Raw genomic sequence first — 57,671 nt, forward strand, 5'->3', positions numbered from 1 at the left:
AAGTTCGTAGTCACAATCCACAGGAAGGATCAGGTGTTAAGCCGTGAGGTGAATAAAGATTCATTCACCATGGGCCGATCTTTGGATTGTGACTTGTCCTTGAATGACACGAATATCAGTCGTGTGCATCTGGTGGTCAGCCGGCGTTGGAACCAGATCTGGATCGAAGATAAAAACTCCTCAAATGGAACTTATATTAATGGCACCCGTATTGTGCAGGGGACTCCGGTCAATGTGGTGCCTTCAGACCGAATTCAACTGGGCCGTTCGGAATACATTCTGAATGTTGATCTGCAGCTGGATGAACCGGTGCCAGAGCCCGAACCGGAATCAGAACCGTCTTATCAGCCAGCACCGGTGGAAGAAGAGGATGCTCCTCTGGAAGCCACGGTCGCGATGCCCGCGCCGAATATGGCGCCCTTCCAGGCAGAAAAGATTCTTCATGAGGCCAAACGCAAAGCTGCCCAGATTATTCTGGAAGGCGAGACCCAGGCTGAAAAACGAGTGCAGGTGATTTATCAAAAAGCCCGGGAAGCTCAGGCTCAGGCCGAGATCTTTTATCAGGCGCGTATGGCGGAAGCTCATAAGGAAGCCGATGCCATTCTGACAGACTTTCAAAAGCAAGGGCAAAGCCTGTTGCATGAAGCCCGTAATATGGCTCAGGAACTGCGTGAGGAAGTGGATTCCTATGTGCAGGGCTTGCGACAGAAAGCCAAAAAAGACGCGGAAGAAACTGTTTCCGAAGGCACTTTAGCGGCCGAGAAAATGAAGGATGAAGCTCTGGCCAGCGGCCGTGAACTGGCTCGTCAGGAAAGTCAGGAGCTTCTGAAAACCGCGCGCGAGGAAGCCGATCGCATTTTGGATTTTTCTAAATTGCAAATCGAGGAAACACAGGCGCGCATTCGTAGTGATCTTGAAAAGTCTCAGCATGAAGTCGCTGTGGCCTTGCAAAGCGCCAAAGATGATGCCGAACGCATGCTGGAAGAATCTCGCACTCAGATCCGTGAATCCGAAGCTGTCCTGCGCGAGGATTCTGAGCGCATCCGCAATGAAAATAAAGACCTGATTCAGACCGCCAAATCCGAGGCGGAGCAAATGATTCAAGCGGCAGAACAGAAAGTGGCCGATATCAAATCGGTCAGCGATGAAAAACAGGCAAGCCTGAATGAGCTTTTGGAAAATGTGGCCGCGCGCACTTCCGAGCTGCAGAAAGCCACTGAAGATTTGAACAAAACCCGCACCGACAATGGTGATCTGCTGGCGCAGGTCGATAAGGGACAGGTTTTGTTGAAAGAGCTTCAGACAGCCCACGCGGATCTGGAGAAGCAAAAAGATTCACTGGAAGCCTCCTTAAAATCTTTGCAGGAAAAACAAGCGCATCTGACCATGGATGTGCACGACATCGAAAGCAAGAAAGCGCATTTATTCAAGGAATACGATGCTCAAAAGATTTTCCTGAATGAAAAGCTGGAAAAAGAGAAAAGCCAGATGGTCCGTTCGGAAGAAGAGCGTCTGGAAGAACTGCGTCTGGATATGTCTAAAAAGATGCAGAAGATGGAACGGGATCTGCTTGATGATGTCATCCGTAAAAAGACCTCTATGGTCAAAGAAATCCATTCGGCCATCGAAAAAGAGGTCGTGATGTTGATGGAGCCGGAAAAGTGGCGCAACATCTCTCAATCTGTGGAAGGGCATATTGCGGAAGCCATCGACGGCAAAGTCGCAACGCTCTCGCAGTCGTCCATGAGTGAAAAGCCTGTGGACCTGATGCAAAGACGCAAGAATGAAAAAATGCGTTGGGTGGCCATGGGACTTGCCATGGGTGCAATTGGCTATTTTGTCAGCCAGGTCGTTATCGACAAAGTGATTCGTGACCAAACTCCAATGCAGACCATGGTCAGCAATGAGGCGAAGAAGCGTCAGGATGAACTGGAAAAGCGCCGCTTCAACCCAGCTCAAGCAGATGAAATCAAAGACACTTATACGGATGCAGTGATCTACACCCGCAACTATCTGGATATCTACACCGATGCCCAGTTCCAGCAAAAGCTTTATAAGGCGGCCTCTGCCTATCTGCTAAAAACATGGCGTGTGGACGAGGATAAGTCCATTCAGGTGATTTCGGCGTCCAATGCCCTGGTCAAAGAATTGGCAGAAAAACGCACGAAAATCCACCCTGACTTCATTAAGGAAGGTATTGAAAAGATGCGCGAGCTGGAAACCCAAACTCTGGCCCGCATGAAAGTGACTCTAGGATCTGAGGTCCGCCTCGAATCGTATCGTCGCTTTGAAAAGAATTTCTATATGGAAGAAGTCCAGCGCCGTCGCATGGCGAATTACTGATACAGCGGGATTTTCATTTCGCGGATAATCTTCCAATAGTCCGCTGACTTTGCGTTCTGTGCCTGTTCACTGAATAGATAGGCATTCAAGCTGCGGGCTTTGATCGAGTCGTCCTCACCCAGCTTATAGAAATGTTCATAGATGATTTCATGCAGAATTAAACCTGCCTTGCTGCGCTCTGAAAGTCTGCCCCACAGATCCTGATCCACTAAAAAGCGTTTGGATACCGAAGAGGCCTCTTTTTTACGGATAGCTATCTGCTGGACTTTGCAGGCTTCATCTTTGGGTTTGAACAAGTGTTTTGAGTCACGAATATTCGTCAAACTGACATTGGACTTAAAGTCACTTTCGTCAATAAACTGACTTAAGCGTCGTTGATAATTGCGGGCTTGGGTCGGGCTGAGGCGTGCCAGGTTTTTCAGAACCTCGTCTGCGATGTCGCGATAAGAGTTCTTGCCTGGGAAATCCTGAAGCTTAAGATTGGATTCGTAGAAGTCCAAAAGTTCGGTCTGCGCGGGGCAGTCGACAACGTCGCCGCCATTGCCAACTCGGTTGCCGCTGGCAGAAGCTATCAATGATGTCATAAGAGCGGTCAGAAAAATAATCTTGTTCATAATCTATTTTGCCAGTGTAAGTTTGTATTCCAGATTCTGTCCTTCGATCGTTTTCAGTCGGAGATTGGCCACTTTGCTGATACGACCACTGGGGACATTGATCAGAACCCAGCGCTTGGCCAGGCTCATGGAAGGAATAGCAAACGGTGAGTAAAGATGTGTCTCCGGAACTTGGGCGACGCCCTGAGCATGAGCTTTGGCTCCTTTAATGCCATCGATGGCAGAATAAGCCACGGCTCCGGTATAGGCGGCGGTTCCTGCTGCGGTTAGGGCGTCAGAGTTTGACAGAACACCGGCGACAATCAACGCGCCCCCGGTGGCAGCGGTCAGCCCGACAGCCACTCCGGTGTTGTGGCGATCCATGCGGCGTTCTTCGGCTTTGGCCTCGGCCCAGGTCACCAGATCTTTGCCGACAATAATATTGAAAGGCTCATTGTCCGAATTGCTCAGATCAAATTCAGCATTGTCCACCCGCACCCATTTTCCATCGCGACTGCGGAAATTGATCTGTAAAAGCAGATTGTAGTCATCAGAATACTCGTTGATGATTTCAGCTGACACGTCCATTTTGTAAGGGTTGGCGCGGTCTGCAGGGTCCAGGGCTGGGATCTGCTCGCCTTTGATTGTCAGATCTTTGCTGGCACAGGCGGAAAGAAGCAGGAAAGGGATAAGTACGAAAATCTTTTTCATGATTGAGTCCTTTCTAATGAAAACAACTGGCAGGCGATAACGAAGACTTCTTTTGAGTTCGGAGTTTGCAAAAACTCGGCAAGGCGGTCCTGAAATTCCTCCACCATCTTTCGTGCCTGCGGAATCTTTGCGGGATCGGCAGCAAAGGTCATTGCTGAATAGTCTCTTTTCTCCAACGGTATCTGCGGCATTTTCTGCAACGCCATTTGCAGGATGCTTTGGTGGTAAGCTTGAATGGCCCGGGAGGGGACTTCGCCAACCACGTTGAGCGGTGCTATTTTTTGTTTTAACAGTTTGCCGTCCTCGATGATCTCAAGGCGGCGCAGTCTTTCCAGTGCGGTCCGTGCCTCGCTGACTGAGATTCCCAGGCGATCGGAAATCCAGTAAGGGTCGGCTTTGGCGCCGCGGATTTTACCCAGACTTAGAATGGCGAAGTGATACCATTCTGAAATCACACGGAACTCGTCTTCCTGAAGTTGTCTTTTGGCGCGTTCCACACTTGGAGTTCGAGCTTTGTCCAGAAGAGTCTGGGTCAGCAAAGACCGTTCTTCTTCGGGTGACATATGCAGGCTGCGTGCGATTTGCCCCAGAACTTCCGAGGTGAAATTGCGTTTGCCGGAAAGAAGCTGGGACAGTTGCGCCGGGCTGATGCTCAAACTCTGAGCAAAGGCCCGCAGCGAATAGCTGCCGTTGCGTTCTTTTCTGCGCGCCAGCTCATCTCGGAGCAGGGTGATCGCATCGTTGGTGGGTTTGTTAAGCTGCGTTTCCATAGGCTCAACCTATTTCAGGGCTCTAAAGCGGGTCAATGGCATGTTGTAAACAGTGTTTCAGGTCTTGAAACAGTCGGAGAATGCTCTGGTCTCTGCCTATAAAATACGGTAAATAGGGGGTGTTTTTCTGATTCTTATGACGCGCGCCGTTGGAGGTTCCTATGATGTCCCCGGGACATGAACAGCAAATTACGATTCTGGTTGGTCTGGTGGTTTTGATTTTTGCGGTGATTTTCGGCGCTTTGATCCTAAGCATGGTTCGTAACTCCAAAAAGAAAGCGCAACAGCTGCCTCACGAAGCCAAGCGTGAAATGCCAACAACCACGGAAGAGGAAGAACCAGAAGGCGTACGTCTAGCGCACATTGATTCCACCGGAAATGTTGTGTCTGATCTTTCGGTTCCGGACCTGCATGATGCGGCCGTGGCTTTGGAAGAAAAGGCTGTTGATCTGCGGGATGCTCTTCGCAAAACGGAAGAAAATCTTTTCGGCCGTATTCGCAGTCTGTTCAAAGGTGAAACCAGTAACAAACATCTGGAAGAGATCGAAGAGATCCTTTACACCAGTGACCTGGGACCGACGACCGTTCAGCGTCTGATGGGAGCCATTGAAGACAAGCTTTCCAAAAAAGAGCGGGCGGATTACGACACTGTTCGTGAAGCTTTAAAGGAAGAAATCAAAAATATCTTTTCTGATTCCGCATCGGCAACAGTGCACGGTGGAATTTTATCAAAAATTAAATTTGCTTCCGAAGGCCCGACGGTTTTGATGGTTGTTGGAGTCAATGGAGCGGGTAAAACCACGTCCATTGGAAAGATCTCAGCCCAGTTGGCGGGTGAAGGCAAAAAAGTTCTGGTTGCAGCCGGGGACACATTCCGTGCAGCAGCCGGTGGACAGTTGAAAGTCTGGACGGATCGCGCGCAGGTGGAAATTTTCTCTCCGGAAGGTGTTACCGATCCAAGTGCCGTGGCGTTTGATGCCGTGGCCAAGGGAAAAGCACAAGGCTATGATGTGGTTATCGTGGACACCGCAGGACGTTTGCATACGCAAGCGAACCTGATGGAAGAAATCAAAAAGATGAAACGTGTGATGACGAAGGTGATCCCTGATGCGCCTCACGAGACACTTATTGTATTGGATGCCAACTCGGGCCAAAACGCTTTGATGCAGGCCAAAGAATTCCACAATGCTTTGAACTTAACTGGGGCGGTTCTGACCAAAATGGACGGAACGGCCAAAGGTGGTGTGGCCGTGGGGCTTGCGCAAGAGCTGCACATTCCAATTAAATTGATTGGCGTCGGAGAGCGCATCCAGGATTTGCGCACGTTCTCTTCTCAGGAGTTTGTCGAGTCCTTGTTCCAATAAGAAGATAAAACACACAATGCCCTGACAGAATCCTGACGATTCTGCCGGAACATATCGGCTATAAGGGAGCCTCGTAACTTTTTAAAGCGAGGTTCCTGATGAAACTATTTGTTGTTGCTCTTTCCCTTTTGGCTGCTCCAGCCTTTTCTCAAGCTCAAACTTGCTATCAAGCGACGGAGTCTGTTCCGTATGAAGTTCCAAGTATCATCTGCTTCTCTGAACTGAGTGTTACTGCTGATGACAAGAATATCGAAGTGATCAGTCAGAACGGATCAGCTCCAGGGGTTTTGTCTATTGTTAAAACCAGCCGTCATAATGAAGACAAACTGAACTTTGTAGCTCAGGCGACGATGATTGATGTTTGGGAAAGCGGCTGTGGATCTGGTTTGTCTGCAGTCTTGAACGTGGTGGGTCGCATTGAGTACGGAATGATCTATCCAGCAGGTCTGAAAGTTTCCGTGGATGTGGCAAGCATTCATGATACTTGCCATTCATCTGAACAGAAATACACAGTTCAATACGCTGAGATCAAATAGGTCTTTCAGGCCTTATTTTTGGTCAGCGATCCTTTGAATATGATCGGACTGATAGACATGGAATCCCGGGTGAAAATTCAAAGTGGCAATAGCCATCGCCCGGGCAATGTCTGTTGCTGAAATAGCACGATACTTTTTTAGTGGTCCAACCAGCAGGGCATTCAGAACCGGACTGATTTTTTGCGCAAACTCTTCACCACGTCGAACTTCCTTGCGGTCTCCCAGAATCAGGGATGGCTGAAAAATCTCAATCTGCGGAATCTTCAATCCACGCAAAGTGTCTTCCATTTCACCTTTAACCCGGTTGTAGAAGATGCCGGATTGAGAATCCGCACCTAATGCGGAAATCACCAACAGCTTTTGCGCGCCGACTTGTTCCGCCACTTTGGCAAACTTCACCACATAGTCGTAGTCCACTGTGCGGAATGCCTCTTGTGAACCCGCTTTTTTGATGGTGGTCCCCAGACAGCAGATGAAGACGCTGGCCTGCAAGACGTCCTGATGTCTTTCCAAGGACTCAAAATCCAGAATGATATTGTCAGTTTTAGGAGGAATGCGGCCCAAAGGACGTCGGGAGACGGCTTTGATGCTTTTGATTTCATCAATATGGGCTAAAAGCAGAAGGAGCTCGTGTCCCACGAGCCCCGTCACACCTGTCATACAGACATCAGTTGGGTAGATCATTGATCTCCAGTGGCACTACCTGTCGTTCGGATTGCCATTGTTGTTTTCAGTTCTGTAAGTCACTTTCGGTGGATTGTGTTTGCCGGAAGTTGCCAAGAATTCAGGAACTGAATCTCTGAAGTCTGCCAAACCACTTACACGAACCGCACCTTTTGTCGCAGCTTTATCCGGGTGTTTATAATCGATGAAGCGACCTTCGTCCACCAGGTAGTAACCTCTGAAGTTTGTTTTCGCTGCATCTTTTTCCCAGCCAGAGTCGATTTTGTAACGATCTCCAGATTCACCGGAAGCGGCAGATTTTCCAAAGTTCAGAGCTGCTGCGTTTGGATATTGATCCACATCATATGTACCTTGCTCGATCAGGTTTTGACCAGCAATAACTGGGATTGCCTTGTTGATGATTTCTTGTGCGTCAGCAGTCAAACCATTGCTTCTTTGTGCGCCATCAGTCAAAAGGATGTACTTCCATACCGCAGGTCTTTCAAAGTTGTGTGCATAGCGTGGCAGGGGAGTTACTTTCTTTTTGAAGACACCAGTGATTGTTTCCAACTCACGAGTGGACTCACGTGCGTAGACACGGTAGATGTCCGTGCCCGGCGCAAGGATGGAGCGCATGTAGGCGACGGCACGGTTTTCCAGGCGAGTACAGCCTGCAGAGCCCGGGTTGGCGAACAGATTCGCGAAGAAACCGCGAGTCAGTTCAATCGCAGCTGCTCCATCTTTACCCCAGCCGATGGTTCCGTGCATCCACTGGTAGTTCATTCCATTAACTTCATCAGCCGGGGTCACCTTTGCGGCGTACCAGCCAAAGGCACCGTGAATAGTGCTGTTACCTTTGGAATCTTTGGTCATCCATTTTCTGGATCCCAAAGTTTTAGTCACGCTATCAGTAATAGGATCTGGAATAGAGTTCAAAGAGTCACCGGCCTTGTACCAGTTGGGATAGTGCTTGAGGCCATCTTGATAGAACTTCACCCACTCAGAAATTTTTGCGTGCCCCAGCCAGGTTTTGAAGGCGTGAGGATCCGTTTTTGTACCCTCTTCAGGGCGACCCACTACCATGTCTGATTCCATCACAAGTTTGTGAGCGCAATTTGGCGTTTCTGTGCAGCGTTCGTAAATGCGGGTTTTTTCAGTTGCCACGTTTTGGATTACAAAGTACTTCGTTGCCGCTGTTACCAATGATTTTGTGCTGAGGTAGTCTTTGGAAACGAACAGTTCTGGAGCAACATCTGCATTCACAGAGGCGGAGCGGATGATTTTGATTTGTACAAGCGGAGTTGCTTCATTCAAGACATCCAGGATCTCGATTTCGTCATTAATAGACAATTTACCTACGATATTTCCTGTGGTCGCATTGCTACTTCTGACATTGAGCGCGTCAGCAGAGATGAAATAACGTCCACCGACTTGCAGCTGCGACTTTTGCACACCTTGAGACACGCTGGCAGAAGCAGCATTGGCTTCAACCGCTGAGATTTCCTGTGCCGTACTCAATAGAGGTGAACTGGCAATTAACATGCTCAAAACAGCTGAGCACAATCGACGGGAATTAAACTTTGTCATGTACGTCCTCCGATATTTCAATATCTATTAAACTTATGTCATTGACTCAAAACCTCTCAGCAAGAAGCGTGACAGGTGTTCTTGCTGGGGTATTTTCTATATGGCTGCTTTCAACCCGTCGAACAAATGGTCAAAGCGCCCATAAAGGGCACATGGAGGTTACATGACTAAGAAAAGGATTTTGTTGTTGGGCCTGTTGTTATTGCCGGCTTTTGCAGAAGCCCAAAGCAATTCAAGATGGCGTATCCTGAAGCCATCCTGGACGGTTACGGATGAACAGCGGTTTGGTGAATTTATCTCAGGAATTGGAGGCGCTGTCGAGCGCCGAGAGTGTGACAAAGTGGACACGTGCCTGCGCAGTGCTGCCAATCCTTACGCGGGGACAGATCCTGCCAGCCTTCGTCTTTTTGCAGACTGTGCGGATCTTCCATATTATCTACGCAGCTATTTTGCCTGGAAAAATGGACTTCCCATGTCGGTTGCCAGTGGGCTTGGGACTCGCCCTGGAAATACCAATAAGGACATTCGCTATTCGACCTTTGGTAACTATGTGACAAGTCGCTATGACATTATTCCCACTCGGACAAGCGCGCCGAATGCCGTCAGTCTGCTGAACAGTACACTTGTGGACATGACCTATTCGGCAACATTTCGTATGATTGGTTTAGAGGACACCGGGCGCTTTACTGACTTCTATCCCGTGAAGCTCAGTCGTGAAACAATTCGTCCGGGAACTGTGATTTATGATCCGAATGGACACGTGGCGGTTATCTATAAGATTACGGATGATGGTCGCATTTTCTATATCGACTCCCACCCGGACAATACGCTGACATCGGGGATGTACACGCCGAAATTTTCACGAAGTTATCCAGAGCACGGCGCGGGCTTTAAGAACTTCCGTCCTTTGGCCTTGCAAGGTGCCAGCAGGAATTCTGCTGGTGAATATTATGGTGGAAGGATTGTCGGTGCCTTGAACAGTCAACTGCCGGCCTTCAGTGTGGAGCAGTTCTATGGCAATAGTCCCGATCCGGCAGGAGTTTGGAATAAAGGCCAGTTCTTGTATCGTGGGGTGGCTTTCCCTTACTTTGACTATCTTCGTATCATGATGGCCAGTGGGGAACTGCGTATTGATCCGATCAAGGACATGCAGCAGGTCCTGGCGGATATCTGTATCAACTTGAAGGACCGTGTGGTCGCCGTAGAGCAGGCCCGCAAAGCGGGTGTTGATATGAAGCCTCATCCTGAGCGTTTGCCGACGAATATATACGGCACTACGGGAGAATGGGAGGACTATGCTTCGCCATCCCGGGATGCGCGTTTGAAAGTGTCATTCATGGATATCTTGAATCAGTCGCGCAATCTGATTCAGCGCCATCGCGCCGGAGATCCTGCGATCGTGTATTCGGGGGCGAATCTGGCGGCAGATCTTCTGGCCACTTACCAGCGTGAAGCGGCGGCTTGTCAGTTTACGTATATGAACTCCAGCGGTACACCCGTGACATTGAATCTTGAAGAGGGTCGTCAGCGCGTCTTTGCGATGAGCTTTGATCCGTACCATTGTGTCGAGCTGCGCTGGGGAGCTGCAACGCCTCAAGAGCTTTCATCTTGTCTGGATGATGAAAACAAGCGTCTTTGGTATGATCGTGAAAAATGGCTGCGCTATCAGTGGGAACGTCGTTATGATTCGCGCATGGACTATTCCCTGGATGAACTGACCGGGCCGAAGCCAGGGGCCGGGATTGCCCAGCCACCGGATGTGGATATTATTCGTTTGTTGAATTCGATGATGTGATCTAACAGGGGCTGAAAAGCCCCTGTCTCATTTTGAGACGAGCTGACAATTCGCGGCCCCTGTCTAGAAAACTTTTCCTGAAATCTGCCAGGACGAGATCTGGGGTGGCATTTAAATTGGATATAAGAAGTCTGGAGAGGTTTCTTATGTCTATGAAGAGTTGGGTTAAAAAATCGATCTATCTGAGCTGTGGCCTGAGTATTTTACTGTCATCCGGAGCCGGGGCGACGACGCCTGCGCAGATTGAGACTCAGTTGACCAGGCAGAGCCCTTCGCCACTGTTTAAAATTGGTGACTACTTCCTGCACCAGACCCCACTTCTGACTTTATATAAGCTTCGTGGCTTTCGTCCGATTTGGGTGACGGCTGATGGCAAGCTAACCCCAATGGCAATTAAGTTGAAAACTGTTTTGAAAACAGCTCATTTGCACGGGCTTAATGTTGCGGACTATTGGGATGCAACGCTAGAGAACTATTCTACAAGCCCCAAGCTTGCCAGCTTTTCTATTACTTTAGAGCTTATGATGACAGAGTCCCTGTTGCGTTACGTGGACCATTTGCAAAATGGTCGTTTGGACCCGCGTCAGGTGGATTCTGATATCAAGGTGGATCGCAAAGCCTTTAAGGACTTTGAAGTGCTTAAGAATACGTTGGAGGCTGCTGAATCCAAATCCGCAGAAGAACTGCGTGCGATGTTGGATAAGTTTTCCCCGCGTGGTGGAAACTATGCGGATTTGAAACAGCTCTTGGCTTATTTCCGTGGCATTGAAGATGCCAGAGAGTGGGCGGATATTAAAGCGCCAGCTGGAAAGTTTATGATGGGCTTTAAAGGTCCTCAGGTTGTCCAGTTGCGTTTGCGTTTGCTGTCACTGGGCTACCGGTTGAATGATTTTGAAAGCAATGTGTTCGACAGTGAAGTGGATGCAGCAGTACGCAAATTCCAAGAGTCCAGCAATTTGACCAGTGATGGGATCGTGGGGCCACAGGTGCTGCGGTTTATGAATGTTCCAGTGAGCGAACGTATTATGCAGATCGAAGCTAATATGGAGCGTCTGCGCTGGTTCCCAAGTGAAATGCCTACGCGCTATGTATATGTGAACATTGCGGCAGCAGAGTTCCGTCTTTATGACAATCATAAACGAGTGATGAAGTTTAGAGCGATTTCCGGACGTGAACACTGGCGCACGCCGATGCTTTACAATGACCGCGTGACTTTTGTTGAGCTAAATCCGGAGTGGGTTGTGCCTGACAGTATTGCGGCGACAAAGATTCCTATGATCAAGAGGAATTCTAATTACTTATCCCAAAAGGGTTTCAGTGTTCGTAAATGGGTGAAGGGATCATTGGTGGATGTTTCTGACAGTGAGCGTGCTAGTATTAACTGGGATCGTTTTGTCGGAAGGTATGTTCTGGTGCAAGAAGCGCGTACAGACAATGCCCTGGGTGTGGTGAAGTTTCCTTTAAGAAATGAATACTCCATCTATTTGCACTATACGGATAATAAGAACCTTTTCGATGATACCAGTCGTCAGTTGAGTTCGGGATGCGTTCGTTTGGAAGATCCATTCCAGTTTGCTGAGTATATCCTTGCTGGCAATACGACATCCATCAGCCCGACGGGCAGTAGCTGGACAAGCCCGGAAATGAAAAAGTTGGTTCCTGCTGACGAGAACGAGCGTCCGGACCCACGTTATCAGAAGATGCGTATTCCTCTGATCACTCCGGTTCCTGTGTTTTTGACTTATTATACTGTGGATAGAACTGATGATGCAGAACTGCGCTTCCTGCCGGATGTGTACGGTCAGGACAAGCGAATTGTGAACATGATCAAAGTGAAGTCTTCCGGGGAGTTGTTCTAATGAAACTATTTAAACGATTCGGAGCTTTTGCAGTTTATGCTTCCATACTGGTGAGTGCTTCCTGGGCGCAGGCGCAAAGCATGGGCTTTATGACAGTGAGCGGACAGGCGGCGCCTTCGCAGGTTTTCAAAAAGGTAAAAGTCGCGCAGTGTGTGCGCGGGCAAAGTGGTTCTTGCGGTAAGGCCGTCTTTTTCGACCTGAATGTTCGCCAGGAATTGCCTGCTGGGACATATCTGGTCGGGTTTGAGAATACTCTTTATCCGGGCTTAGTGACGGTTCAGGCGGGACAGAGCACGGTTCTGAATTTGGAGCGTCTGGATGTTCCTGCGATTGCAGGAGACAGGGTGGTTGTTTATCGCAACTTGTACTCCAAGACAGAGCAGGACAAATTTTTAGAGTCTTTCTTTTATAATAAGAAGTCCTTCTTCCGTTTGGAAAAAGGGAACTTTGGTGATCTTTACCTAACCGGCGCTTGGGAGAAGGATGCGATTCAGCGCCTTTCTTATGAGGGATGTCCGGCAAGACTATCTGAGAAAGCCAAAGAGGAGCTGCCTATTGCAGACGCAGAAAGAATCATTGGCGTTGATAATCTATGCAATGTCCTTAGAGACGCCACAAATCCTCAGGACTTGGCCGGACTTTTTGATTTTAGCAACGATAAGAACGGTAGGATTGTTCAGAAATGGGTCTCAGCGCCAGGGATTAAGATGGCAATCACCCACGACCGTTATCTTGTGGCGACCCCGACCAGACCTGGCTCTTATGTGATGGTTTTCCCGGGTTCGTACACAGTGCAGGCCCTGGGGAAAGATGCCAAAGCGGGCGTCTCAGTCCAAGTCGGAATGTAGACTTGAACCCGGCCTTTCTTGGTTTTTCATTGAACCCCGGTGGGCTTTTCACTACCCTAAGTACATGTTCAAGAACGTACTGGGTTTGTTTTTAGTATTGGGGCCGCTATCTGTGGCGGCTCAAGGCGTGAAGCCTATTTCTGTTTCGTATGAAAATCTCATGCGCTGTTTCCCTGAGTTTCAAGATGAAAAGTTGTCATTTAAGGTGGATCTCAATCGCCTTAAGGACATCGCCGACGAGAAATTTGTGACCTCCCAATCGCAGCTGCGTCAAAGGAAGATCCATTATCTGGATGCAGAAAAGCAGGCAATGAATCTGATTCTGCGCACCAAGTTTTCAGGGGCGAAGAAGGTCCAGACAGAGCTGATCCTGCAGCAGGTCGATGATAAGGGAGTCGTGACTGACATTAAGCTGACCGAGAATCAGCGCATTGACCCTAAGCAGGATACGATCAACAACTTCCTGCTGAATTCTGTGATCAAAGCAGACGAATACTCCTATAATGACACGAAGCTTAATGGAGCCTCTGCGTCCTATATGCGCAACTTCAAGGATGTTGTGGAGTACGAGCTCAACGACAGTCTGGGTAAGCGAAGCATCGTTTGTGAAAATCAGAAGAATCTCGGCATTATATGCACCTGTTCTAAAAAATAAATCTGTTGAATATCGACCTTTTAGGGATATAATTTTGGGAGTGTTGATCTAGGATTTTTCTAGAGTTTTAAAAGGTTTAGGCATTTTTACTGGCCGGTTTAGGCCCCATAGATTCTGCAGCTGTTGAGGTGCTAGTGACATCTGAGAAAAAAACCTACAATTTTCTAATTGCGGGTGTCCCTTACAAATTAAAAACCTCTCACGACGATGCGACTGTTGAGGAGCTCGTTGAATTTGTAAACAACAGGATGAATCAGGCCATGTCGATCACAAAGAATGGCTCTTTCCAGAATGCGGCCGTACTCACGGCGATGAATCTTGCCGAAGAACTTATTCTGTTGAAACGTAAAGCGCACCGCGAGTTGGAAAAACTTGAGGAAAGAGCTTTGCAGCTTTCAATGGATCTAGAAAATTCCAAGAGCAACAAGGTTTTGAACAACTGACTTTGTTTTGATTTCTTGGAGTATCCATGTCTGTTTCTTGGAGCTCTAAAAAGGACTGTCGTTCCTTCTTTAAATCTCTTTGCGCTCAAGAGTTTGCGCAAGGTCTTGTTCAACATCAAAAGCAGCTCAACGTTCACTTGCAGGATTTTTTGAAATCCCAAGTGGGGGTTTGGGGAGCCTATCGGGCATTGCCGGAAGAGGCGCAAGTCGAGGAAGTGTTTCACATTCCGCACTTGCGATGGGTCTTTCCGAAAATGCACGAGGGGCATTTGGAATTCTTTGAGACCCGGGATTTTGCCCTGGGACCCTATGGAGTCTGGGAACCTCAGCCTGGCTCTTCACAAAGATTCCTTCCCGAGATTTCGGGACTGCTTATTCCCGGTTTGGTTTTTAATAAGAATGGCAATCGTCTGGGTAAAGGTAAGGGGTTTTATGATAAGACCCTTCAGACCTACCAGGGGATCAAGGTTGGAATTTGTTTTGATTTTCAGATCGCAGCAGATCCGCTTCCTACCGAGCCTCATGATGTGGTGATGGATTATCTTGTCACAGAATCAGGCTGGGTCGATTGCAAGAAGTATCAGGAGTGAATGAATCATGGAGATTTTAATCAGCGGCATCCTTGGCCTGCTTATTGGTGGAATTGTTATTTTTGTTATCAAGCGCATGCAGGACAATAATAAAAAGAAATCCGCACGTTTTGAGGCAGAGCGTATCGTCAACAAAGCCAACTCTGAAGCTGCCAAGCTTAAGAAGGATTCCGAAAATAAAGCCAAGGATTTTGAGTCCCGCGCCCGTAAAAATGTCGAGCAGGATATCCATAAACAAAAATCCACATTGAAGAACAAAGAAGCCCAGTTGGACCGTCGTTTGAAAGAAATCGAAGATCAGTTCAAACAAAAGATGGAAGAAAACGAAAGATATCTGAATTCTTTGAAGGATCGCGAAGAAAAAGTGGCGATCTCTGAAAACCGCATCAAAGATCTTGAGAAAAAAGGCGAACAGCACGCGGTTGAATTGAAGAACAAGCTAGAGTCTGTGGCAGCAATGAGCCAGGACGAAGCCCGCCGTCAGTTGCTGACAGCTTTGGAAGATGAAGCCAAGCAGGAAGCCGCTAAAAAGATTTCGCAAATTGAAGCTGAAGCTCAAAAAGAATCCGAAGTTAAATCCAAGCGCATCCTGGCAACCGCTTTGGCGCGTTTTGCTTCTGAATACACGTCTGAAAGAACCGTCAGTGTTCTGGCTCTGCCAAACGACGAGATGAAGGGTAAAATCATCGGTCGTGAAGGCCGTAACATCCGTACTTTGGAAGCGCACTGTGGTGTGGATCTGATCGTGGATGACACGCCAGAGGCCGTGGTTATCTCTGGCTTCGATCCGGTTCGCCGTGAGCTGGCTCGTCGTACAATTGAAAAATTGATGGAAGACGGTCGTGTGCATCCGGCACGTATTGAAGAAGTCGCGGAAAAGCAACGTAACGAGTTGATGAAGTCCATCAAAGAAGAAGGCGAACGCCACGTGATGGAATTGGGTATTCCAAACATGCACCCGGAACTGATCAAGATCATCGGTGGTTTGAAATATCGTTCATATCAGGGCCAAAACGCTTTGAATCAGTCTTTGGAAGTGGCAACGATTGCCGGTCTTCTGGCGGCTGAACTGGGTGTCAGCGTGAAGCTGGCTCGCAGAGCAGGTCTTTTGCACAATATCGGTAAAGCGATCGATCACACTGTTGAAGGCAGCTATGCTTTCGTGGGTGCTGAGGCGGCGAAGAAGTACAACGAATCTGAAGATGTGTGCCACGCGATCCGTGCTCACAATGAAGAAGAAAAGCCGCATTCGATCCTGGCTTGGATTATTCATGCGGCCTACACTTTGTCTGTTTCCCGTCCAGGTGCTCGTCGTCCACAGATGGATTCCTTCATCCATCGCTTGGAAGACCTTGAAAGCATCGGTAACAGCTTCGACGGCGTTTTGAAAACATTGGCTTTGCAGGCAGGTAAAGACATCCGTGTCCTGGTTGAATCTGCAAAAGTGACAGACGACCACGCTGTGATGTTGTCTCGCGATATCGCTCGTAAGATCGAGCGCGAAGTGCCACAAGCTGGCCAGGTCAAAGTCACTGTCGTTCGTGAAACCAGATCTGTCGAGCACGCGAGATAATCATGTTTTTAGATCCTAAAGAGCAGTTAGAAAGAATCAAGTTCGGTGTCGCTGAGTTTATCAGCGACGAGGACATGCTTAAGAAACTGAAGCGTTCCAAAGAAACCAACAAGCCTTTGAATATCAAACTGGGCGCAGATCCGACTCGTCCGGATATTCATATTGGCCACACCGTGGTGATCAATAAGCTGAAAACTTTCCAGGATCTGGGGCACAAAGTTTCCTTCCTGATCGGGGACTTTACCGCGATGATCGGGGACCCGTCCGGAAAAAACACGACTCGTCCAATGCTGACTCGTGAAGAGATCGAGCAAAACGGTCTGACTTATGCCAAACAGATCTTCAAGATTCTGGATCCGGAAAAGACCGAGATCGTTTACAACTCTTCCTGGATCATGAAAATGAATCCGGCAGAGTTTATCACAATGACTTCCAAATACACGGTGGCTCAGATGTTAGAGCGCGAGGACTTCACCAAGCGTTATAAGTCTGGAACTCCGATTGGTATTCATGAGTTTATCTATCCACTGACGCAAGGTTATGACTCTGTGGCCTTGAAAACAGATGTCGAGCTGGGCGGAACGGATCAGAAGTTCAATCTTTTGGTTGGCCGTGCAATGCAGGGCTCTTACGGTCAGGAACCGCAGTGTGTGCTGACGATGCCGATTTTGGAAGGTATCGATGGCGTGAATAAGATGTCCAAATCCTTGGATAATTATATCTCTGTTATTGATTCTCCGAAGGACATGTTCGGTAAGACCATGAGGGTTTCTGACGAGCTGATGTACCGCTGGTACGAGCTTTTGACGGATATCACAGGCAATCAGTTGGCTCAGTTGAAGGTTGATGTGGCCGAAGGGCGCAAGCATCCTAGAACTGTGAAAGTGGAGCTGGCGAAATTCCTGATCAAACGTTTCCATTCACAAGCCGAAGCGCAAGCGGCGGAAGATGAATTCAACCGCATCTTTGTCGACAAAGGTCTGCCGGATGAAGTTCCTGACTTTGAAGTTCCCGCAGAAGCTCAAGTGGGCTTTGTCGCGTTACTGGTCAAAGCGGGCATGGCAGCATCCAACAGTGAAGCCGGTCGTTTGATCCAAGGTGGCGGCGTGCAGATCGACGGGGAAAAGGTTTCGGACCCTCGTTTGAAAATGGATCTGATTGCTGGCAAAAGCTTTGTGGTTAAAGCCGGTAAAAAGAAGTTCGTTAAAATTGTAGTTAAGTAATTTTTCGGGGCCATGCTGAATGGTCCTGAACTAGTTTGTTTCAAAGGATCTTGGTTATGAAAATCAAATTTTTCCCTCAGAATATCGAAGTCGAAGGAACTCCCAATAAGAGCCTTTTGCAGATTGCGACGGAAAATAAGATTGAGATCCGCTCTATCTGTAAAGGTGTTCCTTCCTGTGCCGAATGCCGTGTGCGCATCAAAGAGGGGGAATCCAATATTCTTCCTCCGAATAAGGCGGAATTGAATTTGATCGGAACCAGCCACTTTATTGATGGTCGCCGTTTGAGCTGTCAGGTTCACTGCTATGGTGACGTGACAGTGGATTTGACCGAACAAGTGGAGCGTATTGAAAACCAGACTAAAAAGATCCGCGGATTCCGTGCAAACAAACACATCGAATCCAAGGCTGTGAACGATACGATGCTATTGACCGAAAAGCCGGAAGATAAGCCAACCCAGGACAAGGTCCAGGCGCAGCCACAGCAACAGGGTGAAGAAAAACGCCCTCAGCAGCAGCACCAACAGCAAAAACAGCAGCAGCAAAACAGGCAAAAGCAACAACAGCAGAATCAGCAAAAGGCACAGTCTGGTAAGAACCAAAACCAGAATCAGGGGCCTCGTCAGCGGCAGCAGCCCAAGAATCAAGGCCAGCCAAAACCTCAGCAACAACAGAACCAGCAGCAGGACCGCAAGCCGCAGAAATAGTCTGCGGTCTGGACCCAAGTTCAGTATCCTGTAAACAGATCTTTACCGATACGTTTCAAGGATGTCACACAAGATCACTTTCCGGGAACGGGGACAGGGACCACTGCTAATACTTCTTCATGGTTATGGAGGAAGTGTTCATCATTGGGACGCTATCGCCGAAACTTTGTCGCAGACCTATCGGGTGGTTGTACCAAATCTAAGTCACATTTACATGAGCAGCGATAAGCTGTTTTTTTCCGTGCAGATCGAAGTGCTGGCGCGTTTTATTCAGGGAAATTTCCCGAATCAGCGTGTGCATGTGGCGGGACTGAGCTATGGCGGCGCTTTGTGCTGGGGGCTGGCGACCCATCATCCGCATCTGGTGAAGAAAACGGTGTTGATCAATCCGATGGTGACGGACCCGATTCGTCATTTCCTGCCTAAAGAACTGAAATTCTTTTTCTCCATTCCGCTGAATTTGAAAAGTGTCTATGTGATGCTTTCAACTCCGATGGGTCGCAGCTTTTTGAAACGATCCGCGCAGATTTTCCGTGATGAGCGCAGCGAAGGGGCCGTGTCGGTTGAAACTTTGAAAGGCCGCAAGCTTCAGTTTGTCGCGCACATGATTCATCATTTTTCGTGGATTCTTCGCTCTGAAGATTGGGCTTATTGGCACACCAGGCTGTACACGTACCGCGGCGATTGTCGTTTGATCTATGATCAACAGGATCTGCTGTTCAATCAGGAAGCCTATCGTCAGTTTGCCCGTCATATTGGTTGTGAAGATATCGTAGCGTTGACTGGAGCCGGTCATCTGGCGATTAAAAATCAGCCGGAAGAAGTCGCTCGGCTGATCCGGGAATTTATCAATACAGCCGTTGCTGCATAAAAAAAGAGAGCTTGGAAAGCCCTCTTTTGATTCTTACTTTAAAATCCGAAATTAAACGTTGAAGCTTGAACCGCAACCGCAATGTTTGTTGGCATTGGGATTGTTAAAGACAAAACCTTTGCCGTTAAGGCCTCCGGAATATTCCAGAGTCATACCCAACAGGTAAAGCATACTTTGAGAATCAACGGCTACTTTTTGACCGTTGGCTTCAAAGAACTTGTCTCCATCACGAGTCACAGTGTCGAAGTCCATTTTATAAGACAGGCCGGAGCATCCACCTTTTTTGACCTCAACGCGCAGAAAAGCGGCTTCTTCTTTGCCTTCTTCTTTTTTTAGCGTCGCAAGTTTTTGTGCGGCTTCTTGTGAAATGTTGATCATGACGAACTCCTTTAACTGCAATACGATTTAGTATAACACAGCTGTCAAGGGGTTGGGAGGCTTGATATAAACCTCCGGTTGATATGTGTAAGATATTGTAAATACTAAATATTTACGGCTTTTTTAAGGATTTGGGCGGCTTTGGTGAGTTCTTCTTGAGTTGTCCAGCGTCCCAGGCTTAAGCGCAAAGAGCATTGAACTTCTTCCGCAGAAAGACCCAAGCCCAGCAAGACATGGCTGATGACCATGGCACCCGTGCCGCATGCGGAGCCGGTGCTGACACCCAGCTTTTGCAGGCGCGGCAGGATCTGCTCTGTTTTAATTCCTGGCAAAGTGATGTTCAAGTTCGCTGGGGATCGTTCCGAGGGATGGCCGTTAAGGCGAACTCCGGGAATGGCCTCTTGAAGTTGTTGCCACAGGAAGTTGCGAAGCTCGGTCATGTGTTGAGTTTCTTCGGTTAGATTCTGCTGACAGATTTCACAAGCCACTCCAAATCCGACAATGGCAGGAACATTCACTGTACCAGAACGCAAACCACGTTCCTGGCCACCACCATAGATCAGCGGATTGAGCTGCACTTTGGGATCTTTGCCGCGGATGTAAAGAGCACCCACGCCTTTAGGTCCATAAATTTTATGTCCCGAGAAAGACATCAAATCAATGCCCATTTCGGTCACATTCACCGGGATTTTTCCTGCGGCTTGGGTCGCGTCGGTATGCAGATAAATCTGATGCTCTCGTGCAATTTTGGCGATTTCCGGAATCGGGTTGATAGAGCCAATTTCGTTATTCACCCAGATAAAGCTCATCAGTTTGGTATGAGGTTTGATGGCTTTTTTAATTGTTTCAAGCTCAACCTGTCCGTATTTGTTGACCGGAAGGAAATCAACTTCCACGCCCTGTTTTTGAACGGCGGCCATGGCTTTCATAATCGAGCTGTGTTCAATCTGGCTGGTGATAAAATGAATCGGAGCCGTGGGGTTTTCTTCGCGAAGCTTGGAAAGCAAGCCGAAGATCACCCAGTTATTGGATTCAGTTGCGCCGCCGGTGAAAGTGATTTCCAACGGACGTGCGCCGATCAGATTGGCAACTTGAGTACGGGCTTTGCCGATGGCATTTTCAGCCACCCAGCCCCAGTGATGGCCTGCGCTGGCCGGATTGCCGTAAAGTTCTTTGAAGTAAGGCTCCATGCTTGCAAAGACCCGCGGGTCCACAGGAGTCGTGGCATTGTAATCCAGATAAATAGCGCTGTCTTGTTGCAAGGTAGTTCCCATCGGACGTTCTGAGCTCAATTCCATATGTCCTAAGAGCTAAACCTTGCGCGGGTGCGGGGTCAATAAAAAACCAGGAAAGTGCGCCTTGGCGCCTTATACGGGGACCTTTTCTTTTAGTTTTTCCTCAAAAAGCTGGATTTTTTCATTCAGAAAGTTCTGAGCCCGGTATTTGTCCAAATCCTGAATTTCAGCTTTGAGAATATGCAAATTGGACACGCCCTGACTTTGCAGTCGTTGCTTTTGCACATTGAAGAACTTGCTGCCTCGGGGAGTGTACAGAACATATTTATTGTTCTTAGGAAGGTAGATATAGACATTGAATTCCACGGCGACATCACCGGCAAGTTCATTCAGGTGAATGCTGGCCATTTCTTCGTCAGCCGAGGCGCCGGTGGCAATCTTTACGTCGGCGCAGGGGAAGAAGGCCATCGCCACTTCGTGCCCTTCATGCACGGACTTGCGCAAAAATTCTGCTTGTGCCAGAGCCCAGTCCTCAAAGGGAACTTCTTTGATTTTTAATTGCATCGGATCGCTGTCTTCGATGTGTTCGCCGTTTTCTTTCAAAAAGCGGAACAACCTTTCTCGTATTTTGTTGATGAAGCTGTCATCGATCTTGCGATCTTTTCCCATGGCGGTGATCAGATAGCCTGAAAAACGCGGGGATTCGACAACGATACAAGAGGTGTTGGTTGAATCCTCAATAGCTTCGGCCTCAGCGAATGAGGTTTTAAGGCAGGATTTGTCCAAGGCATCTTTGGTCCCGCGCAAAATGATGGAATCTTGTTTGGTCGCGGCCGGGTTTGCTTCAATCTGTTCAGGCGTGGTGCGATCCTTTTTCTTTTTGCGCCCTTCCAATGGAGCCCACGAGGCGCCATTGTTGTTGCGATGGGAGCCACCAGTGCTGGAATCAAAAGAGGGATCGTCGGCAGGGGATTGCTGGCGGGCCCATTCCGGTCCGAGCCCATTGTTACCACCAGAATAATGAGGCGCTGTAGATGAAGCATTGCCAGTCATCATCCCATTCATAGAGTTTCTGCCAGCGCCATTGATCATACCGCCAATAGGGTTGCCGGCAGTTCCGGTGGCCATGGCGCTCATCTCGTCGCCGCTAAGAAGTTGTTGCAAAATACTGTGGGCGCTCGAGACATCCCCTCCAGCGCCTTGGCCTTTGATGGAAATAACGCCATCGGTCCCTTCTGTCGGGACGGTACTGCGGTTGAACCCTCCGGAGCTTTCACGGGTTTGCTGATCTTTGTAGTATTTGTTCACGGTGCGTTCTACGGCTGGACCCGTGACCGGTGGATAGAGAAGGTATTCGGTATTGCAATTGTTCAGCAAGGTGAATGACGCTGCAGAGCTGCTTTCGGCAAAAGCGATCACACAGACGGGAAATGCCTGGGTTAGAATTTTGGGAAGGTTGCGCACCTTGCGGTTGGGATGGTCAATGCTGACCATGACAAACTGGGGCTGTTCCTGCACGAGGAAGATGAGTGCTTCCTTAAGGTTGGTGGTGGACTTTATGTTCCAATCACGGTTGCGCAAGAAGCCTTCTACGGTACCAAGACTTGTAGAGTTGGCCTTAATAATGAGGAGCTTCTTTTTGACGGTCTCTTGACTCATTCCCCACCCCTGTGTTGATCTTTTCTTAACGGCTTGCTAACAGCCCTAAACAAGCGTCGAGGATTAAAGACAAGTCATGTTGCAAAGGCTTAACGTAGTCCCCGCCCTTGGGCTGTGGGGATTTCGAACATGTGTGAGGGGCTTCTTGCTTGGCTGTCATGAAAAGTCCCTCTAGACTGTAATCATGAAAACCAAAACACTGCACAGTCCGTCTTACTTTGTGGCCGCCGGAAAGAATCCGGAGAATCTATTTTCCTGGAAACGAGTTCACTGTGAAATTCGCAATCGCAAAGGGGAAACCTTCTTTGAGATGAAGAATGTGGAAGCGCCTGAGGGCTGGTCGCAGTTGGCAATTGATATTGCCGCCAGCAAATACTTCCGCAAAGTCGGTGTGCCCGGGACAAAGCATGAAACCTCAGTCCGCCAGATGGTGGATCGGGTGGTGAAGGCGATTGTTGCTTCGGCCATGAAGCAGGGGGGCTATTTCAGCTCGCGCAAAGAAGCCGAGGTTTTTGGCAAAGAGCTGAAATATATCCTGCTGTCCCAGCGTGGAGCCTTTAACAGTCCGGTCTGGTTTAATGCCGGATTGTGGGAGGCTTACAAAGCCAATTCTCCGAGTGAGCACTTTGCCTGGGATGAAAAGAAGAAAGTCATCCAGCCGACCAAGAATGCCTATGAACGTCCTCAATGCTCGGCGTGTTTTATTCAAAGTGTGGACGACAGCATCGAAGGCATTTTCGACCTGGCAAAGACAGAAGCGAAGTTGTTTAAATATGGCTCTGGAACAGGCACAAACTTTTCCAGAATTCGCAGCAAGTATGAGGCTACGGGGTCGGGTGGTAAAAGTTCCGGCCTGATTTCCTTCTTGGAAGTTTTGGATCGGGGAGCCGGCGCAATTAAGTCCGGGGGAACCACAAGACGTGCTGCCAAAATGGTAGTGGTTGATATTGATCATCCGGAGGTTCTGGAGTTCATCGACTGGAAAATGCAGGAAGAGCGTAAAGCTCACTTGCTGATTGCCGCAGGTTTGAGTGCTGACTTTGAAGGTGAAGCTTACAGAACTGTTTCGGGGCAGAATGCCAATAACTCTGTTCGTGTCAGTGATGCTTTCATGAAGGCCGTGAAGGAAGACCGCCCGTGGAAGCTGAAGGCGCGCATCACAGGAAAATCTTTACGGGAGATTCCGGCGGCCGAAGTCTGGGGGCGAATCACCAAAGCCGCATGGGTGTGTGCTGATCCTGGCATTCAATTTCATAACACCATCAACAAGTGGCACACGTGCCCTAAGACGGACACCATATATTCCAGCAATCCTTGCTCGGAATATATGTTCCTGGATGATTCTGCCTGCAACCTGGCCTCTGTGAATTTGGCCAGGTTCCTGACGGACTCGGGTGACTTTGATTTTGAAGCCTTCATTCATACTGCCCGCACTTTGTTTGTGGCGCAGGAAATTCTGGTGGATTACTCCAGCTATCCGACCCAGAAGATTGCACAGAATTCGCATGACTATCGTCCGTTGGGATTGGGCTTTGCCAATCTGGGATCTCTTTTGATGAGAAAAGGCATTCCCTATGACAGTGAAGAGGGGCGGGCTTGGGCCGGGGCGCTGACGTCGTTGATGACCGGCGTGGCCTATCTGACCAGTTCCGAGATGGCGCGGGCCAAAGGACCTTTTGATGGATTCCGTCGCAATCGTGCCAGCATGCTCAAGGTTATGAAGATGCACGAACGGGCCATCAGCAAAGTGACTTGGCGTCTGTTGCCTTCCGGAGTGGATAAGGCCGTTAAAAATCTTTGGAAAGGTGTCTTATACAACGGCATCAAGCATGGGTATCGAAACGCCCAAGCCACCGTGATTGCTCCGACGGGAACGATTGGTCTTTTGATGGATTGTGATACGACAGGAATTGAGCCGGATTTTTCTTTGATTAAGTTTAAAAAACTTGTCGGCGGCGGCGAAATCCAGATCGTCAATCAGTCCGTGGACACCGCACTGAAAGCCCTGGACTATCCGGAGCCAGAACGCCAGGCCATTGTAAAGTACATTGAGGAAAACAACTCCGTCGTGGGGGCCCCGCACCTGCGTGCAGAGGATATTCCGGTCTTTGACTGTGCGACAGCCCCGGCGGGTCATCGCGTCCTGTCCCCGGAAAGTCATGTTCTGATGATGGCTGCAGTGCAGCCATTTATCAGCGGAGCCATTTCCAAAACGGTCAATATGCCAAGTACAGCCAGCGAAGATGATATCAGCCGTATCTATTTCCTGGCCTGGGAGCTGGGGGTAAAAGCGGTTGCTGTTTATCGTGATGGCAGCAAGCAGAGTCAGCCTTTAAACCTGAAGGAAAAGCCCAAAGCTGTGGAAGAGGTTTCGGTTCCTAACTTCACGATGAAGTGCCCGGAGTGCGGCAGTGACACAGTGCTTACCAGTGGTTGTTACCGATGCCCTAACTGCGGAACTACGGTTGGCTGTTCCTAAGCTTGGCTTTGTGCGGCGGTGCTGGTCAAAGCCTTGAGCTGCCTTTATTCTCTACTTCCTCTTTAAACTTAAGGACTGCTTTATGTCTAAAAAAGATATTTTTGGTGATGATGTTCCTGCAACAAAAGACTTTGCTTCTTTTGAAGAGCTTTTTGCTCAATCTGAAAAAGGTTTGAAAACTCGTTTGAGTGTTGGTGATCAAGTGCATGGTGAGATTCTTTCCATCGGGAAAGAAGAGGCCTTTGTTTCCACGGGTACACCTACTGACGGTATGATCCTGACCAAGGATCTTCTGGATGAAAACAAGGAAGTAAAATACAAAGTCGGCGATTATATCGACTGTGTTGTTACTTCCATCAAGGGTGGTGAAGTTCGTCTGGCGAAAAAAGGTTCTTTGAATGCCTCCACGGATTCATTGGAAGATGCCTTCGATATGGAACTTCCAGTTGAAGGTCGCGTGACTGAAACTTGTAACGGCGGTTTCCGCGTAAGCATCCAGGGTAAAACGGCGTTCTGTCCGATCAGTCAGATCGACAGTCGCTTTGTTCAGGATGCCAATGAATATGTAGGTAAGAAATTTGACTTCATGATCACACAGTTGGATCCGAAAGGCCGCAACATCGTTGTGTCCCGTCGTAAGGTGTTGGATCTGCAAAAAGCTGAAAACGAAGGCACGTTCATGCTGAAACATCAGCCGGGTGCTTTGCTTGAAGGTAAGATCATGCGTCTGGAAAAGTTCGGTGCGTTTGTGGAACTGGAAGCCGGTATTGAAGGCCTGATCCACGTTTCTGAACTTTCCTGGTCTCGCGTTCACGATCCAAAAGAGGTTGTGATGGCGGGGCAACCGGTGACGGTAAAACTTCTGAAGATGGAAGAAATCGACGGAAGATTGAAAATCTCTTTGTCTTTGAAACAGGCTGATGGTGCTGGCAATCCTTGGATGACGGTTCCTCAGAAATTCCCAGTGGGCACAGTGGTGCAGGGGAAAGTTGAAAAGAAAGAGACCTATGGTCTGTTCGTAAACATCGCTCCAGGTGTGACCGGTCTTCTGCCGCGCTCTAAATGGCGTGATTCTGTTGAGGCCGCTCAATACGAAAACAAAAAGCGCGGTGACGATGTGACTGTTCAGGTGGATCAAATCCTATTTGAAGAAAAGAAGATCTCTTTGGGCTTGCCGGGCGAGGCTGAAGACATGAGCTGGAAGTCTCACTCGACAGCGGCATCTGGTTTGGGTGCTATGGCCGATGCTCTTAAAGGGCTGAATCTTAAAAAATAGTCTGTCATAGGTTCGTTTCAAATATCATTCTTGAAGAAGGGGTTCCCAGGGGAACCCCTTTTCTATTAGTCCGAACGGGTGATCTCGTTACAGTTTTAGGGTATTCAGGTCCCTTTTGTTTTGGACGAAACATTAATTAAAAATGGGCTTCAATACGTCGCTATATTGGACTTTAGAGTTCTTCTGGGCGCTCCGAAAGATTTATATATGATTATCTTTTCAGGGACGTTGTCATTCGAAGATAGATTAGTGCGTGGGCTGGGTATCACAGCCTGCCTAGCGGCCTTGATTCTCTTGGAAGGCTGCTCGATGGAAGCGAGCATTGATTCCATAACAAAAGAAGTCACAGCGGTTTTTTCAAAAGCATCCGTCACGGAAGTAACATCGGGAAGCAGTCAAAACTCCTACACGACCCGTGGTTATAAAATCCAGGCCTCCGTCAGCTATCAGGACTCCAGACCCGAAGGCAAGACCTCGCGGGGCAATAAGGTTTACACGAATATTCAAGGCACGATCTTTAAGGAATGAGGTCTATGAAAACACCTTGTACGTTGCTTGCGAAATCACTTCTCGTACTTTTGGCTCTGCCTTCGATTGCAGGGGCTGGTGCAGTTATCACTTATCATGGTCGCTTGTTGAATGCCCAGGATCGACCGCTGGAGGCCAGCAACGTTACCTTCAGAATCCAAATCTTCAGTCCTAATCCCACGAAGTGTCTACTGTACGAAGAAAGTCGTTCGATCGACATGACCAACTCGCAAGGGGTGTTTGCAATTCCAATTGGCGATGGCGAAGGCTCTCGAACGGGAACTGATCCAGGCCTGCCTATTGAAAAAGTTTTTGCCAATAACGGGGTGACGATTCCAAATCTGTCCTGTAACTCGATGACCTCCTATACATCACAGGCATTGGACCAGCGTCAGATGGTGGTGTCGTATGACGATCACACGGGCTACGGCTGGGACACTTTGCCGGTGATGGGTTTGAATTATGTACCTTCGGCGGTGAATGCTCACGACGCCCAAAACCTTGGTGGCGTTGCCGCAAAATCGGTTTTACGGGTTGTAGATCCGGCGCCGGGTGCACCAGCTTTCAATGCCGCTCCCTTAAGTCCTGCCAGCTTCACTGAATTGATTTCTGTGATCAGTGGAACAAGCTCTCAATACGAAAAAACTGGGCAATTGAATGGTATTAGTGTTCCTGCTTTGACCAATGGTCAGGTACTGGGCTGGACAGGTGGAAGCTGGTCGGCCATCACGCCGATGACTTCCTATACAGAAACCGATCCGTCTGTGAAAGGTTTTGCCAAAACGGATCTTCCGACGTGTCCTGCGAACTCGTTCTTACAGAATAATGGTTCTGGTCAATTGGTTTGTACCGCCATCTCGGGTGCTAACGGCGGAACCGTCAGCAGTGTTGCTGCAGGAGTGGGACTTAAAACAGATCAGGCAGCCAACGCAGCGATTACTGGTACGGGTTCTTTGTCCGTGGATGTGGGAACAGGCGCAAATCAGATTGTGCAACTGGATGGCACAGGGAAGCTTCCTTTGATCGATGGTTCTCAATTGAGCAATGTCACGGCATCAGCTCTTTCAAATACAGCAAGTATTAATACATCCGGAAATATTTCGACAACGGGTTCACTCTCTGCAGCTCAAGTAACAGCAAGTGGTGATATCGTATCCACCAATGGAAATATCCAGACAAATAAATCCCTCACAGCGAAGGAGGGGCTGTTCCTTTACGATGCCAAGACACCGACGCCGGGTTCTGTAGGATTGAAGGCTCCACTGGATGTTCCGACGAACTATGTTTTGACGTTGCCTGCAAATCAGGGAACGAACGGACAGGTTTTGGGAATGAGTGCAACCACCGGACAGTTGACATGGGTCAACCCAAGTACAGGATCGGTGACCAGTGTCACCGCAGATGCGCCGCTAACCGTTGATAGTGCCAATGCTGCCAGCCCGAAAGTGGCCATCGCGAAAGCAGATGCCACCCATGATGGATACTTGTCTCAGACGGACTGGAGTGCCTTTAACAGCAAACAAAATGCAGGAAATTATATCACCGCTTTAACTGGTGATGTGACGTCGGGACTATATACCTTGGGCTCTATGGCAACCACGGTCGCCAAAATCCAAGGGCAGAACGTGGACGCGACGGTTCCGACGGCTGATGGGCAGGCGTTGTTGTGGGACAGTGGTCGCTGGAAAGCTGGATACATTACTGCGGAAGACGTCAAAAATAGCTCGGGACTGACGATGTTCCCGGGCTCCGTGTGCACGGCGAATCAGGCGATGAGCTGGTCAGCAGTGACGGATGCTTTCAGTTGCCAGCCGATTGGTTCATTAAGCGCTTCTGCAGTCACGGCAGGAACATTTGCCGTGGGTCGATTGGGAACAGGGACTGCTGATGCCAGCAAATACCTGAGTGGTGATGGAACCTGGCAGACTTTAAATACCGCAGATGCGACGAAGTTGCCACTGGCTGGTGGCACGATGACCGGCCATATTGACATGGGAACTAAAAACATCACCAATGCCGCAAGTGTTGAGGTGGGCGTGGTTTCTACCAACACGGTGAAACTTACGGCAACCAGTCCTGTGACTCCGGATGTGGGCAGTGTTTGGTATGAAGGTGGCGTACTGAAATATCAAAATGGTTCCGGCACACAAATTTTGGGTGTTGCGGGAAGTGGTATTCAGAGCATCAATGGCGCGACGAGCAACGCTCAACTTTTAAGACCACTTTCAACTGCGACCTCGTATGGGTTTACCACCGCAGCCGGCACACACACTTTGGATATTCCTTTGGCCTCTGGTGCAGGTGTGACGGCGGGGGTTATTTCCAATACGCAATTTAGCACTTTCAATAATAAGCAAGACGCCTTGGGCTTCACACCGGTGAATAAAGCGGGCGATATAATGAGTGGCGATCTGACATTCGCTACGGGTAAGGGAACTTTCTATTCCGGCACAAGTGCCAATACCGTGACCTTGATGGGACCTAATGCTGCGATTGGAACAAGTTACGTTCTGCGTTTGCCAACTTCCCAAGGGGCTAACAATCAGGTGATGATCAACAATGGTTCCGGGGCTCTTTCCTGGGCTAATTTAAGCACCGTGGCCACTTCGGGCACGGTGAATGATAGCAATTGGTCCGGCACGCAGCTTTCTGTTGCCAATGGTGGTACTGGCGCGACGACTCTGACTGCTAAAGGTGTATTATACGGCAATGGTACGGGCGCAATTCAAGCGACGGCGGCAGGAACTCAGTATCAGGTTCTGCAGGCCGGAGCAGCCGGGACTCCAACATTTGGTGCTGTGAATCTGGCACAATCCGCGGCGGTAACGGGAGTTTTACCAGTGGCGAACGGGGGCACGAATTCTTCGACAGCCTTGACCAATAATAAAGTCATGATTTCTTCCGCTGGAAAAATCGTGGAAAGTGCAGCTTTGACAGACGGTCAGATTTTGATTGGTTCCACGGCGGGGGCACCAACGCCTGCAACACTGACAGCGGGGACGGGAATTAGTATTTCCAATGGAGCCAACTCCATCAATATTTCCGCAACAGGTGCTGCACCGACAGGAGCGGCGGGTGGAGACTTAAGTGGCAATTATCCCAATCCAACGATAGGCAAAATCAATGGCACTGCTGTCGCAGGTGCAACAGCAACCGGTGGTGTGGCTGGTGATGCCAACAAGGTGCCTCTGTTGGGTGCGTCGGGCTTGTTGCCGATAGCTATGATGCCAAATTTGACCGTCGCCAAAGGTGGTACGGGTTTGACGGCAGGAACCTCGGGTGGCATTCCGTACTTTAATAGCGCTTCGACAATGGCGTCTTCCGGTGTGTTGACATCCAATGGTGTGGTGCTGGGTGGAGGCGCAGGAGCAGCTCCGACATCTACAGCGGCGGGCACGGCAAATCAAGTGCTGCGAGTCCCCGCCGGTGGGGGTGCGCCTTTATTTGGGCAGATAGATCTTTCGCAAACGGCAGCAGTCACAGGAGCTTTGGCCATCGCCAACGGCGGTACCGGAGCAACAACTCAAGTCGGTGCGCAAACAGCTTTGGGTATTGGAACGGCGGGAACTAAAAATACCGGGGCCGTGTCTGGCAATGTTCCCTTGGTCGGCGTTTCCGGTATTACGGCCAATAAGATGTGTACGTCCGATGGAACCAGTTCAATCATTTGTAATACGAATATTCCAAGTTCTCAGTGGGTGACCACGGGAAGTGACATCTACTACAACAGCGGGAACGTGGGGGTAGGGACGGCAAGTCCACAAAGAAAACTTCACGTCAGTGGTGGAGGAATTCAACTGAGCAATCCTACGGTTGGCGACGGTTTGAATGATGGATTTTTGATTGATTATAGCTCGAATGATGTTGTTTTCAGTAATCGTAAGGTTGGTGGAAGCTTGCGATTTGGAACTAATGGCTTTTCAGACAAGCTCACGATAACTGGCGCGGGTAACGTTGGGGTGGGGACGACCTCACCGACAACAAAATTAGAGGTCTCAGGAACTGTCAAAGCCACTGCGTTCCAAGGTGATGGATCCGAACTGACAGGAGTTTCTGCTGCCCCTGCAGGTTCCGATACTCAGATTCAGTTTAACAATTCCAGCGCTATGGCCGGACACGCAGGGTTGACTTATAATTCAACCTCAAAGGTGGTTTATGTGGGCACGGCAATGAGACCGGTTGGTATACTGGGTGGCGGTGGTGGCGGTGTTTCTGCTCCGAATTTCTACTGGGGCGATGGTACAAATCATTGGATCATGAGCTCATCTAGTGCGAGTAACGCAATGTCTATTAGTAAATGTGCAGATTCTTCATGCAGTTCGTGGTCGCCGGGCTCTGGTTTGAGCGTTACCGCTGCGGGAAGTACGGGGATCGGTACGGTAGGACCAACAGAAAAACTGGAAGTTACCGGAAGCATTCGGGCTACTGGCGGTCAGATCTATTCAAATATTCAGACATCTGTTGCGGGTTCACCTTTGACATTCAATTCGAACTTGGGGAACTCCGTTGTCTGGGATGCAGGAACGACAGCCAATCCAGTGGTGAATATTCATAATATGAAACCGGGTGGATCCTACATGGTCGTTGTGAAGGGCACAGGCACGGGCAGTGTTACCCTGAATTGTTATTCAGATGCGGGTAGTACAATGCTGGCGGGCTCTTTCGTGCCCGTGAACTCGGATCGCATTCCGGGAACTTTGAATAAGACAGTTTATAACTTGATCAGCGATGGAACCAACTGTCTGGTCAGCTGGATTACCGGATACTAACAAGAATGACGACTATGAAACGCCGAAACCATCTTTCCGTCTTTACTGCTGTTCTGTTTGCATCCCTTCTGTGGAATCAGACATCATGGGCTCATCCGATGATGCCCGTGTCTTTTTGGCAGAATCTTAGAAATTGTGCCGCTGTCTATGTGATTCCCAGTGAATTCAATTTGACCAATAACTCTGCTCAAAACTACGAGTTCAACGTCTATCTGATTGGCGGCGGAGGCGGTGGTGGCGTTTCTTCTGCAGGTTCGCGAGGTCAGTTCACCCAAGGAAGCTTTGTACTAGCACCCTCTCAAAATCTCTATGCCGTTGTTGGCGGAGGCGGCAGTGGCAGCACCTATATGACTGGGGGAGCGGGCGGAGCTGGTTACTATGGTGGCGGCGGTGGAGCCGTTGAATCCGTGAATTCCTATGGCGGCGGTGGTGGCGGTGGCAGCAGTGCACTTTTAAGAAACGGAGTGGTTTTGTTTCATGCCAACGGAGGCAAGGGCGGAGCAAGCACGAGTTTCATCACTGCCGGCGGCGATGGAGGAACCAATGTCGGAGGCGGTGCTGGTGGCTTTGTCACCGGAGGTCTGACGGGCTTTACGGGTGCATACAAACTTGGTGGGGATGGCTACTGTAATCTCAACAACGGTGTGGAACTGGTTCATGGCGGGCGCGGAGCTTATGGTGGTAAGTCCACTTACGATGGCGGCTCTTTCGGTCAAAGAGGTTTAACGAACGGTTCACTTCCAACGGGCTGTTCAGGCCGAGGCAGTGGCGGATTCGGCAGTTCCGGAGGCAGCTCTGCGACGGCTTATATCGGCAATGCTACGGTTGACTGGGCGAACAGCTACGCCGCAAGTTCTTTGCAAGGGGCGGGTGGTTCTGCCAGCACTAATGGCATCTCCGGATCTGCGGGCGTCGTTGTTCTGTGTAAAAAAAAGAATGCGGACTTATTTGTGGGTTTTCCAGAGACGATCACAAGTTCATTAAGTTCTGTTGTGACCTCGGTCACTCAAACGGTCTATGGCACGACAGGCACCACGTTGCCGATCAGCGTGAGTGGTACAGGAAGTCCTGAGATATCCATCAACGGCGGGGCTTGGGTGACTTCGGGGAATATCTCTTACGGTCAGACTTTGGCTTTGCGCCAGACTTCGGCTGTAAGTGCCAGCACGACAGCTACTGCGATGGTAAATCTGGGCAGCAATTCGTTTACGTGGAGCCTTACCACGGCACAACCTCTAGCTTTAGTATTCACAGATATCCTTAATCAGGCGGCCAATGCCTTGGTGACTTCGGCAGCAGCAACAGTGACGGGGACAGGCTCGGTTGCGGTGAATGTTGTCGGCACCGGCTCACCTGAGTTTTCTGTGAATGGTGGCCCCTGGGTGACCAGTGGGACTTTGAATGGCGGTGACAGTGTTATCGTTCGACTGACCACACCAAGTATTGCTTCAAGAAAAAGTTATGCGATCTTTCGCTGTGAGTCTTGTTTGAGCACGACTTTGACCCGCTGGAGTGTGACGACCGGAAGTTTGATATTCCCGTCTTTTGGTTCAGCAACCGGTCTTGCTTTGAGCACACAGCAGACCAGTCCTTCCGGTGTCATCACCGGGACTATACCTGGAGGACCGTATCCGTTCACGTTGACGGGCACTGGATCTGAAGCCTCCGTGAATGGTGGGGCGTGGGTGACCTCTGGGAATGTTATGGTTGGAGACACTGTTCAGATCAGGGTCATCTCATCGAATATACAAAATTCGCAGTTATCTCCCGCCATTGTTTCTTTGGGCGCTTACGGCTATTTCTATGTTACAACTGCCTCCACCACATATCCGGCATTTTCAAATCTGGTGAATCAAGGAAAGAATCTCGTGGTTAGTTCAGAGGTTCGTTCTGTGACTTCCGGGCTGGTGAACGCGCCGATCTCCATCAGCGCCGCTTCTGGATCGCCGCAGATCTCTATCAATGGGGGAGCCTGGGCAACTTCGGGTGTTTTGAATCAGGGGGACACATTGCAAGCCCGGATGACGACATCTTCCAGCAACATGACCTCTACGACGGTAAATATTGTTATTGCCGGATCCACAACAACTTGGCTGGTGACGACTGGAAATGGCATTCAGTTAATAATTCCAAACGTCAATAATGCGACCCCTTCGACTACGGTCACGACGGGCAGTATCGTCAACACCGGCGCTGCGGGAACACTGGCTGTGAACAGCACAGCCGCGATTGCGGACTTTTCCCTAGACGGTGGCAGCACGTGGGTGACCTCTGCAACCGTGGCGGCAGGACAGAGTGTGGTGTTCAGAGCGTCCTATGGTTTGGCCGGAACCAAGACCGTGGTCAACGTTCTTCTGGACGGAGCTGAGGTCAATCCGTGGGAGATCAACGACGGCTCTGTTTACAGTCCTGCGATTTCGGCAGGCTCGGCCGTTCTTTTGGGTGCGGGGGGGATGACTCAGCTTGTTTCTGTCGGTCAGGATGATGCTTTCCAGACTTTGACTTTGCCATTCTATTTCTCGATTGCGCAGTATCAGACGAAGACGTGGTATATCTGTTCAAACACCTTCATTAACGTGTTGACGTCTTCGACCTCGTATAGTGGGTTTGCCGGGAACTTCCCGGCAGTTCCTAAGTTTTTCCTGGGTGCTGCGGATAATTCCTGGCAAAGGGTTTGGTCCCAGAGTGGTACTAATTATTTCAGAATTCGCTATGAGGGGACAGCTTCCACCTCGGGAACGGTCGGAAGTCCTAATATCGTTTATGAATTTACGTTCTTCAAAGCCATGGGGAACAAGCAGTATATTCAAGTGGTCTTTGGGCCTCATTCGCGAAGCACGGGGGCCTTCGGTGTGGCGAGCTCTTCGGCGTACTTTGTGAATGGCGGGACCATCACCCCGAATTCAAGTTATGTCTTTGAAAGCGATCTTAAAGGTGAAAACTGGGTTATGACTCCGAATTCAAAAATAATTGGAGCTGGAACCGATCAATAGTGTCTCAGATTGAAGTATCATTCGGATTACCGGGATTTTCGGGGACACCTCTCAATGAAAAGGGATCATCTGCCGATAAGTGTATCAGTCGGAGACCTCGCTTGAACGTACCATTGAGGGATTGATAATGAGCAACAACATCACGGCCTATGTCGAAGGCAAGCTGCTTGAGGCAGCCAAAGAAAAATGGGTTTTTCAGCACTTCAAATTTGAAGGTTACAAGCTGCGTCCGCTGGAGCGGAAGATGTACTTTGACTTTGGTGTGATAGAAGTTTTTCTAAACCCCAACGGCAGTGTCGATATTGTCGGGGACTTCTATAAAAACAGTATCAAGGCTTCCGAATATGCGTCTGCCCAGGATGCCTGTGCGATGATTTATGATCACCTTCGCTATGCAGATCAGAATTATCTGCGCTTGATTGATGCACCTGAAAATTGGACCAAGCAGGGATTTATCGCCAAGCTCTTCAGTGGCTTTCGCAAAACAGGTTAATCACAGATTCTTAAGCCAGAAGATCAGGGCCATTTCGGCAAAGTACTGATGTCTGCGTTCTTTCATGTTCATGGTTTTGTACGGGCTGGTGATGAAGTCTTTCACCTTGCGACCACGATAGTCCAGACTGACTTCGCAACTGTGTTCGTCCTTCGGGAACAGATGCAGGTGCAGGTCTGCCGGACTTTTGACATCCCGGGACTTTGCGAAACTCCACAGTTGATCCGTCATAAATCCACGCAGCACCGGCATCAGTCGGTTCATCAGAAACTGACCTGTCACTTCATCAATCACACAAATAGATTTAATTTCGCTTAGTTTTGCTGCGAAAAGTTCGGCCACGTCATCGCCATCACGGGCAATAGTGCAAAACTGCAAAGCTTCAGTCAGTTGATCCAGTGGGGCCTGCAGTTCTTTTTCCCGGGTGTGATGGAAAGAGGCTTTGATCTCGACATAGGGGAGATGCACTCGATAGCCCTTTTCCACTTTGATTCCCTTCAGAATGTCTTCGACGACCAGGGCGACGTCGGACTCGCCAACGCCGATGGTGTCCCACTTGCGTGTGATGTAGGGGTCAAGACCCTGTGTGTTTTGTTGCAGCCATTGAGTGATGCTTGCATCCCATACGGCTTCAATCTCACGCGGTGGTCCCGGCAGGATAAAGACTTTCTTCCCGTGGGCTTCCAGAAAGAAGCCATTGGCAGTGCCTTCTTTGTTCGGCAGCACTTGGGCGCCTTCAGGGAAAAAACATTGTTGCCTTTGGATATCTTTGACCACGTAACCGCGCGAGGTCAGACGGTCGTTCACATGCTGCCAGGAGCCTTCATCAAAGACGAGTTTTTTGCCAGACCAATCGGCCACCACATCACGAGTGAAATCATCCGACGTCGGGCCCAACCCCCCGGTGATAAAGACCAAGTCTGCCTTGCTGGCGCAAAACACAATCCCTTCCAGCATTAGATCGCGTTCGTCGGGAACCACCAGATGGGCCTGTGTTGTCAGTCCTAAATCTTTGAGTTTTTTGGAGATCCAAGCGGCATTTTTGTTTACAATTTGCCCGTCGGTCAGCTCTGTTCCAATACCCAAAACGGCGGCTTTCATTTGTGGTTCTCCTTAAGGCGCAGATCAAAAGCTATTCCAAGGCTGTGTAAGCGTCCAGTAGCACTTGCAAATAGCCCAAAATGCAGCGCATTATTGTGGTCTAACCCTTGCCCCGAAGGCCGTCTCTTCATAGATTCGCCTGACTGTATGCATCTCGCTTTAAGGAGTCGCTTTTATGTCTTTCAATTGGAAAGAATTTGATCTTTACAATCCAACACCAGAGCACGCGATGTTGCGTGAAACTTTGAAGGCTTTCACTGAAGCGGAAATTGAGCCTCAAGCTCATGAGTACGATCGTCATGAAAAATTCAATCTGGCGTTGTTCAAAAAAGTCGGTGAATTGGGTCTTTTGGGGATCACAGTTCCCGAACAATTTGGCGGTGCGGGAATGGATGCAACTGCAGCGACCATCGTGCATGAAGAATTCTCAGCGGCGGACCCGGGCTTCTGCTTGGCGTATCTGGCGCACTCTATGTTGTGTGTGAACAACATCGCGGTGAATGGCAGTGATGAACAGCGCCTGCGTATTTTGCCAAAGCTTTGCTCTGGTGAATGGGTGGGCTCTATGGCGATGTCTGAACCTGCGATCGGAACTGATGTTCTGGGTATGCAGACAACAGCCGTTAAAAAAGGCAACGAGTATGTGATCAACGGTCGCAAGATGTGGATCACCAACGGAACTATCGACGAAAACAACACACCTTGTGATTTGGTTCTGGTCTATGCGCGCACGGGAGAAAAGCACGGTCGAGCGTTGATCTCCACTTTCCTGGTTGAAAAGGATCACAAAGGCTTCGCGGTCGGCCAAAAGATCAAAGATAAATTGGGTATGCGCGGTTCCAACACAGCAGAACTTGTGTTCCAGGATTGCCATGTGCCGGAAAGCGCCCTGATCGGTCATGAAGGCGATTCCATGCTGCACATGATGCGCAACCTTGAAATCGAGCGCCTGACTTTGGCTGCGATGAGCTTGGGTATCGCAAGACGTTCTATCGAAATCATGAACCGTTATGCGACAGAGCGTGAAGCGTTCGGAAAGTCCCTGAATCACTTTGGTCAGATGCAGCGTTATATTGCGGATTCTTATGCCGAATACAAATCTGCACGTGCTTATGTTTACGAAACAGCTCGCCGCATGGACTTGAACAAAGAAGGCAACCGTTTGGATTCCGACGGTGTAAAGCTGGTGGCAACAACGATGGCGAAAAACGTTGCAGACCGTGCGATCCAGGTTTTGGGTGGTTACGGTTATGTGGGCGAGTACGTGGTGGAAAGACTTTGGAGAGACGCGAAGTTGCTTGAAATTGGTGGCGGTACTTTGGAAGCGCACCAAAAGAATATCACTCGCGATCTGGCAAAAAATCCGGAAGCTCTTTACAAATAGTCCTGCCACTGCGAGGTCAGCATGTTCCCTTACGGGCCCGAACTTGAAATCAATTCCGATCTGCTTGTGAACTACAAAATCGTTCTTGAGAAGATCGGGCCCCTGCTGACGGATGAACGTCGCGAAAAGATCGAAAAGGTTGTGTCTTTGCGCAACTTCGATACTGCGGTGGTTCTTGAAGGGATCTATGACCGTGGGAATATTTCTGCGGTGATGAGAAGTGCTGAAGGCCTGGGCTTTGGCAATTTCCACGTGATTGAAACTCAGGAAAAGTTCAAAGAAGCCAACCGTGTCACCCAAGGGGCTGACAAATGGGTTGAAGTCAAAAAGTGGAAAAAGACCACGGACTGTGTGAAAGCACTTAAAAACCAAGGTTACAAAATCTTTGTGACCCACTTGGATGCCAAATCCAAACCTCTGCATGAAATTGATTTCAGTGGAAAGACGGCGCTGGTGCTTGGCAATGAACGTGACGGTGTGACGCCAGAAATGGTGGCGGCGGCCGATGAAACCGTGATCATTCCAATGACCGGCTTTGTCCAGAGTTTCAATATTTCTGTCGCCGGGGCCCTGGCATTGTATCATATTTCTCAGGATCGTCTGAATCGTCGTGGAGCCAACGCCTCTTTGACTGAAGAAGAGCAGGGGATTTTGCGGGCGCACTATTACATGCGCACACAGGATAGTGCTGCAAAGTATTTGGAAGAAATGTTCTCGCGCGGGACATTGGCGTAAGTTCTTTTTGTGTAAACTATTGGTTGTGCAGAGACGACCCCTTCCCCTAGACTTTAGGTGAAAGGGGTTCACATGAAGAAAGTAGCGTTGCTTCCCATTTTTCTGATTTTGGGTGCTTGTGCGGAAAAAACTGTCACAACAGATTCCGATAAGCCCGTGAATGCAAAAGTTCCATTTTTTATGACCCGTCCTCAGCCCACCAGTCCTGTGGAGCTGGTGTTTGATCATAACCGCGAGGGCATTCAGCCTGTAAATTACCGCAAAAACGACACACTTCGAATGTCTGGCAGTGCGACGTTTTCTCCGAAGGCGATGAAGACCGTTGCCAAGCCTGTGAAAAAGAATAAAGCGGCGCTGTACATTTTCGACTTGCGTCAGGAATCCCACGGTTTGATCAATGATATTCCTGTGACTTGGTATGCGGACCGTGACTGGGTCAATGCCGACTTGAATCATGATGAAGCTGTTCGTCGGGAACGTCGCTTGCTGGGTGATTTGCATGTGGGTGAGAAGATCGGCGATACCGTTATCAAGAGCATTGAAACGGAAGAAAGCATGGTGCGTACTTCCGGTCATCAGTATGTGCGTCTGACGGTGACGGACCATGTTCGTCCAGTGGATTCCGAGGTGGATCGATTTGTCGAAAAAGTGCGCGCACTTCCGGCAGATGCCTGGGTGCATTTTCACTGTCGGGCCGGTAAAGGCCGCACGACCACCTTTATGGTTTTGTTTGATATGCTGAAAAATGCCAAAGACACTTCATTTGATGACATCATCAAACGCAACACAGAGCTCAGCAACGACTATGACGTTCTGACCGTGGCTGATCCGTCGGACTGGAAATATCCCTATCAAAAAGAACGTGCGGCTTTCGTGCGGGAGTTCTACAATTATGCCAAAGCCCATCCAAATGGAGAGGGCGCGCTTTGGGGTGAATGGGTGTTGAAATGAAACGTGTATTGATTCTGACTTTGCTGACATTGACGATGGCATCTTGTGCACACAAAAAAACGCAGGATCTTGATTTTGATGATGCCCCGACGACAAAGAGATCTGCGACCAAGAAGGCCGACAAATCTGGTGCAAAAGCAGAGAGTTCTTCGGCCGAGACGGCGCGTAATTCGGGAATTGTGGTGGACCCACAGGATTTGGCAGTTCTTGAACGCATGACGAAAGCAGTGGAGCTCTACGTTCATAAGGGCAACAAGAAGGAATTCACGGTTCTTTGCAAAGACAAACGCTTTGATTGTTACGTGGCTGACAAGCTTTTCCCAGCGAAGAAAAAGAAGACAGCTCGGGCGATTCCTCCCTATGCCAGCGGCTCTAAAATGGGCTTACAAGGGGAAGAGCGTGTGCAGGTTCGTTACGAATTCTATCCTTAGTTTTTACGTAGGATGATGGATTTCATCAGGGGCTCCTGATCCGGGAGCTCAAAGTCCAACCCCTGTGCCGGTGCAGGCAGAATCTTGAAAGAAAACTCGCGCTTCAACTTATTCAGGCGCAGATGCAGATCCCCGGTGTTCCATTTCTCATAATTAGTACAGAACAGCAGCAAGCCGTCTTTTTGCAGGCAATAGAGGCAGTTGATCATCAGCTCATCAAATGTCTTGCTGATGGAAAAGACGCCGCTTTTGGAACGTCCGAAGGATGGCGGGTCACAGATGATCAAACCAAATTTGCGCTTGCGGCGAATGGTGCCTTTCAGGAACAAAAGGCAATCCTGAACCCAGAACTCGTGGTTTTCAGCTTCAGGATCAAGGCCGTTGAGCTTGAAGTTATTTTTGCTCCACTCAATAAAGTTGGCCGACACATCCACAGTGCAGACTTCACGGGCCCCAGCCAAAGCGGCCACAGTGCTGAAGCCGCTGGTATAAGAAAATAGATTCAAGACACTGCGATCCTGGGCATGTTCTTTCACCCACAGGCGATTTTCACGTTGATCCAGGAACAAACCAGGGGACAGGCCGGTGTCACTGCGAAGATCATAGATCACACCATTTTCTTTGGCCTGCCAACGGGGAGCTGTGTTGCCAATTTGCCATAAAAGCTGGGCATTGGGGTCTTCGCCACGGTTGAGCATTTTGCGGATTAAAATCTTTTTGTGGTACTGCTTGGAGACTTTTTCAAAACGCAGCAGGTCCTGCACAGTCGGGTCGGATTCCTTGTACCAATAGACCCACAGATAATCGCCGTACTGGTCAATGCGGTAGGTGTCCAGCTCGCGGTGGCTCAGGCGCAGACATTCATCCTGAAGTTGGCTGAACTGATACATGCGCTCGCGGCGCTGGAATGCTTCCGTCAGAATCTGCTCTTCAGGATCGGTAGAGGCGTTGTCATCGGCCCACGCAGGTAGAGCTGTTTCATAGCGGACCTTCTGGCCGCCCAGTTCAAATGCCAAAAGCAGAGAGTGCAGACACAGACGGAAATGGTTGGAACCCCCGTGTTCACTGTCTCCCAATATGGCAATGCCATTGGCTTCAGCATGAAGGCGGATTTGATGGGGTTTCCCGGAATGAGGGACAGCTTCCCACAATTCATGGTTTCCCAAAGTCTTGACCCACTTGAAGCTGGTTTTCGAATTGGGCTCGGCTGTTTCGCGGCTGATGAAGGCGTTCTTTTCTTTGCTGATATGGGATTCGTAAGAAAACTCTTTGCGAGAGATTTTTTTGTCGGTCAGGAAAAGATATTTCTTTTCAACTTTGTGCTGTTCAAAAGCCTGCGTCAGCGCTGCCGCAATTTCTGAGGAGGTGGCAAAGACCAGGGCTCCTGATGTCGCTTTGTCCAGGCGATGCACGGTATAGAGCTTGCGGTTCAGCTCTTCTTCGTAAATTTCCACACAGCCACGCTGGCCGTATTCGGGCGTATGCGTGTTAAGGCCGGCAATCTTGTCAACGAAAATGCAGCCAGCTGTCTCGGTGTGGTGAAGCTTAATAATCCGTGTCATCCGTCCAATATAATCCGGTTTTCATTGTGGGTCACTGGGAGATTCGCTAGAACTGAGATGTATCCAGGATTTTAATTTGGAGGCTTTTTATTATGAAAAACCGAGTTCTTGTTCTTGCCCTTATGATCATGCCGTTTTTGGTGGGTTGTGGAATTCAATCTTTGCCACAAGCGAAGAATGCAACTGAAGCTGCCTTGGCTGAAGTGAACAATCAATACAAACGTCGAGCTGACCTGATCCCGAATCTGGTGAATGTGGTTAAAGGTTATGCCAAACACGAAGAAGCGACCTTGACGGCGGTGACGGAAGCCCGCGCTAAGGCGACGGCGATGCAAATTGATCCTTCCAAGGTGACCCCAGAGCAGTTGGCAAAATTCCAACAGGCACAATCTGGCTTGTCTCAAGCTTTGGGTCGTTTGATGGTTGTATCTGAACAGTATCCGCAATTGAAAGCGGACCAAAATTTCCGTGATCTTCAGGCTCAATTGGAAGGCACAGAAAATCGCATCACAATTGCTCGTCAAAGATACATTGAATCCATCAATGGCTTTAATAATCTTGTCAGCGTTCCGCCAACAAGCTGGACGAATGCGATCATGTACCACTTTGAAAAAATGCCTCAGTGGGATATGGCTCCGGAAGAAAAAGCGGCGGCTGAAAAAGCTCCGGACGTGAAGTTCTAGTCCGCGCATGCATTTTCTGACTCTTTCCCTTTTTGCTGTCTTTTTCAGTCTGAGTCTTGCAGCCCAGGCTGAATTCAAAGTTCCGACTTTGACCGGCCCGGTCATGGACGAAGCCGGATATTTGACACGTGATGATCGTCAGGAGCTGATGCAGCTTCTGTATGATTTCAACAAGCGTGGTGTTGCGCAGGTTCAGGTTCTGATTGTTCAGTCTTTGGACGGTACTCCGATTGAGATGGCATCCATCGCAATCACGGACAAATGGAAGCTGGGCGACGCCAAAAAAGACAATGGTGTTTTGTTCCTGATCTCTGCTGATGATCGTAAGCTGCGCATTGAAGTGGGGCAGGGTCTTGAAGGCGCCATTCCCGATGTAATTGCCAGCCGTATTATTCGCGATCAGGTCATTCCGCTATTTCGATCCCGTCAATTTTCTGCCGGTGTGGTCCTAGGCACACATGAAATCTTGCGTCTGGCGGATAAAGAATTCGCTGAACAGCATGGACTTCAGGAAAATGTTCCGGCCAAAGATGACAACGGCGGTGGGGAAATTCCTATCGGCGTTATCGTTCTTCTGTTCATTATCATTTCTATCCTTGGACGCTTTGGCGGCGGTCGCGGACGTTACTACCGAGGTGGTGGTGGCTGGGGCGGCGGTCTTGGCGGCGGCGGCGGAGGATGGTCTTCCGGTGGTGGTGGAGGCGGCTGGTCCGGTGGCGGCGGTGGCTTCTCTGGCGGTGGATCTTCAGGTAGCTGGTAAGGGGATTTTGAGGGATTATGGCTTGGATTAATAAGTATCTTTCTGAAAATGATCTTGCCCAGATTGAGGCGACGATTTCCCGGGTGGAAGAATCCACTTCCGGAGAGATCGTGCCCGTGATTGTTCGCCGTTCTTCAGCGGTGGGGCATGTGCCTTTGACTCTGACCCTGCTTTTGACGTTGCTTTTGGTGATTGTTGAGTTCCCTTTCAGTGACTGGTTGTGGGTGACACCTTGGGTGTGGCTGTGGCCGGTGTTGCTGGTGGTGATCTATGGGATTTCCCATGTTTTGGCCAAGAGCAAATGGATTCAGAAGGTCTTCGTTCCCGAACGTGACGAGGTGGATTCTGTTCATCAGCGCGCACATTTGGAGTTTTATCTGAACCGTATTCATCGCACTGAACTCGGGACCGGAGTTTTGATCTTTGTCTCTGTTATGGAGAAGAAAGCTGTTGTGCTTGCAGATGAAGGAATCTCCAAGAAACTTCCTAAAGAACACTGGGACGAGATTCTGGCTGTGTTAGGTAAGAACCTGCATGATGGCAAGTGGGCAGCTGGGTTTGTTGCTGCGATTGAAGCCTGCGGTCAGGATTTGCAGGCCCATTTCCCAGTTACTTCTGGTAAAGCTAACGAGCTTAAAAACCATCTTATCGTCAAAGATGTCTGATCGTCCTAAAGTAGTACAGCGACGTTAAGTTCTGGCAATTGTCGCTGGTGTAATTCATATCTGCAAACTCGCATTCCGAAAAGTAACGTATGCGAGTCCTTTTTTTGTACGTCCTATTCGCTGGTTTCGCGTTGGTGTCCTTGGGTTGTTCTCTGGATGCCAGCATTTCTGGGCAAATTCAGCCCTCTTTGTTACGTCCTGACAACGGTGACGGTGTTGTCGATGCTCCACAAATAGCTCAGAAAATTTGCTCCAATGGACCGGTATTTTCTCAGGCGGAGCTGCCTACAGGCGAAACGATCTTTGCCGGTGACTTCAGTCGCATTGGCCCCTGCAGCAGTCCCTTTTTAAAATACAATCCTGTCACCGGTGCAATTGATTCTATCGGGCCCTCTGACGCCGCAATTGGTGAAGCTCATGTTATTGAAGCTGATGGGGCGGGAGGTTACTACATCGGTGGATATTTTGTGGCAAAGAATGGGTCACAAGCATTGATTCATATCAAACCTGATGGAACTCTTTCAGATTGGAATCCCCATCTTACTCGTGGAGCTTCGGCTCCAGGAGTGATGGCACTTAAGGTTCACAATGGTGTTCTGTATGTGGGCGGGGAATTTACAGCAGCGGGCAGCCCTTCGCAAGGCCGTACGGCCCTTGCCGCATTCGATGTGACTACCGGGGATTTGATGTCGTGGGCGCCTCCGTTGACGGCTGACATTTCAGGGGAATTGCAAATTCGCTCTGTCGAGATCGATTCTAGTTCAATATTTGTCTCTGGGGCGTTTGGGAATGTTGGCACCAATTCTCATGTTTCTGCGGGTGTTGCCAAGATCAATTTGACCGACAACGATGCCAACACTGCCTTTGCTGCCACCGGAATAAGCTCTAACTCGGGAAAACTGAAATTGCATAACGGAGCTTTGTTGCTGATTGATGGAGGCGGGTTTGTGATGCTGAACTCCACGACAGGCGCGGACACGGGTTTCGTTGCCGGCCTGAGCATGCTGCCAGTGTGGGGTGGTTTTGGTGATTATGAATTGAGGGACGATGAACTTTGGATTGCTGGCGATTTTGATTCAGTTAATGCTCATGCCACTCGAAATATAGTAAAATTCGATTTTAGTGGTGGGGTTCCGGTGTTGGATTCATCATGGGCGACAACCTATGAACCAGAAGGCTGGGTGTCGCTGTTTAAAGTGACAGATACCCATATTCTGAGCTTTACGAATGGAACCGTGGGATATTGGAATAAGTCAAATGGCACCCAGTACGTGCCACCGGTGGCAAGTCCGGTGAGTGATGCCACTTTTGTAGGTGCGCGGATTGAAGGTGAAGAGCTGCTGTATGCGCACAACTCCAAAACCCTGGGCATTCCCGAAACCAGATATTTGGTGATGTATGACAAGGATGGGGAAGTTATTCCTTGGAGCCCAACTCCTAACGACTATGTAAAATCCGTGGTCGTGCATAATGGCAGGATTTTTGTCGGTGGTCGGTTCACGAACATTGGTGCAACTCCTTCGGGGAAACGTTACCTGGTGGAGTTGGATGCTGATGGGGAAGTCACCTCCTGGAATGCAGCTGTCAATGACGAAGTATATGACATGCGAAGTGTGCAGGGAAGTCTGCTGGTTGCTGGTGAATTTACCGAGATAGGCAGTGATGGTTTGGGGCCGGCTTACCTTGCAAAAATCAGCTTTGTTGATGCGACAGCCATACTCTGGACAACTCAGGTGGATGGACGGGTGTTCGGATTTGATATTGAAGGGTCTGCCTTAGTTTTCGGGGGCGGTTTTTCGATGGTGGACGGTCAGACCGTCGAGAATCTGGCGAAGGTGGACTTGAATACTGGAGGTCTGCTGGGCGGTACCCCCACGGTCAACAGCTGGGTCAATGGGCTGGCAATCGTCGATGAAAAAGTTTATCTCTTTGGTCAATTTACGGATGTGGGGGGTGAAGCTCGTTCACGCCTGGCTGCTTTCAATCTTTCGGATGGTTCTGTGACGACCTGGGCACCTAACATAGCAGTCTGGGCCTTGCGGACGCTAAGAGAAGTGTCTGACAAGATCATCGTGATGGCCCATTTCAGCACTTTTAATGGGGTCAGATATTCCGAAGGCACTCTGGTATTGGATCCAATCACCGGGGCCAAAATAGAAGATCCTCGGAATCTCTACAGCTCGACAGTTTGGCTTGAAGAGTAATGACGCCACGGCGCACCACCTCATTTCTTGCGTTTTAAAGGTCTTCATTGATAGTCTGAGGACCTCTGTGCAGTCGTAGTTCAATGGATAGAGCACTTGGCTTCGAACCAAGGGGTTGCAGGTTCGAGTCCTGCCGACTGCACCATCCTTTCTTAGTTTTTTCCTTTTAATACTGCTTCGATCTTGGTTGCTTGCTTCGGCAGGACGTGGAAAATTGCGCATACTCCACACTAAAAAGTGCCTGTGGCACTTTTTAGCGCGGGCACAACTGCCGACTGCATTAGGCTGAGGCCGTCGATGACTTCAACGGGAGTGGCTAGGGGGATGCGTTCGTGAAAGCGAATGAGCGTGTCGTTGGGTCCTATGTTGATGAATCGCTTTACTCCTAGTTCCTCCACCATCCACTGATACGTTGGCCACCAGCGAACCGGTCCGGTCATGTTGTTGATCATGTCATCCAGAAGCTCTTTTTCGTTGGTGATGAGCTTGCATTCAGAAGCCGAGATCATTGGAATTTTCCAGGGTTGAATTTTTAACTCTCCGAAGTGCTCCAGGGTGTATTGCTGGGTCGCTTTCATGGCAGCCGAGTGCAGGGGTTTGTCGCAAAGCGGGCGGATGGCATATTTTTGCCGAGTGGAATCGAGTTCACACCAGACCTGCAGATATTCTTCAGGCCCCCCAACCAGGAAATGTTTCGGAGTTTGATAGACGGCGATATAAAGACCCAACGATTCAATCTCGCGCAGATCCGCGGCGGTGGCGGCATCACCGCGGCATTTTACGCAGACCACGGCTCCACCGGTCAGTTTCTGCCCGTGGTTTCCAAAGAGATATGTGCCCAGCTCCGAGTGAAAGAACTCCTCGGAGCTTTGGGCAAAATCAGAAAGTGAAATCTTTCCGCCAGTAATTCTATCCAGGTGAGTCTGAGCCGTTGTCATTCGGGCCTTCACCTCCGGAAGTGCTAAAACCATGTCCCGTTGGTCCAAACGGTCCAGTCCGTCAATGCCTGAAAACATCACTGCCGTCGTCATGAGTCCTCCGAAAGCTCTATCGAACGTTGAGCGATCTCAACAAATTATGGTGTTCTGAAAGAATCGTAAGGTACTTCAAGATAAACTCCTGAGGATAATTTGCGGAGTCATAATACTTCGTCTGGAACTCCACGATGAGTTGATAAGTTTGTTCACTATTCAGACTCAGGACCTCGCGAGCCAACACCGTTTCGGCCCTCGTATAGGCATTTGCACAGACTCCCTGATACATGACTTTGAGAGAATTTTCTGGTTTGCTTTGAAGGAACTGCTTATAAAACTTGTGTCCTTCGGTATCAGCCTGGCGGAAATTCAAATTTCTTTCAATCAGCTCCTTGCTGTATTGGCCCGGAATAAAGCTACCCAGTTTCGTGATATACATCTCATAGATTTTTCGAGCGCGACTGTCTGGTTTGTTTTCTTCAAGTCTTTTCTGAAAATCAATAGCCATATTCATCAGTTCTTCACTGGCAACGAAACGGCAGGTTTGCTCAGATTGGAAGGAACTCAAGAACACATTGAAAGTTTCCATAGCCAAATTTTTGTAACCTTTATCGACTTCACTATCCGAGCGGCTTGCATTAATACGCTCGGCAAAGAAATTTAATAAAGTCAGTGTGTACTCAGTAGATGAGTAGGCACCCTTCTCGCCCTTTAGAGTGCCAAGAAATTCAGCTACATACATGTTAAACTGTTTGTTCGCATACTTTTCTTGCCAGCTTCCGGCAACGGATTGCTCTGCACGCGTCGCCCATACTTGAATAAGCTCCACCTTGGCCTTTAACAGAGGATCGAGTTTTTTATTACAGGTGCCCCAGTCGTCGCTGCCCAGAATCAAGTGAGGAGCCTCGATGTTGGTCATCCCACCTGATTGATAGGTCTGTGCAGAAGCCAAAATCGGAGTTTGTTGCAGAAATACTAAAGCCACGATCCCCAGTAGCCGTTGATGTTCCATTGTGATCCCTTTCTCTTGTTACCTAAGTTCAACTGAGAAAGTGATTCTGGGCTTTGATGGACGAAAGTAGAATAAAGATTGAATGAGCTGCCAACAAACAACACCATTGTTGTTTGTTGGCAGCAGAACGCGCAGTGTTTATTTTCGGATGCAGAACATTTCCATTCTGGAGTTTTTTTGGCCGGCATCGGGGTCGTTCATGTCGAAGATGCCTTTGAGGGTTTTGGAAGTGCTTTGAAGGTTCTCGATCTCCATTGTGAAATTCGTGGGGTGATGGGCGAAGATCGTTGTATTTCCGGATTCTTCAACACTTGAAATTTTAGATTTGATAGCTAGTTTTCCATTGCCGTCGTAGAACTTGAACTCGATTTGGTTTGAACCCGACTCTGTCAGTTCGATTTTGTATTTTCCGGCCTCACACTGAAGGCTTTTTGCGAAGCTGGTCATTGGCAAAAGAATAAGACAAGCAAGAATAAAGGACTTCATTTCAGTTCTCCGTTCCGTTTCGATTTTAAGGGACTATTATTCCGAGGCATTTTGATGCGAGGTTTATGCCAGATTGTATTCGGATATAGAGGGGCGCCTTCATCCGACGGTGTCAAAACCTTGTTCACAGTGACAAATGGCGACGCTCCCACCAGCTTTTGAAACTTGTGTATTGCGGGGACCAATTGAGTGCTTGTCGGGTCCACTGGTTGTTGCATCTTTTTCCAAGCTGATTCGTTTCCGTGTAGTGGATGTTTTGGGGTTCACTCACCACAAGATTTACGAAATCTTGACGAGACATCGGAACATCGTCGCAGCCTAAATAGATTTTCCGTGCAGTTCCTGATTGCAGGCAGCGAACGGCCAGATGGGCGGCGTCTTGAGTGTGGATAAGATTTAAGAATGAATTTGCAGGGCCGCTGGTTGTCTTTTTTTCCTGAATGAATCTGTGAGGGCCTTTGTATTCATCATAAAGCCCGGCAAGTCTTAGAACCATTCCGCCCTGATCAAGCACCAGAGTTTCGGCCTCCAGCAATGGGGAGCTTGCCGTCACCTGAGAGTTTTCGTGCACTTCGTTGCCCGATTCCTCTGCGTAAACCCTTGTGGAGGAAATCAGAAGAAAGGCCCCGGTTCTGTCCCAATTTTCCAATGCTTGCCTGATCAAATTCAGAAGGCCTGGCTGTGGAGGAATTGAAATGAGCACATTCGTGCTTGGAGGAAGGGTTTGATGTTCAATGACTGGGTTTATGTTCAGTGCCTTGAGAGCCTCATGCCTTCTGTCAGTCTTAGTGACGCCGTAAATACGCGCATCTGCATAAAGATCTTGATAGACCTTGATAGCTAAGGTTCCAAGATCTCCGGCCCCATAGACGGTCAATGAGGGGGACATCGCGAGGCAAGATTTTGTCAGATGGGGTTGGCTCATAGTGATAAGGAATCAATTTTCCTTTCTGCCGTCAATAGGAGCTCTCATATTTGTATGAGAAAACACCTCGCTTTCGTGTTTAAACTCGGTTATTTAGCGGTTCGGATTGTGCGGCTTTAGTTCGGAGTGCCGATAAGAAATCATGCAGTTTATCTATTTGTTTGTATTTGTATTGATAACTTCAGGCTGCTCTCTTGATGCCAGTCTATTCGATCAACCTTCTTCAGGCACTCCTACGTCACCCCCACCAGGGATTGAAAAGGTCACGGCATCCACATTCTGCGTGAATGGCAAGTACGAGACTCCCATGAATTTGGGGCAAGGGGATTTCCTGCTCTTGGGTAACTTCTCTCAAATAGGTACTTGTGGTTACAGCATTTATGGCAGTTCGTTGAGCGAAACGACAGGGCACCTGAATGTGAACGGAACAGTCGAAAGAACGGTGTCCGATGGAAATGGCGGTTACTATATCGCAGGAACCTTTTCCGCCGTGAATGGAGTCCACCGAGCTGGATTGGCCCGCGTGAAAGCTGATGGTACGTTGGATGAAAACTTCAAGCCTTTTGGGAATCTATCTGGAGACTTTGATCTTGCGGGCGTTGCTTTGGCGCTAGGTCAGGACAAGCTGTATGTCGGTGGTAACTTTTCCAGCGTAAGCAATCCATTCGGGACCGTTGTGGATGCTACCACAGGTCTTTCGAAATGGCCTTCGGGGGTTCGCTTTTACAACGAGATTCTTGCGGCGACCGCCGATGGCAGTGGAGGCCTTTATATTGCTGTCAAAGGCAGCAGCTATCAGGGGGAATACAGCGGCGCCGTGATTCACTTATTGGCGAATGGCGAACGGGATCTTGGTTTCTTCACGTCCATTTTTGGAAATATCACTGTGTTGACCTATGATCAGGCAACGAATGTTCTATATGTCGGTGGTTCAAGTCTCAGTGACTCGAGCCTGTCCATGAGTTCAGTTCTATCCGTTCATGGAACTTCAGGTGCCACCTTGACAGGTTGGAACCCGGTGCTGGCTCAGTCCTATACTGAAGTCACTGCAATTGCCGTAAGCCCTACACAGGTGTACGTGTCCCGTGTGAACTCATACAACAGCACGGACACCGGTCTGTATGCGATCAATAAAGCCAATGGCTCAATCCTGTGGGAGAAGAAAACGACACTGCGATCGGGCTTTTCCAGCCTTGCCTACGACAGCGGCAAAATTTATGCGGCCGGTGGTTTTACGAAGGTCAATGGTGTGGACAGGAATTATCTTGCTGTCTTTGATGAAAGCGGAACGTTGTTGGCCAGTCCTGTCAGTATGCCGGACAACGAAGTTGTCAGTCTCCACTATGCTGATGGATTTCTTTATATCGGAGGCAGATTCAAGAATGTGGGCGCAACGGCAGCCCATGGCCTGGCTCGCTATCGCACCAGTGATTTGACATTGGATGCATGGAATCCCAACCCGACCTACCTCAGTACGCTTGGATCTATCGACGGAATGGTTTCCGATGGCGCGGGGACTCTTTATGTCCGAGGTGATTTCACGGTGATCGGTGGTAAGAGCTTGCAAGGTATCGCCGCCATAACAACGACGGGGGCTGGAACGGTGAAGGACTGGGATGTGATGCCATCCGGAGGTAACAGTGCTCCCGCTGAAACTATCGCCGTTGGCAGTGGGGGAGTCTTTGTTGGTGGAACTTTCCAAAGTTTAGGGGCTCCGGTCATTCGAGGACTGGCAGTTCTTAATTCAGCGACCGGAGATGCGGCACCTTTTGATTCTAAAGTTGCCGGAGGAGCAGTTCGGGCAATCACTGTGTCTCAGGATAAGCAGACGCTTTATCTGGCGGGAGATTTTAGTTCTGTCAGAGGCGAGGTCAGATATGGACTGGCGGCTTTGAATACAGCCGACAATTCATTGAAATCCTGGGCGCCAGTGACGGACCGGGGAACTTTTGACGAAGTTTGGTTTGTGCAGGAATACGGCGGCATTGTGTACGTGAATGGATACTTCACGAAACCATTGGGATTGAATCTGCAGACCCGCGATGATTTTGCAGCTATTGATCAAAGTGGGAATGTGATTGGCTGGACGCCAGCAACCACCGATCCATATGACGTTTTGGATTTTGTGATTCATGATGGTGTTCTTTATATTTCGGGAAGACTCAGGGGCGCACAGAATAAAAGTGTAGCGGCCTATGATCTTAAAAATTCCGGTGCGCCTTTGGCGCTGGGGCAGTCATTCGAAGGCTCACGACCTCATTCTTTGGTGGTTCACAACAGTGGTGTCTATGTCGCTGACGGTTCGGATCTTTTCCGTCTGGAGGCCGATGGTTCCGGAGTCAAGGTGCATTCATACTCAAGTCTTATCGGAGCTCTGGGGGTCAGCAGTGGAGGCCTTTTTGTGGCATCGAATGATCTCGGGGGGCCACAGCGCAATGGTATGGCCATTGTGAATTTCGATAAGTCCCAGGCATCCGATTGGGTGGCGTCAATTCCAATGGGCTATGAGTTCTTTGATGTCTATACAGCAAAAAGAGCTGGGGACTATCTTTATGTCTCCGGTCGTGGCGAGAATGCCTTGGGCAATATTGTCGGAAAATTGTTTGTTGCGAACATTAAGACCGGCACCCATCAAATGCTGGAAGTGGATGGAAAGATCGAAATTTTAGAAGCCTTGAATGAGACAGTTTATGCTGGCGGCGACTTCGTCTCTGTCAATGGCAATGCCCGGTCCGGCTTGGCCGCCTTCACCAGTGGGCAGTTAACGAATTGGCAGCCCGTGGTTGATGGGGAGGTCAGCTTCATCAGTCATCACCAGGGTGTTCTATATGTGGGTGGGGATTTTGCAACAGTGGATGGCAGTCCTCGCCAAGGACTTGCTGGCTTCACAGCGTTGACCGGGGCTCTGCTGGCCTGGAGTCCGTTTGCAGCTTATGACTATGGCTACTTTGGAAGAACAATGGTGGCTGGCGATAAAATATATATCATGTACGAGGCCGAAAAAGACGGCAACTACGAGGAAGGTCTGCTGACAGTGCAGACGGGTTCAATGCAGGTGGGAACATGGACACCGCCTGAGAACTTTGATTCCTACGAATGGTTTGCCCGTGATGGTCGAATCTATTTCTGGGATGCTGACACGGGGATGGCCGTGGGCGCGGATATTCAGACGGGACAACCCATTTCCATATCCTGGGAATTGCCCGAAGATGGACTTGTCATGAAAGCGGATGGCGTGTTTTGGAAACAAGACTCAGACCTCGTCCTGATGGATGAGGTCACGGGGAAAGCCAGAGTGGTTTTCCGTGAGGTCGCTTCCCCTACGCCGTTGGAATAGGTCACCCAGCTAAGGGCGAGGTGTCGGTGGACGAGGCTCGGGGGCGTTGATGCGATTGCAGAAGCCAGAGAGATGCACTTCATAGTTCTTATCGGAAGTGGAGATGGTCAGCATCCCTGCCTGATATCCTTCGCGATAACAGGTCAAGGTGATGTGATACCGGCAAGATAGTCCTGAACGAAGTTGATCGGGACAATCGCTTTGCACCGAGAAGCTGTCGCCGAAAATTGTATGTGAAATGGCACGAAGTACGGTGGAATTGTAATTAGTCAAAAGCAGGTCACGAGTGCGTGCTGCAGACACCGGAAGCATCCCAAAATCCAATCGCGATTCGACCTGTGCCCAAGCGCCCAGCGGAGCAAACAGAGTTAGGAACAGAAGAGTTTTCAAGCATTTCACGAGGACCTCCTTGGTGATAAATCAATTGGGCCTTTGGCTGATTGTGCAGTCAAACCTTAGGCCGGAACTGCAGTTTTTATCTGTTCGAAACATTTATCAGAAACATCTTAAGGTCGCGGCCCATTGACCGCTTTATCGGGACTTGTAACCTGAAAGCCACCTATTGCAGGAGGTCTTGATGAAAGTGGTACTTTTCGCGACAGCACTGTTCTTTGCAACGATGGCCCAAGCGGCACCAGCTCCCGAAAACTGTCAGCCTATGGCTGAAACCAAAGGCGGCACTTTGCTTCAGCGGGCTTGGCTGGATCAGGCTGAAATCTGCATGCTGTCTGTTTCTCCGACGGATGCTTACAAGGACATGGTTTATCGTGACTATGTTTTGACAGCCGATGGGATGTTCATGGTGTTTAATTCCTACGGAACTGATGGGCAGTTTGGGGCCCGGGATTTCTATATGTTCCCGCGCAAGCAGGCAAAGCTCAGCTATGAATGGAATGAAGCCACTCAGGAGCTGACGATTGAACATGTCACTGGGGACCGTTTTGTTTTTGATACGAACAAAGCTGTTTTGAAGTCCATTTCCGGAGCCAGCAAAGTTGTGGTGGATAAGGTTTCAACGAAGAACGGCGGTGGAGTTACGATTGTGGGCTATAAAGGGCAGCTTCTGGATGTGGGCTTTGCCTTGAATCAGGATCCATCCCAGAACAGTAATGGCAGCTCGGTTCTGCGTGACAGCCAAAGATCCTGTTCCCTGCGCAACAAGGATCTTTTCCGCTATATGAGTGACGGGGATGTGATCTTCCGCTTTAAGACGGATGCAGAATTTCAGAAGCTGGTGTCCACCAGCTGCCGATAGTTAGAAAGAGTACATCAGTTCCGAGAACGCACGACGGTCACGGAACTGGAAGTCCAAAGAGTGAACCAGAATGTTCATATGACGAACCCAGCTCGAGTTGGAGCTGGGATTTTCCTCCAGGATGTCACGATAGATAAATTCGTGCATTACCAAAGCGGCTTTTTGATCTTCATTCAAAGACTGCCACAACATAGAATCAATGGCATATTCCTGCACACCAAAACGACTTTCGTTCGTCTGAACAACAGCAATGCGCATGCGGCAGCCGGGCTTTAGCTTGATGGTGCCTTGATCGTTGGGACCTTGCAGTTCAATGCGTGCATGCCAGCGGACCTGTTTGGGCCATTCCTGCAGCCAACGTGTGTATTTCGCAGCTTTTTCAGCATTTACGGCGCGGATGCGAGAGATAAGATCTGCGACCTTTACCTGAAAGCCACGGGCAGAAGAGTAGTCCATGGAAAGGCCTAGAGTATGGGCCTCGGCCACTTCCAACGCCACAGGAGCTCCATTGCGGCAACTGACGACGTAACCACCGTTACGGACAACGTACTGAGCAAAGGCCGATGGGGCCGCAAAAAGAAAAGCAAAAACGATTAGATATCTCATGCCATCTCCTCGGACGCTGCTGCCGGAAGCAACTGCATTCCCAGCGTATAGATTTCTGTGCATTCACCTTGAGAGAGCTTGCTGTAGACTTTCTTCCAGCACTTCTCAAGTTCTTTTTTGGCTTGGTTCAGGTTCTTGGGATTCACGGCCATGGTCACGTAAACCATGTCTCGCTTTTCAGTGGGAACTTTGTGGAAAATATCAGAGCTTCTTTGCATGGCTTCCAAATGGAACTTCTGCACGTCGAAGTTTGGAATGTCGCTTTCAGACGACAGGCTGCGCACAGCTTTGATGTAAGACTCATCGCTTTGGCGTTCCACCAGCCCCAGTTGCTCCAGCTTGTCCATCACCAGGACTGTCTTTTGCGGGCTTACACCGGTCTGATTTGAAATACTTTCAATGTCAGTCAGGTCTGCATGCAGATCCATTGCCGCCAGAACCAGAAAGAAATCCACGCCTGAGACTTCCGAAAACTCAGTTTTGGTCAGGACACGTTCGATGGAGTATGTGGCTTTCTTGCGATTTTTTTCCGATTCAAACAGCTGAATAGCTGCATCGTGGTCTTCTTGGCTTAAACGCAGTCCCGCGATCAGCTTTTCAAAGTTTGCAGAGGAAACCGGACGCTTGTTGTTGAAAATTTCAGAGAGATGTCCGGGGGATATGTCCACCCGCTGGGCGAGCGCACGCAGAGAAAAACGAGGGTTCGCAGCTCGACGTTCTTCAAACTTCTTATGGAAAAATTTATTCAACGTTTTCATGGGCATCTGACCTCTTATCAACTCGTGTTCCACAAGTACACGGTAAACGCGAGTGATTGCAAAGATGTCAGCACACAGGAGGGGATTAATGTTCGGATTTTAAAATCGAACACAGAGCCGCTCTGGCAGCGGCTTTGGCGGAGTGCGCCATAGAATTAGAGAACGAGATCAATCACGGCGCGAAAGCCATGAGTGCCAGCCACAGCAGCCAAAAGCACACGAAGGGCATTGATGGTTTTGCCGTTTGCGCCAATCAGACGACCACGCAGATCCGTAGGCACTTCAATACGATAGATAGTGGTTTTGTCACCTTCGACATAGCTGACCTGGATGTTGTTTTGATCGTTGCAAAGGTTCTGCGCGATAGTGTGAAGCAGACTGCGGATCTCTTCGCGTGAAGACGGGGAATCATTCATGGGGCGGATACTCCTTAAGATCATCTTCTGAATCTGGAAAATGAAACTCAAGGAGCATATAGAAACCCGTACCGTATTCTGTTTGAAGCGAATATTCAAACAGGTCTCAGGGCACTAAATATCGTAGATGCCTCCGCCAGTGTCTGGCGTCTCCATGATATCAAGAGCTTGGTAGATCTCTTCGTTGTCTTCAAACTCGCTGCGTTTTTTTGCGTTCAGACGTTTTTCGTCGTGGCAGGGAGTATAAGCCTCAATGGATTTGGCGATCTTTTTGGCTTTGCCACTGGCGGCTTGAGGGCGAAGGACATCCCAGTAGGATTTACGGCTGAACAGGGCGTTGTCGCGGCGAAGTTGTCCATCCAGCATGCTGAGTGTACAGGTGAAAGTATCAGACGGTGTTTTGCTGTCACCGTTGCTGCATTCTTTTGCGTAGCCACCTTCTCTACCCACATGAAGCTGCATCAGACCATACAAGCGACCGTTAGGCCCTTGAGCTGGCGCGGTCTTGATACATGTGCTTTCATAGTTGGCCATGGCATTGAAAACCAAAACCCAGAAGTTGGCTTTGTCGGTTGGCTTCATCATTGTATAGGTCGGGCAGGCACGATAGATATCCGGCGAACCTTTTTCAAGATTTGGGAAAGAGCCCTTCATATAATCCTCGCGGATATAGTGACCCCATTGCCCCAGTTCGGTACCGCTGGCGAAGCTCTCGCACTTCGGACCCCAGGCAAATTTTTTGTTAATACCGGTAAGGACCGTGGCCACAAATTGCATGTTGTCTTTCATGCGAGGACCGGCAGGTGTGGTCACAAAACAGTCCGTGCAAACCCCAGCTTCTGTACCGCCGCGAGTTGCTGGCGCAGTCGACGAATAAAGTATGGTGGCCGCAACCAATATAGCAATTCTAGATGAAAACTTCATGTCCAGTCTCCGAGTTCAGTTGTTCCTCTAAAGGTGTGGTTGATGGAACACTCTTCGGCTCATACCTGGACTTTCTGTACTAAAAGAGAGTTGTTTTTGTTCATTTGCATGAAAGGAACAGTTGTAAATTAAAAGTGTTTTATTTTGAGCCGTGATTGGTACTGAAAACCAATTAAGACTCACGGGACCTTTTCATTGACCAAAGTTTAGGGATAGGGGAACAGTGGACCTTTTCCAACAGAGTGGTGTTAGAATTCATACTCTATCCAGAGGTCGAAATTATGAGCACAAATATCATTGAAGTCCGCAACCTGGCCGTCGAGTTCAAGACCGAAGAAGGGGTGATTAAAGCCGTTAAAGGCATCTCGTTTAACATCCCTAAAGGAAAAACTGTGGGCTTGGTCGGCGAATCAGGTTCCGGTAAAAGTATCACGTCCCTGGCGATCATGCAGTTGATTGGTCATCCTGGTAAAATCACTCAAGGCGAGATCTTGTTTGAAGGTCAGGATCTTTTAAAAACTTCGGAAAAGAAAATGCGCAGTATTCGTGGCGCACGCGTCTCTATGATCTTTCAAGAGCCGATGACCAGTTTGAATCCGGTGTTGACGGTGGCAGATCAGATCACTGAAACCCTGATGCTGCATCAGGGTTTGACCAAACCTCAGGCGTTGGAAAAAGCCCTGGATTTATTGAAGCAGGTGGGAATTCCCAGTCCTGAAGAAAGACTGTATTTCTATCCTCACAAATTCAGTGGTGGTCAGCGCCAAAGAATCATGATTGCGATGGCCATCGCCTGTAATCCGGAGGTGTTGATCTGTGATGAGCCGACGACAGCCTTGGATGTGACTATTCAAAAACAGATTCTGGATTTGTTGGCCGAAATTCAACAAAGAACCGGAATGAGTTTGCTGTTTATTACGCACGATCTGGGCGTGGTGGCGGATATTGCTGACGAAGTGATCGTCATGAATAAGGGCGAGATCGTTGAACGTGGTGGTTCCAAAGAGATCTTTGAGAATCCGAAGCATCCCTATACCAAAGGCCTCTTGGCATGTCGTCCTTCTTTGGAGGAAAATCCTGATCGCTTGCCGGTCTTGAGTGATTTTATGACGGCGGAAGGGGAGGAGATCACGACTCCGGCTCCGGCGCGTGTGGTGACCCCGGTGGCTGCGCGCGAAGACAAAGTTCTTTTGGAAGTCAGAGATCTGCAAACTCACTTCCCGCATACAGGCGGATTGTTGGGGCGCGTGCAGTCTTGGACCAAGGCGGTGGATGGTGTCAGCTTCCAGGTGAAAAAAGGCCGAACGTTGGGACTGGTGGGGGAATCCGGTTGTGGTAAGACAACCTTAGGGCGCACGATCATGCGCCTGATTGAACCAACAGGCGGGCAGATTATTTATGATGGCCAGGATATCACTGCCATGGATGCCCGTCATTTGATGCCGGTTCGTAAGAAGATGCAGATCATCTTCCAGGACCCGTATGCATCCTTGAACCCGCGTATGACTATCGGAACGATTCTGATGGAGCCAATGCAGATTCATCACATTGGCGACAACAA

General features: G+C 49.3%; 49 protein-coding genes and 1 tRNA gene (2 of these 50 only partly in view). 31 read left to right on the plus strand and 19 right to left on the minus strand.

What is annotated here, in order from left to right; translation table 11 throughout:
* Window positions 1-2,343 carry the 3' portion of an FHA domain-containing protein gene (locus tag ACES2G_RS05035; RefSeq protein ID WP_347356552.1) on the plus strand. Its footprint begins 6 nt before the window's first position, so 2,343 of the gene's 2,349 nt are visible here — the last part of the coding sequence; the start codon falls outside the window, past its left edge; it ends in the stop codon at window positions 2,341-2,343.
* Here the strand turns inward: ACES2G_RS05035 and ACES2G_RS05040 are convergent.
* The 3 genes from ACES2G_RS05040 to ACES2G_RS05050 are packed head-to-tail and all read right to left on the minus strand — an operon-like array spanning window position 2,337 to window position 4,417.
* Window positions 2,337-2,957: a hypothetical protein gene (locus ACES2G_RS05040; RefSeq protein WP_374001477.1), complete on the minus strand. Its 621-nt coding sequence runs from the start codon at window positions 2,955-2,957 to the stop codon at window positions 2,337-2,339. The genes ACES2G_RS05035 and ACES2G_RS05040 overlap by 7 nt on opposite strands.
* Before the next feature lie 3 nt (window positions 2,958-2,960).
* The gene (locus ACES2G_RS05045) at window positions 2,961-3,647 is read right to left on the minus strand and encodes a hypothetical protein (RefSeq protein WP_347356549.1); all 687 of its coding nucleotides are present in this window, start codon (window positions 3,645-3,647) and stop codon (window positions 2,961-2,963) included.
* The gene (locus ACES2G_RS05050) at window positions 3,644-4,417 is read right to left on the minus strand and encodes a TIGR02147 family protein (RefSeq protein ID WP_347356547.1); all 774 of its coding nucleotides are present in this window, start codon (window positions 4,415-4,417) and stop codon (window positions 3,644-3,646) included. The genes ACES2G_RS05045 and ACES2G_RS05050 overlap by 4 nt, the downstream gene beginning before the upstream one ends.
* Window positions 4,418-4,578: 161 nt before the next feature.
* On the opposite strand from ACES2G_RS05050, the gene ftsY reads away from it, so the two are divergent.
* Together ftsY and ACES2G_RS05060 are read left to right on the plus strand one after the other, a co-directional pair.
* On the plus strand, window positions 4,579-5,781 hold the full coding sequence (gene ftsY, locus ACES2G_RS05055) for a signal recognition particle-docking protein FtsY (RefSeq protein WP_347356545.1): 1,203 nt from the start codon (window positions 4,579-4,581) through the stop codon (window positions 5,779-5,781).
* 98 nt (window positions 5,782-5,879) lie between these two features.
* Window positions 5,880-6,317, plus strand: coding sequence for a hypothetical protein (locus ACES2G_RS05060; RefSeq protein ID WP_374001478.1), 438 nt, complete (start codon window positions 5,880-5,882; stop codon window positions 6,315-6,317).
* A gap of 12 nt (window positions 6,318-6,329) precedes the next feature.
* Here ACES2G_RS05060 and ACES2G_RS05065 read toward each other — a convergent pair whose 3' ends face one another.
* Complete coding sequence (locus ACES2G_RS05065; protein ID WP_347356541.1) at window positions 6,330-7,001, minus strand: oxidoreductase; 672 nt, start codon at window positions 6,999-7,001, stop codon at window positions 6,330-6,332.
* Between the two features lie 15 nt (window positions 7,002-7,016).
* Entirely contained in the window at window positions 7,017-8,567 is a 1,551-nt protein-coding gene (locus tag ACES2G_RS05070) for a hypothetical protein (protein WP_374001479.1), read from the minus strand.
* A 163-nt stretch (window positions 8,568-8,730) separates the two neighbouring features.
* Between ACES2G_RS05070 and ACES2G_RS05075 the strand changes: the two genes are divergently transcribed.
* The 10 genes from ACES2G_RS05075 to ACES2G_RS05120 all read left to right on the plus strand — a co-directional run bounded on the left by ACES2G_RS05075 (window position 8,731) and on the right by ACES2G_RS05120 (window position 19,131).
* Window positions 8,731-10,362, plus strand: a complete 1,632-nt coding sequence (locus ACES2G_RS05075; RefSeq protein ID WP_374001480.1) for a hypothetical protein — start codon at window positions 8,731-8,733, stop codon at window positions 10,360-10,362.
* A gap of 146 nt (window positions 10,363-10,508) precedes the next feature.
* The gene (locus ACES2G_RS05080) at window positions 10,509-12,221 is read left to right on the plus strand and encodes a L,D-transpeptidase family protein (RefSeq protein WP_347356535.1); all 1,713 of its coding nucleotides are present in this window, start codon (window positions 10,509-10,511) and stop codon (window positions 12,219-12,221) included.
* Window positions 12,221-13,069 carry a hypothetical protein gene (locus ACES2G_RS05085; protein WP_347356533.1) on the plus strand — a complete coding sequence of 283 codons (849 nt, stop codon included), beginning with the start codon at window positions 12,221-12,223 and terminating at the stop codon, window positions 13,067-13,069. Before ACES2G_RS05080 ends, ACES2G_RS05085 begins: the two co-directional genes overlap by 1 nt.
* A gap of 64 nt (window positions 13,070-13,133) precedes the next feature.
* Entirely contained in the window at window positions 13,134-13,724 is a 591-nt protein-coding gene (locus ACES2G_RS05090) for a hypothetical protein (RefSeq protein ID WP_347356531.1), read from the plus strand.
* Window positions 13,725-13,858: 134 nt separating this feature from the next.
* Entirely contained in the window at window positions 13,859-14,167 is a 309-nt protein-coding gene (locus ACES2G_RS05095) for a cell division protein ZapA (protein ID WP_374001481.1), read from the plus strand.
* Between the two features lie 26 nt (window positions 14,168-14,193).
* Window positions 14,194-14,757: a 5-formyltetrahydrofolate cyclo-ligase gene (locus tag ACES2G_RS05100; RefSeq protein ID WP_374001482.1), complete on the plus strand. Its 564-nt coding sequence runs from the start codon at window positions 14,194-14,196 to the stop codon at window positions 14,755-14,757.
* A 7-nt stretch (window positions 14,758-14,764) separates the two neighbouring features.
* Window positions 14,765-16,330: a ribonuclease Y gene (gene rny, locus ACES2G_RS05105; RefSeq protein ID WP_347356527.1), complete on the plus strand. Its 1,566-nt coding sequence runs from the start codon at window positions 14,765-14,767 to the stop codon at window positions 16,328-16,330.
* 2 nt (window positions 16,331-16,332) lie between these two features.
* Window positions 16,333-17,553: a tyrosine--tRNA ligase gene (tyrS, locus tag ACES2G_RS05110; RefSeq protein ID WP_347356526.1), complete on the plus strand. Its 1,221-nt coding sequence runs from the start codon at window positions 16,333-16,335 to the stop codon at window positions 17,551-17,553.
* Between the two features lie 56 nt (window positions 17,554-17,609).
* Window positions 17,610-18,260, plus strand: coding sequence for a 2Fe-2S iron-sulfur cluster-binding protein (locus ACES2G_RS05115; RefSeq protein WP_347356525.1), 651 nt, complete (start codon window positions 17,610-17,612; stop codon window positions 18,258-18,260).
* A gap of 61 nt (window positions 18,261-18,321) precedes the next feature.
* A complete protein-coding gene (locus ACES2G_RS05120; protein WP_347356523.1) occupies window positions 18,322-19,131 on the plus strand; it encodes an alpha/beta hydrolase in 810 nt (269 codons plus the stop codon).
* Between the two features lie 51 nt (window positions 19,132-19,182).
* On the opposite strand, the gene ACES2G_RS05125 is transcribed toward ACES2G_RS05120, so the two are convergent.
* The 3 genes from ACES2G_RS05125 to ACES2G_RS05135 all read right to left on the minus strand — a co-directional run bounded on the left by ACES2G_RS05125 (window position 19,183) and on the right by ACES2G_RS05135 (window position 22,403).
* A complete protein-coding gene (locus ACES2G_RS05125; RefSeq protein WP_347356522.1) occupies window positions 19,183-19,509 on the minus strand; it encodes an iron-sulfur cluster assembly accessory protein in 327 nt (108 codons plus the stop codon).
* A gap of 104 nt (window positions 19,510-19,613) precedes the next feature.
* On the minus strand, window positions 19,614-20,807 hold the full coding sequence (locus tag ACES2G_RS05130) for a cysteine desulfurase family protein (protein ID WP_347356520.1): 1,194 nt from the start codon (window positions 20,805-20,807) through the stop codon (window positions 19,614-19,616).
* A gap of 69 nt (window positions 20,808-20,876) precedes the next feature.
* Window positions 20,877-22,403, minus strand: coding sequence for a hypothetical protein (locus ACES2G_RS05135; protein ID WP_347356518.1), 1,527 nt, complete (start codon window positions 22,401-22,403; stop codon window positions 20,877-20,879).
* A 184-nt stretch (window positions 22,404-22,587) separates the two neighbouring features.
* Here ACES2G_RS05135 and ACES2G_RS05140 point away from each other — a divergent pair, with 184 nt between their 5' ends.
* From ACES2G_RS05140 to ACES2G_RS05165, 6 genes are all read left to right on the plus strand, one after another.
* Window positions 22,588-24,882, plus strand: coding sequence for a vitamin B12-dependent ribonucleotide reductase (locus ACES2G_RS05140; RefSeq protein WP_347356516.1), 2,295 nt, complete (start codon window positions 22,588-22,590; stop codon window positions 24,880-24,882).
* An 82-nt stretch (window positions 24,883-24,964) separates the two neighbouring features.
* On the plus strand, window positions 24,965-26,158 hold the full coding sequence (locus tag ACES2G_RS05145; protein WP_347356515.1) for a S1 RNA-binding domain-containing protein: 1,194 nt from the start codon (window positions 24,965-24,967) through the stop codon (window positions 26,156-26,158).
* A gap of 207 nt (window positions 26,159-26,365) precedes the next feature.
* Window positions 26,366-26,686 (plus strand): hypothetical protein, encoded by a 321-nt coding sequence (locus ACES2G_RS05150; protein WP_347356514.1) that lies wholly within the window; start codon window positions 26,366-26,368, stop codon window positions 26,684-26,686.
* Window positions 26,687-26,691: 5 nt separating this feature from the next.
* Window positions 26,692-31,455 (plus strand): beta strand repeat-containing protein, encoded by a 4,764-nt coding sequence (locus ACES2G_RS05155; protein ID WP_374001483.1) that lies wholly within the window; start codon window positions 26,692-26,694, stop codon window positions 31,453-31,455.
* A gap of 14 nt (window positions 31,456-31,469) precedes the next feature.
* Window positions 31,470-34,448 carry a hypothetical protein gene (locus tag ACES2G_RS05160; RefSeq protein WP_374001484.1) on the plus strand — a complete coding sequence of 993 codons (2,979 nt, stop codon included), beginning with the start codon at window positions 31,470-31,472 and terminating at the stop codon, window positions 34,446-34,448.
* A gap of 127 nt (window positions 34,449-34,575) precedes the next feature.
* Complete coding sequence (locus ACES2G_RS05165) at window positions 34,576-34,941, plus strand: hypothetical protein (protein WP_347356510.1); 366 nt, start codon at window positions 34,576-34,578, stop codon at window positions 34,939-34,941.
* Here ACES2G_RS05165 and ACES2G_RS05170 read toward each other — a convergent pair whose 3' ends face one another.
* Window positions 34,942-36,042 (minus strand): competence/damage-inducible protein A, encoded by a 1,101-nt coding sequence (locus ACES2G_RS05170; protein ID WP_347356509.1) that lies wholly within the window; start codon window positions 36,040-36,042, stop codon window positions 34,942-34,944.
* 175 nt (window positions 36,043-36,217) lie between these two features.
* On the opposite strand from ACES2G_RS05170, the gene ACES2G_RS05175 reads away from it, so the two are divergent.
* The 4 genes from ACES2G_RS05175 to ACES2G_RS05190 all read left to right on the plus strand — a co-directional run bounded on the left by ACES2G_RS05175 (window position 36,218) and on the right by ACES2G_RS05190 (window position 39,543).
* The gene (locus ACES2G_RS05175) at window positions 36,218-37,426 is read left to right on the plus strand and encodes an acyl-CoA dehydrogenase family protein (protein ID WP_347356507.1); all 1,209 of its coding nucleotides are present in this window, start codon (window positions 36,218-36,220) and stop codon (window positions 37,424-37,426) included.
* 21 nt (window positions 37,427-37,447) lie between these two features.
* The gene (locus tag ACES2G_RS05180; RefSeq protein WP_347356505.1) at window positions 37,448-38,161 is read left to right on the plus strand and encodes an RNA methyltransferase; all 714 of its coding nucleotides are present in this window, start codon (window positions 37,448-37,450) and stop codon (window positions 38,159-38,161) included.
* A 72-nt stretch (window positions 38,162-38,233) separates the two neighbouring features.
* On the plus strand, window positions 38,234-39,112 hold the full coding sequence (locus ACES2G_RS05185; RefSeq protein ID WP_347356504.1) for a tyrosine-protein phosphatase: 879 nt from the start codon (window positions 38,234-38,236) through the stop codon (window positions 39,110-39,112).
* Window positions 39,109-39,543: a hypothetical protein gene (locus ACES2G_RS05190; RefSeq protein WP_347356502.1), complete on the plus strand. Its 435-nt coding sequence runs from the start codon at window positions 39,109-39,111 to the stop codon at window positions 39,541-39,543. The genes ACES2G_RS05185 and ACES2G_RS05190 overlap by 4 nt, the downstream gene beginning before the upstream one ends.
* Here ACES2G_RS05190 and ACES2G_RS05195 read toward each other — a convergent pair.
* Window positions 39,540-41,105, minus strand: coding sequence for a pseudouridine synthase (locus ACES2G_RS05195; protein ID WP_347356501.1), 1,566 nt, complete (start codon window positions 41,103-41,105; stop codon window positions 39,540-39,542). The two genes, ACES2G_RS05190 and ACES2G_RS05195, sit on opposite strands and share 4 nt — an antisense overlap.
* Window positions 41,106-41,197: 92 nt before the next feature.
* Between ACES2G_RS05195 and ACES2G_RS05200 the strand changes: the two genes are divergently transcribed.
* The 5 genes from ACES2G_RS05200 to ACES2G_RS05220 all read left to right on the plus strand — a co-directional run bounded on the left by ACES2G_RS05200 (window position 41,198) and on the right by ACES2G_RS05220 (window position 45,562).
* Window positions 41,198-41,788, plus strand: a complete 591-nt coding sequence (locus ACES2G_RS05200) for a LemA family protein (RefSeq protein ID WP_347356499.1) — start codon at window positions 41,198-41,200, stop codon at window positions 41,786-41,788.
* A gap of 7 nt (window positions 41,789-41,795) precedes the next feature.
* On the plus strand, window positions 41,796-42,548 hold the full coding sequence (locus ACES2G_RS05205; RefSeq protein ID WP_347356498.1) for a TPM domain-containing protein: 753 nt from the start codon (window positions 41,796-41,798) through the stop codon (window positions 42,546-42,548).
* A 17-nt stretch (window positions 42,549-42,565) separates the two neighbouring features.
* Complete coding sequence (locus ACES2G_RS05210; RefSeq protein WP_347356496.1) at window positions 42,566-43,213, plus strand: TPM domain-containing protein; 648 nt, start codon at window positions 42,566-42,568, stop codon at window positions 43,211-43,213.
* An 89-nt stretch (window positions 43,214-43,302) separates the two neighbouring features.
* On the plus strand, window positions 43,303-45,417 hold the full coding sequence (locus ACES2G_RS05215; RefSeq protein ID WP_347356494.1) for a hypothetical protein: 2,115 nt from the start codon (window positions 43,303-43,305) through the stop codon (window positions 45,415-45,417).
* Window positions 45,418-45,486: 69 nt separating this feature from the next.
* A tRNA-Arg gene (locus ACES2G_RS05220) sits at window positions 45,487-45,562 on the plus strand.
* Window positions 45,563-45,647: 85 nt separating this feature from the next.
* Here the strand turns inward: ACES2G_RS05220 and ACES2G_RS05225 are convergent.
* From ACES2G_RS05225 to ACES2G_RS05240, 4 genes are all read right to left on the minus strand, one after another.
* Window positions 45,648-46,448 (minus strand): hypothetical protein, encoded by an 801-nt coding sequence (locus tag ACES2G_RS05225; protein WP_374001485.1) that lies wholly within the window; start codon window positions 46,446-46,448, stop codon window positions 45,648-45,650.
* A 16-nt stretch (window positions 46,449-46,464) separates the two neighbouring features.
* Complete coding sequence (locus tag ACES2G_RS05230; protein WP_347356491.1) at window positions 46,465-47,403, minus strand: hypothetical protein; 939 nt, start codon at window positions 47,401-47,403, stop codon at window positions 46,465-46,467.
* 138 nt (window positions 47,404-47,541) lie between these two features.
* The gene (locus ACES2G_RS05235; RefSeq protein WP_347356490.1) at window positions 47,542-47,889 is read right to left on the minus strand and encodes a hypothetical protein; all 348 of its coding nucleotides are present in this window, start codon (window positions 47,887-47,889) and stop codon (window positions 47,542-47,544) included.
* Window positions 47,890-48,013: 124 nt separating this feature from the next.
* Window positions 48,014-48,778 (minus strand): hypothetical protein, encoded by a 765-nt coding sequence (locus tag ACES2G_RS05240; protein ID WP_347356489.1) that lies wholly within the window; start codon window positions 48,776-48,778, stop codon window positions 48,014-48,016.
* Window positions 48,779-48,956: 178 nt separating this feature from the next.
* On the opposite strand from ACES2G_RS05240, the gene ACES2G_RS05245 reads away from it, so the two are divergent.
* Window positions 48,957-52,151 (plus strand): hypothetical protein, encoded by a 3,195-nt coding sequence (locus tag ACES2G_RS05245; protein WP_374001486.1) that lies wholly within the window; start codon window positions 48,957-48,959, stop codon window positions 52,149-52,151.
* A gap of 9 nt (window positions 52,152-52,160) precedes the next feature.
* Here the strand turns inward: ACES2G_RS05245 and ACES2G_RS05250 are convergent, their stop codons facing one another.
* On the minus strand, window positions 52,161-52,550 hold the full coding sequence (locus tag ACES2G_RS05250) for a hypothetical protein (protein WP_347356483.1): 390 nt from the start codon (window positions 52,548-52,550) through the stop codon (window positions 52,161-52,163).
* A gap of 178 nt (window positions 52,551-52,728) precedes the next feature.
* Here ACES2G_RS05250 and ACES2G_RS05255 point away from each other — a divergent pair, with 178 nt between their 5' ends.
* Window positions 52,729-53,406: a hypothetical protein gene (locus ACES2G_RS05255; RefSeq protein ID WP_347356482.1), complete on the plus strand. Its 678-nt coding sequence runs from the start codon at window positions 52,729-52,731 to the stop codon at window positions 53,404-53,406.
* Here the strand turns inward: ACES2G_RS05255 and ACES2G_RS05260 are convergent, their stop codons facing one another.
* From ACES2G_RS05260 to ACES2G_RS05275, 4 genes are all read right to left on the minus strand, one after another.
* Complete coding sequence (locus ACES2G_RS05260; RefSeq protein ID WP_347356480.1) at window positions 53,407-54,012, minus strand: hypothetical protein; 606 nt, start codon at window positions 54,010-54,012, stop codon at window positions 53,407-53,409.
* Window positions 54,009-54,770 carry a TIGR02147 family protein gene (locus tag ACES2G_RS05265; RefSeq protein WP_374001487.1) on the minus strand — a complete coding sequence of 254 codons (762 nt, stop codon included), beginning with the start codon at window positions 54,768-54,770 and terminating at the stop codon, window positions 54,009-54,011. The genes ACES2G_RS05260 and ACES2G_RS05265 overlap by 4 nt, the downstream gene beginning before the upstream one ends.
* 155 nt (window positions 54,771-54,925) lie before the next feature.
* Window positions 54,926-55,186 carry a KH domain-containing protein gene (locus tag ACES2G_RS05270; protein ID WP_347356476.1) on the minus strand — a complete coding sequence of 87 codons (261 nt, stop codon included), beginning with the start codon at window positions 55,184-55,186 and terminating at the stop codon, window positions 54,926-54,928.
* A gap of 114 nt (window positions 55,187-55,300) precedes the next feature.
* Window positions 55,301-56,110, minus strand: a complete 810-nt coding sequence (locus tag ACES2G_RS05275; RefSeq protein WP_374001488.1) for a hypothetical protein — start codon at window positions 56,108-56,110, stop codon at window positions 55,301-55,303.
* 281 nt (window positions 56,111-56,391) lie between these two features.
* Here ACES2G_RS05275 and ACES2G_RS05280 point away from each other — a divergent pair, with 281 nt between their 5' ends.
* Window positions 56,392-57,671 carry the 5' portion of an ABC transporter ATP-binding protein gene (locus ACES2G_RS05280; protein WP_374001489.1) on the plus strand. Its footprint extends 427 nt past the window's final position, so the window shows 1,280 of its 1,707 coding nt (coding positions 1-1,280); its start codon is at window positions 56,392-56,394; its stop codon lies off the right edge, out of view.

Origin of the sequence: Bdellovibrio bacteriovorus (assembly GCF_041888015.1) — a bacterium.
GTDB lineage: Bacteria > Bdellovibrionota > Bdellovibrionia > Bdellovibrionales > Bdellovibrionaceae > Bdellovibrio.

What these genes read in the sequence shown, in the direction of transcription:
- ACES2G_RS05040 (WP_374001477.1), bottom strand. Translation starts at nt 2,957, where the DNA reads ATGAACAAGATTATTTTTCTGACCGCTCTTATGACATCATTGATAGCT.
- ACES2G_RS05045 (WP_347356549.1), bottom strand. Translation starts at nt 3,647, where the DNA reads ATGAAAAAGATTTTCGTACTTATCCCTTTCCTGCTTCTTTCCGCCTGT.
- ACES2G_RS05050 (WP_347356547.1), bottom strand. Translation starts at nt 4,417, where the DNA reads ATGGAAACGCAGCTTAACAAACCCACCAACGATGCGATCACCCTGCTC.
- ftsY (WP_347356545.1), top strand. Translation starts at nt 4,579, where the DNA reads ATGATGTCCCCGGGACATGAACAGCAAATTACGATTCTGGTTGGTCTG.
- ACES2G_RS05060 (WP_374001478.1), top strand. Translation starts at nt 5,880, where the DNA reads ATGAAACTATTTGTTGTTGCTCTTTCCCTTTTGGCTGCTCCAGCCTTT.
- ACES2G_RS05065 (WP_347356541.1), bottom strand. Translation starts at nt 7,001, where the DNA reads ATGATCTACCCAACTGATGTCTGTATGACAGGTGTGACGGGGCTCGTG.
- ACES2G_RS05070 (WP_374001479.1), bottom strand. Translation starts at nt 8,567, where the DNA reads ATGACAAAGTTTAATTCCCGTCGATTGTGCTCAGCTGTTTTGAGCATG.
- ACES2G_RS05075 (WP_374001480.1), top strand. Translation starts at nt 8,731, where the DNA reads ATGACTAAGAAAAGGATTTTGTTGTTGGGCCTGTTGTTATTGCCGGCT.
- ACES2G_RS05080 (WP_347356535.1), top strand. Translation starts at nt 10,509, where the DNA reads ATGTCTATGAAGAGTTGGGTTAAAAAATCGATCTATCTGAGCTGTGGC.
- ACES2G_RS05085 (WP_347356533.1), top strand. Translation starts at nt 12,221, where the DNA reads ATGAAACTATTTAAACGATTCGGAGCTTTTGCAGTTTATGCTTCCATA.
- ACES2G_RS05090 (WP_347356531.1), top strand. Translation starts at nt 13,134, where the DNA reads ATGTTCAAGAACGTACTGGGTTTGTTTTTAGTATTGGGGCCGCTATCT.
- ACES2G_RS05100 (WP_374001482.1), top strand. Translation starts at nt 14,194, where the DNA reads ATGTCTGTTTCTTGGAGCTCTAAAAAGGACTGTCGTTCCTTCTTTAAA.
- rny (WP_347356527.1), top strand. Translation starts at nt 14,765, where the DNA reads ATGGAGATTTTAATCAGCGGCATCCTTGGCCTGCTTATTGGTGGAATT.
- tyrS (WP_347356526.1), top strand. Translation starts at nt 16,333, where the DNA reads ATGTTTTTAGATCCTAAAGAGCAGTTAGAAAGAATCAAGTTCGGTGTC.
- ACES2G_RS05115 (WP_347356525.1), top strand. Translation starts at nt 17,610, where the DNA reads ATGAAAATCAAATTTTTCCCTCAGAATATCGAAGTCGAAGGAACTCCC.
- ACES2G_RS05120 (WP_347356523.1), top strand. Translation starts at nt 18,322, where the DNA reads ATGTCACACAAGATCACTTTCCGGGAACGGGGACAGGGACCACTGCTA.
- ACES2G_RS05125 (WP_347356522.1), bottom strand. Translation starts at nt 19,509, where the DNA reads ATGATCAACATTTCACAAGAAGCCGCACAAAAACTTGCGACGCTAAAA.
- ACES2G_RS05130 (WP_347356520.1), bottom strand. Translation starts at nt 20,807, where the DNA reads ATGGAATTGAGCTCAGAACGTCCGATGGGAACTACCTTGCAACAAGAC.
- ACES2G_RS05135 (WP_347356518.1), bottom strand. Translation starts at nt 22,403, where the DNA reads ATGAGTCAAGAGACCGTCAAAAAGAAGCTCCTCATTATTAAGGCCAAC.
- ACES2G_RS05140 (WP_347356516.1), top strand. Translation starts at nt 22,588, where the DNA reads ATGAAAACCAAAACACTGCACAGTCCGTCTTACTTTGTGGCCGCCGGA.
- ACES2G_RS05145 (WP_347356515.1), top strand. Translation starts at nt 24,965, where the DNA reads ATGTCTAAAAAAGATATTTTTGGTGATGATGTTCCTGCAACAAAAGAC.
- ACES2G_RS05150 (WP_347356514.1), top strand. Translation starts at nt 26,366, where the DNA reads ATGATTATCTTTTCAGGGACGTTGTCATTCGAAGATAGATTAGTGCGT.
- ACES2G_RS05155 (WP_374001483.1), top strand. Translation starts at nt 26,692, where the DNA reads ATGAAAACACCTTGTACGTTGCTTGCGAAATCACTTCTCGTACTTTTG.
- ACES2G_RS05160 (WP_374001484.1), top strand. Translation starts at nt 31,470, where the DNA reads ATGAAACGCCGAAACCATCTTTCCGTCTTTACTGCTGTTCTGTTTGCA.
- ACES2G_RS05165 (WP_347356510.1), top strand. Translation starts at nt 34,576, where the DNA reads ATGAGCAACAACATCACGGCCTATGTCGAAGGCAAGCTGCTTGAGGCA.
- ACES2G_RS05170 (WP_347356509.1), bottom strand. Translation starts at nt 36,042, where the DNA reads ATGAAAGCCGCCGTTTTGGGTATTGGAACAGAGCTGACCGACGGGCAA.
- ACES2G_RS05175 (WP_347356507.1), top strand. Translation starts at nt 36,218, where the DNA reads ATGTCTTTCAATTGGAAAGAATTTGATCTTTACAATCCAACACCAGAG.
- ACES2G_RS05180 (WP_347356505.1), top strand. Translation starts at nt 37,448, where the DNA reads ATGTTCCCTTACGGGCCCGAACTTGAAATCAATTCCGATCTGCTTGTG.
- ACES2G_RS05185 (WP_347356504.1), top strand. Translation starts at nt 38,234, where the DNA reads ATGAAGAAAGTAGCGTTGCTTCCCATTTTTCTGATTTTGGGTGCTTGT.
- ACES2G_RS05190 (WP_347356502.1), top strand. Translation starts at nt 39,109, where the DNA reads ATGAAACGTGTATTGATTCTGACTTTGCTGACATTGACGATGGCATCT.
- ACES2G_RS05195 (WP_347356501.1), bottom strand. Translation starts at nt 41,105, where the DNA reads ATGACACGGATTATTAAGCTTCACCACACCGAGACAGCTGGCTGCATT.
- ACES2G_RS05200 (WP_347356499.1), top strand. Translation starts at nt 41,198, where the DNA reads ATGAAAAACCGAGTTCTTGTTCTTGCCCTTATGATCATGCCGTTTTTG.
- ACES2G_RS05205 (WP_347356498.1), top strand. Translation starts at nt 41,796, where the DNA reads ATGCATTTTCTGACTCTTTCCCTTTTTGCTGTCTTTTTCAGTCTGAGT.
- ACES2G_RS05210 (WP_347356496.1), top strand. Translation starts at nt 42,566, where the DNA reads ATGGCTTGGATTAATAAGTATCTTTCTGAAAATGATCTTGCCCAGATT.
- ACES2G_RS05215 (WP_347356494.1), top strand. Translation starts at nt 43,303, where the DNA reads ATGCGAGTCCTTTTTTTGTACGTCCTATTCGCTGGTTTCGCGTTGGTG.
- ACES2G_RS05225 (WP_374001485.1), bottom strand. Translation starts at nt 46,448, where the DNA reads ATGACGACGGCAGTGATGTTTTCAGGCATTGACGGACTGGACCGTTTG.
- ACES2G_RS05230 (WP_347356491.1), bottom strand. Translation starts at nt 47,403, where the DNA reads ATGGAACATCAACGGCTACTGGGGATCGTGGCTTTAGTATTTCTGCAA.
- ACES2G_RS05235 (WP_347356490.1), bottom strand. Translation starts at nt 47,889, where the DNA reads ATGAAGTCCTTTATTCTTGCTTGTCTTATTCTTTTGCCAATGACCAGC.
- ACES2G_RS05240 (WP_347356489.1), bottom strand. Translation starts at nt 48,778, where the DNA reads ATGTCCCCCTCATTGACCGTCTATGGGGCCGGAGATCTTGGAACCTTA.
- ACES2G_RS05245 (WP_374001486.1), top strand. Translation starts at nt 48,957, where the DNA reads ATGCAGTTTATCTATTTGTTTGTATTTGTATTGATAACTTCAGGCTGC.
- ACES2G_RS05255 (WP_347356482.1), top strand. Translation starts at nt 52,729, where the DNA reads ATGAAAGTGGTACTTTTCGCGACAGCACTGTTCTTTGCAACGATGGCC.
- ACES2G_RS05260 (WP_347356480.1), bottom strand. Translation starts at nt 54,012, where the DNA reads ATGAGATATCTAATCGTTTTTGCTTTTCTTTTTGCGGCCCCATCGGCC.
- ACES2G_RS05265 (WP_374001487.1), bottom strand. Translation starts at nt 54,770, where the DNA reads ATGAAAACGTTGAATAAATTTTTCCATAAGAAGTTTGAAGAACGTCGA.
- ACES2G_RS05270 (WP_347356476.1), bottom strand. Translation starts at nt 55,186, where the DNA reads ATGAATGATTCCCCGTCTTCACGCGAAGAGATCCGCAGTCTGCTTCAC.
- ACES2G_RS05275 (WP_374001488.1), bottom strand. Translation starts at nt 56,110, where the DNA reads ATGAAGTTTTCATCTAGAATTGCTATATTGGTTGCGGCCACCATACTT.